The following is a 56,097-nucleotide window of genomic DNA, read 5'->3' on the forward strand; positions in this document are numbered from 1 at the left end:
GCCGCCGTAGATCCGCTGGATCCGCGCGTCGATGTACGCCTTGGCGACGGGATACTCCATCATGTAGCCGTATCCACCGTGGAACTGCACCCCGGCATCGATGACACGGCCCTGCAGTTCCGTTGCCCAGAGTTTGGCCTTCGCCGCATCCACGGCGGTGAGGGTGCCGGCGTTGTGCTCACGCACACACCGGTCGATGTATGCACGGGACACCTCGACGGCCGTCTGCAGTTCGGCGAGGGTGAAGCCGAGGCCCTGAAACTCCCCGACCCGCTTGCCGAAGGCCGTCCGCTCCTTGACGTAGTCGAGGGTCCAGCCGAGGACCGCCTCGGCGGACACCTGCGCGGCGATACCGATGCCGAGTCGTTCGAGGGGGAGGCTCTGCATCAGATACGCGAATCCCGAACCGATCTCACCGAGCAGATTCTCCTTGGGGACGCGGACGTCCTCGAAGAACAATTCGGCGGTGTCCTGGGCGTGCAGACCGAGCTTGTCCAGCTTGCGGCCCCGGGCGAATCCCGGCGTCCCGTCTTCGACGACGAAGAGGCTGAAGCCGCGGGAGCCGGCGGAAGGATCGGTCTTCGCGAACACGATCACCAGGTCGGCGAGGATTCCGCTGGTGATGAACGTCTTGGACCCGTTGATCACCCAGCTGTCGCCGTCGGCGACCGCCGTGGTCTGGATGGCGCGCAGGTCGCTGCCCGCGGCAGGCTCGCTCATCGCGATCGCGCCGATGGTCTCGCCGGTGACGAACCCGGGCAGCCAGCGCCGACGCTGCTCGGCGTCGGCGTGACGGAGCAGGTAGTTCAGGACGATGTCGTCGTTCGTGGAGAATCCGGACTGCAGGGCCGACGCGCCGACCCGGGCGATCTCCTGCTGGATCACGAAGCGGAAGCGGTAGTCCAGTTCGCCGGGACCGCCGTACTCCTCGGGGACGGGCAGTCCGAGCAGACCCTGGCGACCGGCTGCCAGCCAGGTCTCGCGATCGATCAGGCGATCCGCATCCCATTTCTCGAGTTGGGGCACCACGTGCTTGTCGACGAATCCCCGCACGGATTCGCGGAACAACTCGTGGTCCCGGTCGAACAGATCGCTCTGCATGTCTTCCTCCTGATGCGGGACGCCCGTGGGCGCCCCGCACATCATGTGTTGTCAGTTCGTTGCGAGTAGTTTCTGCGTCTCACGCCGGAACACCTGGTTGGCGACCTCGTTCTGGCCCAGCACCATCCGGCCGGCATTGGCGCTGGTCATGCCGTGCTGCGAGTCCCGAAGGAGGGGGAAATCCTCCGCGTGGAGAACGGCGAGGAGGATCTCCCAGTTCTTGGTCCACAGGCGGTTCCACCTCTCCTCGGTCATCTCGGTCTCCGCGACAGGCGGCACGATCAGGCGCATCTCCATGCGGCAGCGCTGCGGATCGGTGGGGTGCGGCCGGAAGGTGAGGAGCTGGAAGTGATCCGGCTGCCGCAACAGGGTGCTGTTGGGGAGCAGGAAATGGGTTTCCGTGATGTCCTTGGCCAGGCTCCGGTCGCCGGGATCCTCTTCGATCCACCGGTCGATCGACTTGCGCGGCGCGATGAATCGGCAGTGCCTGCCGAAGTCCTCGAACGCCAGCACGTTGGTGTGGATGTGCTTTGCCGCGGTATTCGGGTGGGCGTACTGGATGTGATACCCGTCGAGGAAGGCGTCCTGCATGATCTTCCAGTTCACCGGCTCGTCGAATCCCTCGGACTGGAAGGCGATCTTGGAACCGAGGTCGTAGCCGGCGACGATCGTATCCATCTCTTCGCCGAGCCAGCCCGCCACGTCGATCTCGGCGTCCGCGTCGTCGACGACCCAGATGAAACCGTGACGTTCCTCGGTCGGCAATTCCACGAGCCCCATGTTGGTGGTGTCGGTCTCGCCGAACGTGTTGTCGCGGGTGATTGTCCGGAGGCTGCCGTCCGTGTCGTACGACCACCGGTGGTAGGGGCAGGAGAAGAGTCGGCAACGGCCCTTCTCCTCCTTTTCGAGGAGGGCGCCACGGTGCCGGCAGAGGTTGACGAACGTCTTGACGCCGCCGTCGCGCTGTCGGACCACGATGATGTTGTTCCGCGGCATCTGCAGGGTGAAGAAGTCGCCGGCGCGGGGGATCTCGGAACCGTGAGCGACGATCGAGGGGACACGTCCGAAGATGAGGTCACGTTCCCGCTTGGCCACCGCTGGATCGGTGAATTCCTCCGGCTGGAACCAGGTGATGTGGTCGAATTCGTCCGTCGTGTCGTTGCGCAGGTGATCCAGGGCGCGGCGAATGCGTTCCTCGCGGGGGGCTCCGACCTCGGTCATTGCGTTTCCTCCAGTGTCGTGCGGAGTCGAGGGGCCGGCRTTGTCGCCGCTACCCGTCACCGGCTCCGAATGCGGTGTGGATCGACCCATTAAATCTAACTCACATAGATTTATGTGTAAACCCTCGCAGGTCCGGCCGTTGCGGGTGTTATCAATGAGCATTAGGTTTAGGTGACACCGTCCGATGAGGAGTGATACGGATGATTTCCTGTCAATGGTGCGAGGAACTCGCAGACGACGACCGCGACGAGGTTCTCGCCCTGGTGGGCGCGGCCGCGGAATACGACGACGAAGCGGGGTTCTCGCGCATCGAACCGCGTGACGTCACGGCACGTTCGCGGCCGGGGGTGTCGGTATCGCATCTTGCCGTCAAGGCGCGCCGGGGCCTGAGCGCTCTCGACGACGTTCCGCTCGTCGTGGTCGCGTACCTCACTATCGCCGTGGACGACGACGGTCTCGGGACCGTCCAGTTCGTCGTGCACCCCGACTATCGATCGCGGGGGATTGCGACCCTGCTCGTCGAGGAACTGGGCCTCGACGTCGACCGGCCGGACGGCTGGATGGGTACCGGTGCGCGCACGCTGCGCGTCTGGGCCTTCGGCACGCATCCCGCGGCCGAGCGCCTGACTCGACGGTTCGGGATCTCGTCGGTGAGCCGGCTGTGGACCCTGTTCCGCAGCCTGACCGGGCCGTTCGCGGTTCCGCTCGATCCGGTGCACCTCCCGGCCGGGTCCGTGCTGGAGGCACCGCGCGGGCTGGAGGCCCCCGAGTCGGTGAAGGCTCTCGACGACGTGCTGGGCCGTTCGGGAATTCCGGCCGCTCAGCTCGAGAAACTGTCGGAGAGCCGTGCCCACGGAACCGGGTCCGTCGTACTCGCGTCCGGCGACGCCGGCCGCCCCCAGGGGTTCGTCTGGCTGGACCCGTCGCTGCACACGCACCTCGAACTGCGGGCGGCGTGGATCCGTGCGCTGGTGCTCGAGAAGGAGGCACGGGGCGGCGGCCTGGGTGCGGCGCTGCTCGTGCGCGCGCTCGAGGTGCTGCGCGACGCGGGGGCCCAGATCGCCTTGATGAGAATCGATCCCGACGACGACGGTGCGGTCCGGCTCTGCCGGTTGCTGTCGTTCGAGCAGGAGGATGCGCACACGTGCTACCAGGTCGGTGAGTGGCATGAGGCCCCCGGCTACCTCTGAGGCATGAGACGGAGAACGATATTTGTGTCACTGTTGACGAGCGGCGAATCCCGCGATACTGTCCTGTGACACGGCTCACAAGCGGTGTCCGTTTCGAGGGCGTCCGGCCGACGGCCCTCGAACCCAAGACCCACATCCAGTGCTCACATCGCGCGCACGCCGCGCGACATTTCGGGGCACATCACCGACATCTCAGACTCGGTTGAACGAGAGGACACGTCATGGCACGACTCGAGGGGAAGGTCGCGTTCGTCACCGGTGCGGCACGCGGACAGGGACGTTCGCACGCGGTGCGACTGGCGGAGGAGGGCGCCTCCGTCATCGCGATGGACATCTGCGAGCAGATCGACACCGTCTTCTATCCGATGGCGACCACGGATGATCTTGCCGAGACCGAACGCCTGGTCAAGGAGGCCGGCGGTTCCATCGTCACGTCGGTGGGCGACGTCCGGAACCGCGCCGACGTCCAGCGCGCGTACGACGCCGGGATCGAACAGTTCGGTCACGTCGACATCGTCCTGCCCAACGCCGGCATCATGCCCGTCATCGGACCCGGAAATCAGCCGCAGGCGTGGCACGACGCCATCGACGTGATGCTCACCGGCGTGTGGCACGTACTCGAGGTGACGGTGCCCGGGCTGATCGAGCGGGGCGAGGGCGGGTCGATCGTCATCACCAGTTCCGCCGCGGGCCTCACCAGCATCGGGCTCAACACGTTCCCCGGCCAGGCCGGTTACTCCGCGGCCAAACACGGCGTCGTCGGTCTCATGCGCCTGTACTCGAAGCAGCTTGCGAAGCACAGCATTCGGGTCAACACCGTGCATCCCACCGGGGTGAACACCCCGATGGTGGCCAACGCCGAATACGGCGAGTTCGTCAACTCGCACCCCGAGGTCGCGAACGACGAATCGTACAAGAATCCGATGCCGGTCGAGCTGATCGAGGCCGTCGACATCAGCAACGCCATCGTGTTCCTCGCCTCCGACGAGGCGCGGTACGTCACGGGCGTGACCCTGCCGGTCGATGCCGGCTACAACAACCGCTGAGCGAAGGGAATTTTCGACCATGACGACAACAGAGTCGGCGGCCGCAGCGCCTCCGAAGATCGCCGATCGCGAGCAGGTGTTCGTGGGCGGCCGGTGGGTGGAGTCGACGGGAGACGAGTGGATCGACCTCGTCGACCCGTTCACCGAGAATAAGGCGGCGCGAATCCGCAGCGCCACAACCGAAGACGTCGAACGCGCCGTGCAGGCCGCTCGCACGTCATTCGATTCCGGTGGGTGGGCGTCGCGCACGATGGCCGAACGCGCCGACGTCCTCGACGAGATCGCTTCGCGACTCGAGAGCCGCGTGGAGGAGTTGACCCCGCTCGGCGTGATCGAGGTCGGCATCCCCGTCGCGGTCAGCGGCCCGACCCAGCAGATGACCGCCGGGTTGTTCCGCGCCGTGGCGGCCGTGGCCCGCGACTACTCCACCCGCGACGACCGGACCCGCGCCGACGGCGGGGTCTCGCGAATCCTGAAGGAACCGACCGGGGTCGTGGCAGCCATCATCCCCTGGAACGGGCCCATCGGGACGATCGCCTTCAAGGTGGCCCCCGCCCTCGCCGCAGGGTGCTCGGTGATCCTCAAGACGGCGCCGGAAGCCCCACTGTCGCCGTCCGTGTTCGCCGACGTCATCGGGGAACTGACGGCCGAAGGGAAGATTCCGGATGGCGTCGTCAGCGTTCTCTGCGCCGACCGGGAGGTGTCCGAAACTCTCGTCACCAATCCCGACGTCGATCACATCACGTTCACCGGAAGCACTCTCGCCGGGCGGCGCATCATGTCGCTCGCCGGTGAGCGCATCGCCCGGGTGTCGCTCGAACTCGGTGGCAAGTCGGCGGCGATCATCCTCGACGACGCCGATCTGGGGCACGTCATGCAGTCGCTCCCGATGGGTGGCTGCATGCAGAGCGGTCAGGCGTGTATCGCGCTGACGCGGGTGCTCGTGTCACGCAAGCGCCACGACGAGGTGGTCGAGGCGCTCAAGGGCGCACTGGGCTTCCTCACCATGGGAAACCCGTGGGAGCAGACGACATTCCTCGGCCCGCTCGCCATGGAACGGCAGCGTGACCGGGTCGAGAGCTACATTGCCTCGGCGAAGGAGGAGGGCGCGACCGTCGTGCTCGGAGGCGGCCGCCCCGCAGGCGTCGACCACGGCTTCTTCGTCGAACCGACCCTGATCGACGGCGTGCGCAACGACATGCGGGTCGCGCAGGAGGAGATCTTCGGTCCCGTGGTCTCCGTGATCACCTACGAGGACGAGGACGAGGCGATCGCCATCGCCAACGACTCGATCTACGGACTGTCCGGCGCGGTGTACACGGCCGACCTCGAGCACGGTTTCGAGGTGGCCCAGCGTATCCGGACCGGAACGGTCAGCGTGAACGCCACCATCATCGACTTCACCGTGCCCTTCGGCGGCTACAAGCAGTCCGGCGTCGGACGTGAAGGCGGCGTCGAGGGTCTCGAGGAGTTCTTCGAGACCAAGACGGTGCATCTGCCCGCCATCGGGTAGCGGATCGCCGGCACCGAGATGACGAAGGGCCCCTGGAACATCGTGTCCCAGGGGCCCTTCGCCTCGTCGGGTGCCGGCGTGTCAGGCGGAGCGTTCCTGCGGGGCGTTCGCGGCGGCCGCATCGTTTCGCATCACGCCGTACAGGAAGCTGCGGATCATCTCCTCGAACAATCGCTTCGACGAGAGTTCGTTGGCGGCAAGCGCTTCGGCGAGGAGTGGCTGAGACTCCGGATCGACGTTCGGGAAGATCGTTGCCCGGGTGCTCGGCTTGCGCATCGCCTCCGTGAGGACCGCGCCGATCGACAACGTCTCCATCCCGTCCAGAATCTGGACGTGGAGATGCGTCGGCACACCGGAGTCCAGCAGGAACCGGGCCGTGTCCTCGTACGTGCCGATCAGGAGGTCCCGCGGCAGATACTGCAGGAGGATCGGCGCGGCGTTCCGGTGGCGCAGGATGGCCTGGCGGAAATTCATGCTCAACGCCACGAAGAACTCGGGCCAGTCGGGACCGGGTTTGCGGCGGGGACGGACTACGGACGCGCCGGCGATGTGCCGAGCCACCGCGGAGAGGATCTCGCTCTTGTCCGCGAAGTGGTGGTACAACGACGGCGCCTGCACTCCGAGGTGCTTGGCCAGTCGCGGCAGACTGAATGCCTCGAGTCCTTGGGAATCGATGATCTCGATGGACGCCTGCACCGCAGCCGCGCGGCTGATCAGGGGCTTCGATGGTCGGGGCATGTCAGGCTTTCCGGTCAGGGTGTTCGCTCGGATGGTTGTCAGTCATGATGAGGTGAATCGTAGTCGGTCGTGGTCACCTCATGGGTGTAGGCGACGTCGCCGTCGAGGAAATCGAGCAGGCCGCCGCTGAGCAGGTCGTTGTCGTCGCCGCTGACCATGTGCCCGGCCCCTCCGACATCGATGTGACGGGCCGTCGGGATCAGTTCCAGCAGGTCACGGGCACCGTCCGCGCTGACGACGTCGGACTGCGCGCCCCGGATGAGGAGGGTCGGGACGCGCACCGCGCGCGCCGCGGCACGGGCCCGCGCCTCCCGGACCTCGGCGTGGTCGTCGGTGTTCTCCCGATACGTGATCATCCGTGGATCCCAGTGCCAGTACCAGCGCCCGTCGCGGAGGCGAAGGTTTTTGCGAAGTCCCTCGACGCGCGGCGGACGACGACGGTGCGGGTTGTAGGCGACGACGGCGTCGAGCGCGTCGTCGAGGGTGTCGAAACCGGCGAGGCCGCTCTCCATGAACGACGTGATCTTGGCGAGGCCGCCGGGTTCGGCGCGGGGGGTGATGTCCACCAGGACCAGCGCGCGGCCGATGCCGTGGTCGCCCTGCGCGAGCAACGACGCCATTCCGCCCATGGACGCGCCGACCAGCACCGGTGGCTCGTCGAGACCGGCGGCGACGGCCGCGAGGTCGCGCGCGTGGGCGTTGCTGCCGTAGTCGCCGTCCTCGGCCCACTCGCTCTCACCGTGACCGCGAGCGTCGATGGCCAGGGCGCACCAGCCGTTGTCGGCGAGTCGAATTCCGGTGCGCTGCCACGAATGACGGGTCTGCCCACCACCGTGCAGCAGCAGGACGATTCCCTTCTTCGCGGACGCAGGCTCCCACCGGTCCGCGACGAGAGTGAGTCCGTCGCCTCGCAGTTCGGTGCGAATCGTGGTGATCGGCATGGTCGTTGTCGCCTTTCGTCGGTCAGTGACCGGAGGTTCCGCCGTCGACGGCGAGCGTCGAACCGGTGATGTAGCCCGAGGCCCGGCTGGCGAGGAAGACCACCGCCGCGTCGAGTTCGCGCTGGGTGGCGGTTCGTCCGAGTGAACAGTCGTGGAGGAATGCCGCGAGTGTCTCCGCCGACATCTCGCCGATCATGTCGGTGTCGACGAATCCCGGTGCGATCGCATTGACCCGGATGCCCTTGCGCCCCGACCACTGGTTCGACAGATCCCTGGTCAAGCCGATGAGCCCCGCCTTGCTCGACGAGTACGCGGCCTGCGGGAGTACCGACTTCACCAGGCCGAGCATGCTGGTGATGTTGACGATGCTGGAACCGGGGCCCATCACGCGGGCGCAGGCCTGCGCGGCCCAGTAGGCGCCGAAGAGGTTCACGTCGAGCACCGCCCGATAGTCCTCGGGCCGCTCGCGGGTGGCGGGTGCAGCGTGGGTGACCCCGGCATTGTTCACCAGGATGTCGAGTCTGCCGAACCGGTCGATCGCCGCCCGGGCGAGCGCGTCGCACTGCTGTGGATCGGTCACGTCGGTGGGGACGACCAGGCAGTCGCGACCGCGTTCGGTCACCGATCGGGCGACCGCGTCGAGTCGGTCGCGCCGTCGTGCGGCGATCACGACATCCGCGCCCGCCTCGGCGAGCGCGCACGCGAAACCTGCGCCGAGGCCGCTGCCCGCGCCGGTGACGACGGCCACGGAGTCGGTCAGGCGGAACAGGTCGAGCACCGATTCGGTTGCCTGCGGGTTCATGAGCGAGGTCTCCCATCCAAAATTCTAATGCACATAGGTTTATCGCAGGTGCTGCCGCGGGGCAACATCTCCGACGTGCGTCTTGCGTGACATTAATCTAATGACATAAGATTTACGAGCAAGTGGAGTCGAGTGGAACGAGACAGGTACATGACCAGCAATGCGAACCAGGAGCGGCTGCAGATGCAGGTCGCCGGTAAGGAAACGCTTGCCGACGGCGTCGTGCGACTCACGCTGGTCGACGAGTCCGGTGCCGCGGCCCCGGCCTGGACACCGGGTTCACACATCGATCTGGTCCTCGACGACACGATCACCCGCCAGTACTCGCTGTGCGGGGATCCCGGCGACACGACGTCGCTGACCGTGGCCGTGCTCCGTGAGGCCGACGGTCGAGGCGGCTCGATCCGCGTCCACGACAAGCTCGAATCCGGCGACCTCGTCACCGTGGCAGGTCCCCGGAACCACTTCGCCCTCGTCGACGCCGACTCGTACCTGTTCGTGGCCGGCGGGATCGGCATCACGCCCCTGCTCCCCATGGCGCGGGAAGTGGATTCGAAGGGAACGCCCTGGCGCCTGCTCTACGGCGGGCGGACCCGCGCGAGCATGGCATTCGCCGACGAACTCGCGGACGCACACCCGGATCGGGTGCTCCTCCGCCCGCAGGACGAGCACGGACACCTAGATCTCGCCACGGCCCTCGACGAGGCCGAGCCCGGAACCGTCGTCTACTGCTGCGGGCCGGAACCGTTGCTGCAGGCCATCGAATCGGCGTGCCGGGAACGTCCGCACGTCACCCTGCACGTCGAGCGCTTCGCGCCGAAGGCGCTTCCGGAAGGCGACGACGGCGCGTTCGAGGTCGAACTCGGCCGATCCGGGCGCACGGTGCAGGTTGCCGCGGACGAGACGGTTCTCGACGCCGTCCTCCGGGAAGGCCTCGACGTCGACTTCTCCTGCCGGGAGGGCACCTGCGGAACGTGCGAGGTCGCGGTGCTCGGCGGCACCCCTGATCACCGGGACTCCGTTCTCAGCGAGGACGAGCAGGCGGAGAACGACGCGATGATGATCTGCGTGTCCCGGAGTTGCACACCCAAGCTGATCCTGGATCTCTGACGGATGGTGATGACGGGGGCGGAGTCGGCCACGGTCACGGTTCCGGCCCGACGGTCCGGGAAGCGCGATCGGCTGCTGGTCCCGGCGCTGTGCTTCGTCGTCATGACCACGGCCGTCATCCAGACGGCGGTCGTGCCGCTGCTCCCCGCGATGGCGTCGCAACTCGGGGTCGATTCGGCCGCCGTGGGCTGGGTGGTCACCGCGAACCTGCTCGCCGCGGCAGTGTGCACTCCGGTTCTCGGCAGACTCGCCGATCGGCAAGGTCCGCGCCCGGTGCTGCTGGGGACGCTCGTCCTGGTGCTCCTCGGTTCGGTGCTGTGCACCGTCACCGAGCAACTCCCGTTCCTCGTGCTCGGCCGAATCCTTCAGGGGGTGTCGTTCGCGCTGTTCCCGATCGGCGTCGCCGTACTGAGAGGGCGTCTCGACCCGCGCCGGCTCCTGGGGGCCATCGGKCTGATGTCGGGGATCCTGGCCGTGGGCGGGGGACTCGGCATGGTCGCCGCCGGCGTCCTGCACGCCGAGGGCGCGGACTTCCGGCGAGTGTTCGCCCTGCTCGTCGGGCTGAACCTCGCCGCCCTCGTCGTCGCCTGGGTGACCGTACCTCGCGGCGGCGCGGCGCGGACCCGCAGCGGCATGGACCCGGTCGGCGTCGGACTCATGGCCGTGGGCCTGTCCGCGATCCTGATCGCCCTCGCCGAAGGCGGCCGGTGGGGCTGGGCCTCACCGGCGACGATCGGCGTGGCGGCACTGGGGATCGCCGTCACGGCGGGGTGGTACCTGCACGAGCGACGGACCCGGGCGCCTCTCGTCCCGCCGATGCTGCTGACCGGGCGGCGAGTTGCGGGCACGCACCTCGCGGCGTTTCTCGTCGGGATGGCCATGTACATCCAGTTCCTCGGTTCGGCGCAGTTCGTGCAGGCCTCGCGCGCCGCCGTCGGATACGGCTTCGACGCCTCGGTACTGCGCACCAGCCTCCTCGTGCTGCTCCCCGGTTCGGTGGCGGGGGTGGTGGCGGCGTCGGCGAGCGGCCGATTCGTTCACCGCTTCCGCGCCGACCGCGTGCTCGTCGCAGCCTGCGGGATCGGGGTGGCCGGATTCGCGATGCTGGCACTGGCCCACTCCCGGTTGTGGCAGGTGATCGTGGCGCTCGTCGTGATCAACGTCTTCGTGAGCGGGTCCTACGCGGTGCTGCCCGCGTTGCTCGTCGACGCCGTGCCTGCCGAATTCACCGGGGTCGCCAACGGCGTCAACGCGATTGCGCGGACGTTCGGCAGTTCCCTCGCCAGCGCGCTGGTCGCGACACTGCTCGCGTCCGTGACGGTCGCCGGCACGGATCTGGCGTCGGAGCGGGCGTTCGTGATCGCGTTCTGGGTGGGCGGCGCGGCGGCGGGATCGGCCGGGTTGGCAATCGCTCGAGCGGAACACTTTTCGAGAAAACGTGCCGATCGGGGTGTCCGATTCGGTGCAGTATCAGTTAATCTATAGATCATAGGTTTGTAGCGGTGGCGCGAGGCGTCTGCCGTGTCATCGATGTCGCCCGGCGGCGACGGCGGAAGGTTGAGTGGAGATGGCTGCGACAATCGGGTCGGCATTGCACTGGTGGGCGGCGACGAAGGGCGACCAGCGGGCGATCGTCGTAGACGACGACGCGCTCACGTACCGGGAACTGCAGGACTGGTCGAGCCGCGTCGCTCGCCGGGTCGTCGAGGCCGGAATCGAGCCGGGTGACCGAGTCGGCGTGCTCGGCCCGAACTCGCTCGAGTGGCCGGCCGTCGCGCTCGGAGTGCTCAAGGCGGGCGCGGTCCTCGTCCCGCTGAACCCCCGGCTCAAGCCGGCGGAACTCCGCAAGGTGGTCGACGACGCGGGAGCCCGGCTGGTGCTGGCGCCCGCCGAATTCGGCGACGCGGTGGACGCGACCCGCACCCTGGGGGCGACGTTCGATTCGCTGCCCTTCGACGAGTTCGCGGCGTTGCGCGGTGGCGGTGTGGACGACTTCCGGATCGACGTCGGTCCCGAAGACCCCACGGCGCTGCTGTTCACCAGCGGGTCGACGGGGCTCTCCAAGGGCGTGATCTGCACCAATCGCACCCTGCTCAACATCGTCTTCGAGGCGTCGCTGACCGAAGAGGGGCTGCGGCCCGGTGCGACGACACTGCTGGTGCTGCCGCTCGTCTTCACCCCGGGCCTCGTGTGGGGTCTGCTCATGACCACCGTGCTCGGCGGCACCATCATCATCGAACGCGAGCTGAAGCCGGGACGCGCCGCGGCGTTGCTGAGCGAACACAAGGTCCAGGCGCTGTTCGGTGTCCCGTTGATCTTCGAGGCCATCTCCCGTGCCCCGGAATTCGACGACGCGGATCTCGGTTCCCTGCGCACGGCGATCGTCGGCGGCGCCGCCGTCGCACCCGCTCTGCTGCAGCGGTGGGCGGACAAGGGAGTGGCGCTCCGGCAGATCTACGGAATGACCGAGGCCGGGGGAGTCGCGACCGCCACCCTCGTGAGCGAGGCATTCGACCACCCCGGGACGTGCGGAAACGGCTCCATCTTCACCGAGATGAAAGTTGTCCGCCCGGACGGGACCGAGGCCGACCCCGGCGAGGAAGGCGAAATTCTCCTCAGCGGGCCCGGCGTCACGCCCGGCTACTGGAACGACGAGGAGTCCACCGCGGCCGCGCTGCGGGACGGCTGGCTGCACAGCGGTGATCTGGGAACGCGGGACGGCGAAGGGCGTCTGCAGTTCGTCGACCGGCTCAAGGACCTCATCATCACCGGAGGTATCAACATCTCTCCGGTGGAACTCGAACGCGTGATCGGTGAGATCGAGGGAGTGGAGGAAGTGGCGGTGATCGCCGCGAAGGACCCACGATTCGGTGAGACTCCCGCCGCGATCGTGACGGTGACCGGCGACGTCGACGAGGTCGCCATCGTCGAGCACTGCGACCGACTCGTCGCCGACTACAAGGTGCCCCGGTACGTCGTGATCCGGAACGAACCCCTGCCGCGCCTCCCCAGCGGAAAGCTGTCGAAGACCGCGATCAGATCCGAGTACCGCGACGTATCCGAACGGTTCTCGAAGGTGCGCTGACACACCGCGCGACACGGGACCACACGACGAAAAGAGAACAGTTCATGACGAGTATCGCCACCGAGAGCGTCGTCCAACTCGAGCGGGACGGTGAGATCGCGATCGTGCGGCTGAATCGCCCGGATCGACTCAACGCCTTCACTCTCGAGGTGCGGGACCGCATCATCGAGGTCTTCGACGAGTGCGATGCCGACGACACCATCCGTGCGATCGTCCTCACGGGAACCGGCCGGGCCTTCTGCGCCGGGGCCGACCTCGCGAAGGGCGGCGAGACGTTCGTCACGGAGGACGACGCGGAAAGCGGCGAGGCGCCGCCCGATTCGGGCGGTCAGGCGTCGCTGCGGATCTACCGGTCGACGAAGCCGGTGATCGCGGCGATCAACGGTCCTGCAGCGGGAGTCGGTGTGACGATGACACTGCCCGCCGACGTCCGGATCGCCTCCGACACAGCCAAGTTCGGTTTCGTGTTCACCCGTCGCGGGCTCGTGCCCGAAGCCTGTTCCACCTGGTTCCTGCCCCGGATCGTCGGGATCTCGACCGCCGTCGAGTGGGCCGTGGGCGGGAAGATGGTGTCGGCGGCGGAGGCGCTCGAACGCGGCCTCGTCCGCGAGGTCGTCCCCGCCGCAGACGTGCTGCCGCGAGCGATTGCGGTGGCGCGCGAACTGGCGGCGGGCACCTCGCCGGTCTCCGTCGCGCTGACCCGGCAGTTGATGTGGAGAATGCTCGGCGCCGACAGCCCCGAGGTCGCGCACCGGGCCGAGTCGATCGCCATCCACGTCCGCGGAACGTCGGCGGATGTCCGGGAAGGGGTCGCAGCGTTCCTCGACAAGCGGCAACCCGACTTCCCCCAGTCGGTGTCCGACGGCCTGCCCGACGTCTTCCGCTGAATACCGTTGCGCGCGAATTGGTCAGGCTCACACGCAATAGCGTGTGAGCCTGACCAATTCGCCGGCATCTACTGCTTGGCCACCACCTCGAAGCGGCGCAGCGTCAGCGCCGGGTTCTTGGCGCGGACCTCGGCGATGCGCTCGGCGGAGACGGTGCCGATCGCGGTCCCGGTCCGTTCGCCGAGGGACGCGATCACCACGCCCATCGGATCGACGATGACGGACGCGCCCGAACCCACCGGGGCGCACTGATCGGCCGCGGCGACGTAGATGGTGTTCTCGATGGCCCGGGCGCGGACCAGCGTGGTCCAGTGGTCCTCCTTGAGCGGGCCGGGCACCCACTCGGCCGGCAGGACCAGGACGTCGGCGCCCGCGTCGACGATGCGCCGGGTCACCTCCGGGAACCGCAGGTCGTAACACGTCTGCAGGCCGAACGTGATGCCGTCGACCGTGAACGTCTCGGGATCGCCGATGGTCCCCGCCTGCACGAACTCCGACTCCTGGTAGCCGAACGCGTCGTACAGATGCAGCTTTCGGTACGTGGCGGCGATGCCGCCGTCGGGGGCGATCGCGACGAGGGTGTTGAAGATCCTGCGTTCGCCCGGGATCGCCTCGTTGATCCCGGTGACGAGCGTCAGCCCGTGCCGGACGGCGATCTCGCGCAGGCCGGTGACGAATTCACCGTCGAGGGATTCGGCGGAGTCCACGAACCGCTCGTCCATCACCGGGAGCGTGAACATCGCGTATTCGGGAGTCGCCAGCACCCGGGCGCCGCCCGCGGCCGCTTCCTCCGCGAACTTCGCGATCTGCGCGAGGTTGTCGTGCTTGTCCGCACCCGATGCGAACTGTGCGATTGCGACGTCGATCATGTCAGTACCTTTCCGAGGTGATGGGTGCGGGCATGCGTTCGATCTTGCCGAGCACCACGGTGTAGCAGAAGATTCCGCCGACGAGTACGGCTCCGGTCGCGATGAAGGCGCCCGCGAACGAGCCCGTGGAGTCGACCACCATGCCGGTCACGATAGGCGCTGCGATCCCGAGGAGGTTGGCGACGAAGTTGACGATTCCGCCGAGCGATCCGGTGTAGCCCTGCGGTGCGATCAGGGCGACGATGCTCGAACCCGCGGGAACGGACACGGCCAGACCGGCGGCACCGATCGACAGGAAGATCAGCGCGACCGCGATCGATCCCGCATACGCTGCACCCGTCACGGCCAGGGACGCGAGAAGGCTGACCACCAGCACCGTCCGGCGCACCTTGGTGACGTCGCCGGTCCGAGCCAGCCATCGGTCCATCAGGATGCCCGCGATGAGGAACTGCGCGATGACGGCCACCAGCCACGGAATCATCGTGTAGATGCCTCCTTTGAGCAGGTTCACCCCGAACTGCTTCTCCAGGTAGGCGGGCAACCAGGTGAGCAGGACGTAGTACGCGTAGGTGTACGACGCGTAGCCGAGCGCCAGGCCCCACGTCTTGCGCCGGCGCAGAAGGTATCCCAGTCCGTTCAGTGAGCCCGCCGTCTCGGCGTCCTCGTCCTCGGCGCCGCCTTCGCGGATGAAGTCGAATTCCTCCTGGCTGAGGCGCCCCTTGGCGAGCGCCTGCTTCGGGGTGAGATAGAGCAGCCACCACACGGCCAGATAGCCGACGGACAGGATGCCGGTGAAGATGAACGCCGCATGCCAGCTGAACGTCGTGACGAGGAAGGCCATGATCGGGATGCCGATCACGTTGGAGACCTTCGCGCACCCGTCGAAGACGGCCGTCGCGGTTCCGCGCTCCTGGCGGGGGAACCACTGGCCGATCGCCTTCCAGCCCGCGGGTACCGTCGGCGCCTCACCGACGCCGAGGACCAGACGGGCGAGGAGAAGCATGCCGAGACCGCCCGCGGCGGCGGACGCGAACGAGGCGACTGCCCACAGGAACGCCGCCACCCGGTTGACCCACCGGACGCCGATCTTGTCGATGAACGATCCGATCGGCATCTGCAGCATGGCGTAGGTCCAGAGGAACGCCGAGGACACCATGCCCATCTGCGAGGCGCTGATATCGAAGTCCCGCATGATCTCCGGGGCTGCGATCGACAGGTTGACGCGGTCGATGTAGTTGACGAACATGCCGACGCCGAGAACTCCGGCGATCGTCCACCGGGCACGACCCACGCGGGGGCGGACGGCCGCGTCCGTGCCTGTGGGGGAAGCGGATCCCGACGTCCGGGTCGTCATCGTGACTCCCTGATCTGCTTGATCTGCTCGAACGGTCCCGCGAACCCTGCGGCGAGCGCGCCGTGCTGCATGATCAGCGCCATCTGATCGGCCCCGTGCTGCACCGCGAACTCCTTCTCTTCCACGCTCCACGCGGGGAGCACCCACGGCTTGCCCGCTTCGGCGGCTGCCGAGGCCACCGCGGCGAGGTCGGTGAAGTCACCCTCCTTGCGTGAGTATGCTCCCCGCTCGCGGCGGAGGGACAGGTCCGAGGGCCCGACGAACACACCGTCGACGGTGTCGAGCGCCAGGATCTCGGCGATGGCCTCGATCGCTCCGGCGTCCTCGATCATCGGGTAGCAGCGGGTGAACGCGTCCTGCTCCGCGACCCACTCGTCGGTGAAACCGCCGTAGCCGGTGGTCCGCCCGCCCGCGAAGCTCCGGTCGCCGAGCGGCGGAAACTTCGCGAATGCCGTGATTTCCTTTGCATGAGCGGCATTTTCGATGTGCGGGATGACGACCGCGGTCGCGCCGAAGTCCAGCGCCTGCTGAATGGGTCCGCGTTCGGGTCCGAGTACCTTGGCCAGGACCTCCATGCCGAGGCTGCGCAGGAACGGGATGAACCGTTCGAGATCCGCGAGGTCGAACGATCCGTGCTCGATGTCGAGGACCACGGCGCCGTAGCCGATGCCGCGCGCGATTTCCGCTGCGGCGAAGCTCGGGTCGGACAGCCAGATCGCGTAACGCCGATCGGCGGGAGTGCTGTACATGCTGGTGGTCTCCTTTTTCGGGGGTCACTTGCCGGAAACGGGTGGCTCTCGGCCGTCACTGCGCTGTGACCGCTCCCACATCCGCTCTGTATATGTTATGTATACACAAAGAATACTTGGTGTGTCCATAGCTTGTATGATCAATTTGTTACGAGTCCGTCAATCCCGGCGGGTCGTCTGACGAAGGGATCGCGATGTCGGCATCGACGCTCACCGGGCCCACCGGTGAATCCGGACCGGCACGAGATCGGGTGTACGTCTGGCTGCGGGACGAGATCATCCGCGGATCCATCGAAGGCGGCCGATTCCTCGACGAGCTCTGGGTCTCCGGGACGATGGGGGTGTCACGGACTCCGGTGCGAGAAGCGTTCCACCGCCTCGCCGCCGAACGATTCATCACGCTGCTCCCGCGCAAGGGGGCGCAGGTGCGCACGGTCACGGCTCGTGAACTCGAAGAGGTCTACCAGACCCGGCTGCTCATCGAGGGCCACGCGGTGGCCGCCCTGTGCGCGCGGGGAGCCGGCGCACCCGCGCACATGGTCGATCTGATCGAGCCGATGGAAGCCGCCGGGCGCGAGCAGGACTGGTTCGCCGTGTCCGGCCTCGACCGCGAATTCCACCTGACCATGGTCAGTGCCGCACAGAACTCCGTCCTGACCGAACTCTACGATTCGCTGCGGTCACGGCAGCAGCGCGTCGCCGTCCGCGCGCTGCACGTCGGGCCCCAACGGCTCGACACCATCAACGCGCAGCACCGGGCGCTCGTCGCCGCACTCGACGCGGTCGACGCGGACACGGCGCTGGACATCCTCACCGCCCACCTGCGGCCCGTCCCGGAAGTGCTGGCGCTGCTGCCGTCCCAGTAGCCGGGCGGCGAAATCAGCTGAACACCACCGTCTTACGGCCGTGTACGAGGACGCGGTCCTCGAGGTGCCAGCGCAGGCCGCGGGACAGCACGAGCTTCTCGATGTCGCGACCCTGCCGGACCATGTCCGCGACCTCGTCGGCGTGGTCGACGCGGATCACGTCCTGCTCGATGATGGGGCCCGCGTCGAGTTCGGCCGTCACGTAGTGGCAGGTCGCGCCGATCAGCTTCACACCACGGGCGAATGCCTGGTGGTACGGGCGGGCGCCGACGAACGACGGCAGGAAGCTGTGGTGGATGTTGATCGCCCGGCCGGCCCAGTGCTCGCACAGTTCCGACGGCAGCACCTGCATGAACCGTGCCAGCACCACAGCATGGGGGTCGTGGGCGTCGACGAGTTCACGCACCTGCTCGAACGCGGGCCCGCGCTCGGCGGGATCCTTCGGGAACGGCACGTGATGGAAGTCGATGCCGTGCTGTCGCGTGACGGCCTCCAGGTCGCGGTGGTTGCCGATCACCGCGCAGATGTCGGCGGGCAACTCGCCTCCGGCCGCGCGGCCCAGCAGGTCGTGGAGGCAGTGCGCCTCCTTGCTCACCAGCAGCACCACCCGTTTGCGCTCGCCCGTGTCGGACACGGTCCACTCGGTCTCCGGGCCGAGTTCGGCGGCGACGGCCGCGAACCGCTCCCGGAGTTCTCCGATCGACATGTCGACGGACGACGCCCGCACCGCCTGACGGGTGAAGAACCAGCCGGTGTCGGCGTCGGCGTGGTACGCCGCCTCGACGATCCAGCCGCCGACCTCGGCGAGGAACGTCGAGATCCGGGCGACGATGCCGGTGCGGTCGGGGCAGCCGAGAGAAAGGACGTACCGGTGGTCCTCGGTCGAAGCAGCGCTCATGGGCACCAGTCTTTCAGGTCGCACTCCGGCCGTTCACCACGGCGGTGCCGACGAGGGTGCCGGCGTCGACGTCGTGGATCGCGCGTTCGGTGAGCAGCTGCAGGAAATCGAGACGGATCTGCTCGACCGTCCGGTCGTCGAACGGGGACAGCGCGCGGCGCAGGTTCCCGCCCATCACGAGGTCCCATACGAACTCGGGTGTCGCGGGAATGATGTTGGACAGCTCCCGGACCTCGGTCGAGTGCGCGCCCAGCTCGCCGAGCCACTGGTGCAGCCCGTCCGGGGTGTCGATGTGTTCGAGCGCGTCGAACGGCGACCCGCCGGAGTCGGCCTCCGGTTCCCGGTGCCGGGCGACAGCGTCGTGGAGCGCCTCGGCGAAGTCCCGTAACGCGCCCCGCCGCCACACCGTGATCCCGACCTTGCCGCCCGGCCGGACGAGGCGCGCGAGCCGGGTGAACGCGGCGTCCATGTGGGGCAGGAAGAACACGCCGTACGAACAGGCGAGTGCGTCGTAGCCTGCCGCCGGGACGGTGCTCGGCGGCTCCCACGTGGTGGCGTCCGCGCGGACGAACTCGATGTTCTGCAGCCCGCGGTCCGATGCCTTCAGGCGCCCCACCTCCAGGAGTTCGTCGGACAGGTCGACGCCGTGGACGAGACCCGACGGACCCACCGCGGTGGCCGCGGGAAGCGCCGAAGACCCTGCGCCGCAGCACACGTCGAGGACGGCGTCCCCGGGGCGCAATCCGAGTTGGAAGGCGAGGGACTGCCCGGCCGGTCCCCACACGGCCGTCGTCAGCCGGTCGAACTCGAGCCGTGCCTCGTCGAAGACCGATCCCGGATCACTCATACGGCGATGCTAGGCCGTGCGGCGGGCCCGGGAAGGCATTGTGCGAAGCTCACAGGTATGTCCGACGTTGCACTGACCCGCTCCCAGGTGGCCGACCTCGTCGACCACACGCTCCTCAAACCCGAGGCCACCACCGACGACGTGAAGGCGCTGATCGACGAGGCGCGTTCGCTCGGTGTGCTCGCAGTCTGCGTGTCGCCGTCGATGCTTCCGGTCAAGGCACCCGGGCTGGTGACCGCGGCGGTGGTCGGGTTCCCGTCGGGGAAGCACCACTCGCTGGTCAAGGGGGCCGAGGCCAGGCTCGCCGTGGATCAGGGCGCCCAGGAGATTGACATGGTGATCGACATCGGTGCCGCCGTGGCAGGCGACTTCAACGCGGTGCTCGCCGACGTCCTCACCGTGCGCGAGGCAGTCGGCGACAGCACCGTCCTCAAGGTGATCCTCGAGACCGCCGCGCTGAGCGACGAGGCGATCGTGGAAGCGTGCCGGGCCGCCGAGCGGGCAGGCGCGAACTTCGTGAAGACGTCCACCGGGTTCCACCCGGCCGGGGGAGCGACCGTGGAGGCGGTGCGGTTGATGGCGCAGACCGTCGGCGGGCGGATCGGGGTCAAGGCGAGCGGCGGGATCCGCACCGCGGCGGCCGCGCTCGACATGATCGCGGCCGGTGCGACGCGGCTCGGCCTGTCGGGCACCCGCGCCGTCCTGGACGGACTGCCCGACTGACCCGGCCGCCGATCAGACGAGGAGGCCGCAGCTGCTCTGCTGTTCCTGCTGCTGTTGCTGGGTGGGGGCGGCAGGCATCGTGTAGGCGCCGCCTTCGAGGGTGATCTCGATCGCGTCGTCGGTGACCTTCAGCGCCGTCGGCTGCATGCCCAGCGGGTAGGTCTGCAGGCTCGAGGTCAGGATTTGGACCACGCCGTCGACGAGGTCGGTGGGAAGCCCGAAGCCGAGGATCGCAGCGCCCACCGTGTCGACCTTCACGGTCCCGTTCACGACCTCCGGTTTGACGGTCAGATCCGCGAGCCCGGCCGGGCCGACGGAGAACTTCAGGGTTCCCGCGCTCGAATCGGCGGTGACACCGCTGATCAGCGAGCCGAACGCCTGCTGCTGCAGGGTCGCGAGGATGCCGGCGGTCGACCAGGTGACGTCCGCGTCGGAACTGCCGATGGTGCCGCTGCTGTCCGCGGTGTTCTCGATCCGGATGTCGTTGACCTGGGCGTGCACCTGCATTCCCTGTGCGGGGCCGAACTTGGTGTCGTCGCTGTCGATGGTGATGTAGGGGACGTTCTTGTCGATCGACTGCAGCAGGACCGGCTTCCAGCTCAGTCCCACGTCCACCTGCGAGCCGAGTTGGCTCTCGAACTGGTCTGCCATGCAGGTCTTCACTCTGTGGCGGACGAAGAGTTCGCCGCCGACGAGTACCGCCACGAGCGCGGCGATGACGACCAGAGAGATGACGAGCACACGGTTACTTCGGGGTGCGGAGTTCGTTCGGGCTGCCATTACACGGATTCTTCCCGACAACTCTGAACAAATTCTGTGAATGCGTCGGCGGCGGGTCGTCGAGATCCGTAGAAATTGTGATACCTGCCACAATTGCCCAGTAATGTAGGGGAATGTCCGGATGGTTGGCTCCACGTCCCGGTGACCCGGAGCGCGAAGGTGTCGGTGAAGAGCTGACACGCGTCGCGACGGCTCAGGCGGGTTTCTTCACCACTGCGCAGGTGCTGCGCCTCGGGTTCGCTGCCGACGAGATCGGCGAGCGACTCGCCGACGGCTCATGGGTCAAGATAGAGCGAGACCTGTTCCGCTTGAAGGATTGTCCGCACTCCGATCTCGAGGAATTCGCAAAATGGTGCACCTGGTTCGGTGCCGCCGCCGCGGTCTCCCACCAGAGTGCCGCCGAACTTCACGGTCTCGGACACCTGTACCCGCGGTTCATCCACCTCTCGACGGTGCTGTCGCCGCCCTCGCCGACTCAGCAGCTGGCGCTGCACCGGCGGTCACTCCGCCCGGAGGACTGCGAGCAGGTCGGCCCGCTGCGCATCACCACGCCGCTGTGCACGGCCCTCGACCTCGCCGCCAGCGGAATCTCGCAGGAACTGCTCGACGAGGTGGTCGCCGACGGCGTCGCGATCGGGCGACTGAACGCCCGCGCACTGCACGGCGAATGCGGATCCCTGCCGGCGCAGGTGGCGCAGCGCGTCGAACACGCACTGGCCACCTGCACCTGACGGAATACCGCGGCACTCAGAACGGCCACTCGCCGTCCCGGGTGCCCTCCATCAGTGGGATCATCGAGAACCCCGCGTCCGACAGTCCGCCGAACGTGTGACGGTTCGCGGACCCCGCCGGCCCGTGACCGTGCCGGTAGCCCGCCACGTTCCACGTGTAGACGGGGACGTCGGCCGGGACGTGCCGGATCGGATCTCCCCACGCCGCCTGCTCGTCGGTGACGATGACGACGCGATCGTGGCCGCGGTAATGCTTCCGCACCGCCGATGCCGTGTCGGTGCCGCCCAGGTCGCCGAAGCTGTCGACCACCCGCAGGACCGCCTGATGCGCGAACGGAACGATCCGGCTGTCCGTGCCGAACTCGACGAGGTCCGCCTGCTCGGCTCGTGCCGCCAGCACGGTGCCGAACACGGCGGCCGCGTCCGCCCTCGTCAGTTCCGACCGCGCCGAGACGCGGCTGTAGAACATCGACCCGGACCGGTCGACGAGAACCAGGGTGCGGCCGGGCAGCGACGGGACCGCGGACAGTGATGCCCCGAGCGCACGCTCGAGCGCGTGCCCCCACCGCAGGCTCGGCGCGTTCCGGTACGCCGCGAGAAAGCGCATCGGCAGCTGCCGCGACTTCGCGACCTCTTCCGGATCGGCGATCCGGGCCGCCACCTGCTCGGCGACGTGGTCGGGGATCCCGGCCTCGTCGAAGTTCCGCAGGTTGCGGAGAAGCGCCATGAATCCCATGGACGGGATCACCGCCTGCCAGGCCGCGGCATCCATCGGTCCCTGCAGCCAGCCGGCGAGCGACTCCCACGTCATGCCGGCCGCCGACAGACGCTCCGGGGTCCGGAGGACTGAACGCCGGTCCTCCGGCGGGAGTGCCGCCAGCGCCGACCGTTCCGTGAGCATGCGCAGACCGGCAGGCACGGCGTTCTCGCGACCCTGCCGCCGGTCGATCGCGTGCCGGAACAGCTCGCCCTGCCACGCCGCCGACGGCGACGCGTGGGTGAGCTCGAGAACGTCGCCGAAGCGGACGTCCCTGCTCTCGGAATCCCACTTCAGCAGTGAGCGTTCCGAGTACAGCCGGGCGGCGGCGTCCGCGACACCGCGCTTGACCGGCTTCGGGATCGAACGGCCGTGCCGGGACATCCAGTACGCGAGGATCTCGCCCGGCTCGTCGGCCCGCTCCAGTGCGGAGGAGATGACGGCACGGTTGCCGCCGTGCAGACCGGCACCCAGCCGGGCCCGGACGAACTCGGCTGCGGCCACCACCGACGCCGAACGCAGATGCGCATCGCGGCGCAGCCACCCGATCAGGCGGGCGGTCCACTCCGGGTCCGACAGTGCGACTTCGTGGATCAGCGCGACGAACCGCCCGTCGCAGTCCGAAGCCGACTCGTAGAAAGTGTGCTCACCGACCATGTTCGTGACCGCGAGGAGGAACAGCTCACTCTTCGCGTCGCGGGCGTAGCCGCTGCCGCCCTCGAAGGTGCGGCCCGACGGTTGCGTCTCCGACGTGATGGGGCTCCGTACCTTGTTGCGGCGCAGCATCTTCGGGTTGAACTTGCTCATGGTCGTTCCTCCTTCCGGGAGGTGCCGGTGCTCGTGGGTGCGCGCCACCCGAGGTCGAGGCGACGACGGGGTGCGGAGTCGAACCGCGTGCCCCACGCACTTCACCAGAGAAGTATCCGTCGTCTGCGCACCGGGTGGCGCGCACACATGTCGTGCCGAGTTCGAAGTCGGCGGAGGCACGGACGCGCTCTACCACTGAGCTACAGGGACCTGCGTCCCTGACCGGATTCGAACCGGCGACCACGCGATCCACAGTCGAAGTAGCCCTCGCCTGCGCACCGGCACAACATGTTTCGTGAACCGACTCTACGGGGCGCGTCGGGGGATGTCGCGTGAATTAATTCGTGCCGGAACCGGGTGCGACCAGATCCCACGGAACGGTGAGAATGTTGTCGCGGATCCGGCGGCGCTGCGGTTGCACGGGAAGTCCCTGCGCGCGCAGCAGTTCGAGGGCGGCCCGCCACCGCACCCGCGGTCCGAACGAGCCGTGCGGCGCCGCGGTGGCCCACGCGCGATCCGCCGCCGCGAGGAGGGCGTGGACCGGCTCACCCGGGACGTTCCGATGGATCAGCGCCTTGGGCAGTCGTTCGGCGATGTCCGACGGCTTCTCCACCGCGAACGGATCCCACGCCAGTGTCAGCGACAGCGGGCGGATGGCGTCGAGCAGCACCCACGCGCAGCGGCGGCCCAGCTCGTCACACGTGCCGTCGAGGATCAACCCGCCCGGTGCGAGCCCGGACTGCATCCGCGCCCAGGCAGGCCCGACCGCATCCTCGGGGTACTGCCGCAGCACGTTGAACGCACGGACCAGGACGGGACGCAGTCCGGAGAGTTCGAACCCGCCGCGGGCGAAACTCACTCCGTTCCTGCTCTCGACCACTCGCTCGGGGTCGATCTCGAGCCCGACCACCCGGCGGTCGCCGCGCACGGCGGTCAACCGGTCAGCGAGCTCGAACGTGGTGTGCGGCCGGGCGCCGTACCCGAGGTCGACGACGAGCGGGTCAGTGGACGAGTGCAGCGTCCGGCGCACCAGCGCGTCGTGGACGAGCCAGCGGTCGCTGCGGCGCAGCCTGTTGATGCCTGTCGTACCCCGGGTGATGACACCGTGGGGCCGCCTCAGCGTCGCTGAAGTCATGGGAAATCCGTGCGGTGGGTGCTAGTGCTGCGACAACCAGGTTTCGGTGATCTCGGCCTCGGCACGGAACAGGTCGATCAGATTGACGAGCATCAGCTGCTCGAGCTTTCCACCGATGAACGGCAGGTACACCTTCGCCTCGGACGAGGTGCGGAACGTGCACCCCGTCTCGGTGGCGAACAGCTTCATGGTGCCCGTGAGACTGCCCGGGCCCGCCGGAATCGACGCCTCGTACGTGCCCGTGGTCGGCTCACCGAAGGGCGTGTACGACTCCTTGCGCGTGATGACCATGTCCTTCTTCATCACGGTCTGCGCGATCTCGGGGAGTTCCGACCGCGGCAGGATGTGGTGCAGGACGATGTCGATCCCGTCGTCGTTCACGTCGAAGTGCTCGATGTGATTCTCGGAGTACTTCCGCATCTCCTCGATGCGCGCATCCCAGTAGTCACGGTTGGTGAACGCGTTGTACACCTCTTTGGGGGTGTGCTTGTAACGGGCTGAGTAGTCGATGCGGCGAGCCATGATCGCCTAGGTTACCGGCTGGGACCCAACACAATGGACACCCGCCCCAGGTCAGCTCCCGAGCCACTGCTCGGTGAACTCCTGCTCCTTCGTGATCAGGCGGAGGACCTCGTCCGCGATCGCGTTCTCGATCTTGCCGCCGATGAGCGGGATCCTGACCTCGGCCTTGCCTTCGACCTGCACGTTCGACCCTGAACTGTCGGCCGTCAGCGTCTGGGTTCCGGAGATCGTCGCGGGCGCACCCACGACCTCGGCCGTGAACGTGCCCTCGGCGTGATCGCCGTCGAGCGTGCCCCACGTCTCCGTGCGCTTGATCACGAGGTCGCCCGGACGGACCTTCGAGACGATGCTGGGCAGGTGCTCGGCGGGAATCGACTGCGACATGGCCACCGAGATCGTGCCCGGGCCGGTCGTGACCTGGTCCAGGGTGGCCCCCGGTCCTCCGACCTTGTTCAGACGGTCGCGCCAGTACTGCTCGGTGATCAGGCCCGCATGGACCTGGGCGACGGGAAACGCATAGGACGACGAATGCTCGATGCGGCGGCTCACGATCGGCCACGCTACCGTTTGCGGTTGTGTGGGACGTGAGCATTGTCAGTCAACTCGTCGATTCGGGTGCCTTCGTGTCGGAAAACCTCGAACTGTCGGGGATGACCACGCTGCGGGTCGGCGGGCCGGCGCGGATCGTGGCGGAGTGCCCGACCACGCAGGTCCTCGTCGACGTGGTGAGTCTTCTCGACGCCGCGCACATCCCGACGCTGATCCTCGCCGGCGGCTCCAATCTCGTCGTCGGGGACGACGGATTCGACGGTGTGGTGGTGCGTGTGTGCAACACCACTGTCGGCCTGGAGGAGGGATTCGTCACTGCGGAGGCGGGCGCCGAGTGGGATCAGGTGGTCGCGCAGACCGTCGCCGCCCAACTGGGCGGGCTCGAATGCCTGTCGGGGATCCCCGGGTCGACCGGGGCCACCCCGGTGCAGAACGTCGGCGCGTACGGCGTCGAAATCGGGTCGATGCTGCGGCGGGTGCACCTCCTCGATCGGCGCACCGGCGAGGCGCGCTGGGTCGAACCCGACGCGCTCGGCCTCGGGTACCGCACGAGCGTCCTCAAGCACTCCGACGCGGCACTGGTGCTCGCCGTCGAACTGACCGTGCATCCCGACGGACTGTCCGAGCCGCTGCGCTACCGCGAACTCGTCTCGGCGCTCGACGGTTCCGAGGGCGACCGGTTGCCGTCGGCGCAGGTCCGGGGTGCCGTGCTGGATCTCCGCCGGGGCAAGGGCATGGTGCTGGACCCCGACGACCACGACACCTGGAGCGCGGGCTCGTTCTTCACCAACCCCGTCGTCTCCGACGGCGAGCTGGCGGGGGTCCTCGCCGCGATCGAGACCCGCCTCGGCGATGTCACCGTTCCGCAGTACCCGGCCGACCGCGGAACCAAGTTGTCTGCCGGTTGGCTGATCGAGCGGTCCGGCTTCTCGAAGGGGTATCCGGGCGAGAACGCCGTCGCGCGGCTGTCGACGAAGCACACACTCGCGTTGACCAATCGCGGCGCCGCGAAGAGCGAAGACCTGCTGGCACTGGCCCGTGACGTCCGGGACGGCGTCCAGTCGGCATTCGGTGTCCGGCTCGAACCCGAACCCGTGACGGTCGGCTGCGCGATCTGAGACAGGTCCGTAGCACAGGTAACCTGTTAGCTGTGCATGAACTGGGTTCTCGGACAAGTCGGTCGCGCGTCGCGCTGATCGCGACGGCGCTGATCGCGTTTCTCCTTTTGCTGACCGGATGCACGGTCGGCTCCGAGTCGGGAACCGCCACCGCGCCGCCCGAACCGGCGGTCGAGGTCACCCAGAATCCGGCGTCGGGCACCGAGGACGTCAGTCCGGTGGCGCCGATCTCCGCGACCACGTCGCAGGGCACGTTCACCGACATCGCCCTCGTCAACGCCGAGGGGCGTGCCGTGCAGGGTGTGCTGTCACCCGACCGGACCACGTTCACCGTCGGGGAGGCGCTGGGCTACGGCGCCACCTACACGTGGAAGGGCACGGCGCTCGGCACGGACGGCAAGTCCGTCGCCGTCGACGGCAGCTTCACCACGCTCGAACCCGACGAGACGATCGGCGCCACACTCAACATCGGCGACGGTCAGGAAGTCGGGATCGCCGCCCCGATCATCGTGCAGTTCCACGATTCCGTCGAGGACAAGGCGGCGGTCGAGAAGGCGATGACCGTCACGACCAACCCGCCCACCCCCGGCTCCTGGGCGTGGCTGCCCGACGACAACGGGTCGAGGGCGCACTGGCGTCCCCAGAACTACTGGGCGCCCGGCACCACCGTCGCCCTGGACGCCAAGCTGTACGGAGTGGACTTCGGCGGGGGAGCGTACGGCGAGCAGGACCTGTCGCTGAACTTCACCGTCGGGCGCAGTCAGATCGTGATCGCGAACGCCCCCAGCCATCGCATGCAGGTGGTGCGCGGCGGCGAAACCATCATGGACATCCCCGTCAGCTATGGCGAGGGCAATGAGGCGCGCAACGTCACCCGCAGCGGCATCCACATGGTGACCGAGAAGCACGAGGACTTCCTCATGTCCAACCCGCCGTTCTACGAGAACGTCCGCGAACGGTGGGCGGTCCGCATCTCCAACAACGGCGAGTTCATCCACGCCAACCCCGAGACCATYGGCGTCCAGGGTTCGTCGAACGTAACCAACGGCTGCATCAACCTGTCCCTCGGGGACGCCCAGGAGTACTTCGGCACCGCGTTGTACGGCGACCCCGTCGAGGTGACCGGGACGTCCATCGACCTGTCGGCCGCCGACGGCGACATCTACGACTGGGCGATCAGCTGGCCCGACTGGCAGTCCCTGTCGGCCCTCGCATAGGTGAGCGGCAAAGCGTGCTCGGGCACACTTTGCCGCTCACCTACCGGGTTGCCCGCCCTTTCTGAAACTTTCTTCGCACTCGGTGGAACCGAAAGCGGATCCGTTGCGTCTATCTGAATGAGGACGCGTCAACGGCGCCGCGTTCTCGGGTGACACAACTGTGGGGAGTCGTCCGCTGTCGAGGGGTCGACGGACGACCCCGACAGTCCGTTTCGGTCGAAAGTCGTTGATCGGCAGGGGGCTGTGGGATGGGATGGATGTTGCTGGGTTTGGTGACGATCGTGGCGGGACTGTGGGCGGTGGTCCTTTTCCTCGAACACCAGGACAGGCGGATCGCCGCGAAGTCGCCTACGTCGTACGGTGAAAACGTCCGGACGAAGCCTGATCTCGTGGCTTGACGACGATCTGGTCGATGTTCACGTGGGACGGCCGGGAGGCGACGAACCCGATGACGTCCGCGACGTCTGCGGCCACCAGCGGCGTGATGCCCTCGTAGACCTTGTCGGCCCGATCCTGGTCTCCTTCGAAGCGCACCAGCGAGAATTCGGTTTCCACTGCGCCCGGGGCGATCTCGGTGAGGCGGACCGGCTTGCCGARCAGTTCCCCGCGCAGCGTGCGGTGCAGGACGGCCTCCGCGTGCTTGGCCGTCGTGTACCCGGCGCCGTTGTCGTACGCCTCGAGCGCCGCCACGGACGTGATGGTGACCACCAAACCGTCACCCGACTCGATCAGCTTCGGCAGCAGCGCCTTGGTGATCCGAAGGGTGCCCAGGACATTGGTCTCCCACATCCACCGCCAGTCGTCGAGGTCGGCCTCGGCGACGGTGGCCAGTCCCTTGGCGCCGCCCGCGTTGTTCACGAGCACGTCGACCCTCGGCAGTACCGCGGCGAATGCGTCCACGGAATCCTGGTCCGTGACGTCGAGTTCGAGCGCGGTACCGCCGATGTCTTCGGCGATCTTCTCCAGACGATCCAGTCGCCGAGCCCCGATCACCACATGAAATCCCTGCTCGGCCAGGGTGCGGGCGGTGGCTTCGCCGATTCCGGAGCTCGCTCCGGTGACGACGGCGATGCGGGTGTCAGGTGAAAAGGTCATGCCGACATGTTAGGGCTCGTCGATGACGGAGTAGTCACTCGCGTCGCCCGCGACGCTGCGGCTGCGCTCGCCCCGGACGTTGACGGGGACGTCGCCGGCCAGGGTGATGCGGTTGAGTCGCCGGTACTGGTCGTCGTAGTCGGCGACGGCGTAATGCTGAGTGGCACGGTTGTCCCAGATCGCGACATCGCCCGACTGCCAGTTCCACCGGGTGGTGAACTCGAGGGAGATGGCGTGATCCTGCAGGACCTTGAAGAGCGCCTGCGACTGCGTGCTGCTCAGCCCGACCAGCTTCTTGACGAAGTGACCGAGCAGCAGTGTGCGCTCGCCGGTCTCGGGGTGGACCCGCACCACCGGGTGCTCCGTCTCGAAGTAGGTGGACTGGAACTCGGCGCGGTACTCCTGCGACTTCTCGTCCTGTGCGCGTTCGGCGCTGGTCGCCGCGTAGTCGTAGACGTTGGTGTGCGTCGCCCACAGGTTGTCGGCGAGGACCTTCAGCGGCTCGGGCAGCGCGTTGTAGGCGGCGACACCCGACGCCCAGGTGGTGGTGCCGCCGTACGTGGGGAGTTCCACCGCGCGTAGGATCGACGCCTTCGGGATGCGGTCGACGAACGTGACGTCGGTGTGCCAGCTGTTGGCCTTGCCGTAGTCGGAGTCGATGGGCAGCACCTTGGTGCCGCGCGAGGTGACGGTCGGGTGCGCCGTGGTGGGGGAGCCGAGTAGTTCCGCGAACTCGTACTGCGAGTCGTCGGTGAGATGTTCCTGGCCGCGGAAGAAGATCACCTTGTGCTCGAGCAGGGCCTGGCGGATGAGCGAGACGGTGGCGGGGTCGAGGTGGCCGCCGAGCCGGACGCCGTCGATCCGGGCGCCGATGTGGGCGCCCAGCTTGACGACGCTCGCCGCGTTCTGGGAACCCTCGGCGTCGGTCACGTGCTCGGGCGCGAAATCGATGGACATGGTGGGCCTTTCGGATACCGGAGACGGTGTGGAGTCCTGTAACCGAACCATCGGGGAGTGTGCCGCCGGAAGGATTTGCGTCACCCTGATCGCAACGGGTGGGCGCACGACGACGTCTCCGCCGCACCGGCGGGCGGTGCGGCGGAGACGGGTGATCCATGCTGTCGGCGCTACGCGGCGGCGCGGACCTTCCGGGTGATCGCGATGACGCAGAGCAGGCTGAGCAGCGTGACCGCGGTGAGGTACACGGAGATCGGTGCCGATGAACCCCAGCTCGCGTACAGCGCGGCGGCCACCGTCGGGGCGAGCCCGCCGCCGAGAACCGAACCGATCTGATAGCCGAGTGACGCACCGCTGTACCGGACCTCGGCACTGAACAGTTCGGTGAACAGTGCGGCGATCGGCCCGTACACGATGCCCATGAACACGGCCGTTCCGAGAAGCGCGATCATCATCACCGCGGGGTTGCCGAGATCGATCAGCGGGAACAGCGCCGCCGCCCAGACCGTCAGCCCGACCGAGCCGGTGACGAGCAGTCGCCGGCGGCCGTACCGGTCGGACAGCATCGACGCGACGGGGATGACGATCAGCCACACGAACGAGGCGACCAGCGTGAAGACGAGCACCAGCGTCTTGCTCATGCCCAGGACCTTCGTCGAATAGGACAGCAGGTACGCCATGAAGATGTATCCGACGGTGTTGATGCCGATGAACGCGCCTGCGGACAGCAGCACTTCGCGCAGGTTCTCCCGCAGGACGGTGACGATCGGCAGTCGCTGATCGCGGTGCGTGTCCTTGACCTTCTCGAAGTCGGGGCTCTCGGTGATGGTGAATCGGATGACGAGACCCATCAGCACCATCACCGCGCTGGCGAGGAACGGGATCCGCCAGCCCCACGCCAGGAACGCTTCCTCGCTGAGGCTCGTCGACACTCCGAGGAACACGAGATTCGCCAGGATCAGACCGCCGGGCACGCCCATCTGCGGGAAGCTCCCGTAGAAGCCCTTCCGGTTGGCGGGTGCGTGCTCCACCGCCATCAGCACGGCGCCGCCCCACTCCCCGCCGACCCCAATTCCTTGGACGAAACGCAGGGTGACCAGCAGAATCGGCGCCCAGACGCCGATGGTGGCATAGGTAGGCAGCAGTCCGATGCCGACGGTCGCGCCGCCCATCAGCATCAGCGACAGCACGAGCATGGACTTGCGTCCGATGCGGTCACCGAAGTGGCCCATCACGATGCCGCCGATCGGCCGCGCGACGAAGCCGACCGAGAACGTCGCGAACGCGGCCAGGGTGCCCGCGATCGAGGAGAAGGACGGGAAGAACAGCGGGCCGAACACGATCGCGGCGGCCATGCCGTAGATGAAGTAGTCGTACCACTCGATGGCGGTTCCGATGAGACTGGCGCCGGCCACCTTCAGCGGCCGGAAGGGCGCCTGTGGTGTCACGGAGATCTGCGTGGAGGTCATGTCGATGTCCTTCGAGGGCGCCGGGGCGGCGGACGCGCCGCCCCGGCAGGGGGATGAGGAATGCCTACCGAACTGCCGAATCCGTTAGTTCAACGTCACCTCGCCGGACTTGTTCGCATCAACCGACTGTTCGGTCAGGTGGTCGGTCTTGCACTGGAAGTTCCGGTACATGTCCATCTGGTCGCTGTAATGCGGTGACCGCGTGCCGTCCGGTGCGATGAAACCGCTCTGGCCGGGCGGCCCGACGGTGCAGAGGTCGGCGATGCCGTCGCCGAGCACGATGCGGTCGTTCTGGGTTCCGCGATTCATGTACGGCGACAGCGACAGCACCTCGTCGCTACCGGCCTGGGGGACGCCCAGGTAGTTCTTGAAGTCGAACCGGTTCGCGCCGACCGGCAACTTCCAGCCGGCGGGGTCGGGGCCCTGCTCGGCGCGCAGCCGGTCCATCGCCTGGCCGAACGTCGAACGGAGGACGGACATGCGGTCCGCTCCGTTGAAGAAGTCGGTGGTCTGCGGAACGCCGGACTCGTCGCCGCGCAAGGCGTTGTAGACGAGTTTCGTCGCCTCGGCGGGACGTGCGGTGCCCGCGGCGGGGTACACCTTGGCCGCATACGACGCGTACACGTCGTCCGGAAGGTCGTCGCGGATCACCGCATCGAACAGGATCGGCAGCCACGTGCGCATGATCACCGGTTCCGGTCCGTCGTACACGCCGTCCGCATTGTCGTCGGTGGCCTGTCCGTCCCAGTTGCGGAGCAGGTTCACGCCCGAGGCGACAGGGTCGCCGTCCGGTAGTTGCCCGGTGGCCTGCTCCAGGTACGGCAGCAGATAGTCGACGTTGAGGTCGGCGAACGACGCCTGCCGGTTGATGTCCCAGATCTCGCCGGGAGTGAACTTGTCCTTGGCCTCGAGGCGGGTGGTGATGGCCCGCACGCGGTCGACGGGGGACCAGTTGTAGCCGTCGGCGAGTGCGCCTGCCGCGGACTGGTTGTTCCAATTGGCCAGGTAGCCCTGCTCGGGGTTGTACGACTGCGGATTGTCCTCGAAGGACCGGATGCCCTCCCACTCCATGCTGCCGTCACCGACCGCGGGAAGCCGCAGGTCCTGGCCGGCCGGGCGGACGGGCAGTCGACCGGGAGAGACGTAACCGATGTTTCCCTGGTTGTCGGCGTAGTACCAGTTGATGGTGATGGCGACCTTCTTCGCCTGCTCGAGGAACTCGTCCCAGTTGGTGGCCTTCATGATGTCGATCCAGGCGACCAGCGACTGGATCTCGTACCCCGCCCAGCTCTCCTTCAGGGAGTAGGCGCTTCCGTTCGGGGTGTCGAAGCTGGTGACCCGGCCGTGCACCGTCGAGTAGACCGGGTACGCGACGTCTGCCGCGCCGCGCACCTCGATCGTCTCGTTCCGGATCTCCATCGGGCGGTACCCGCCGTCGAATCGGTATGCGTGCTCGTTCGACGGGTCGAGGACTTCCTGGTAGACGTCGTTGACGTCGAGCGGCCCTGCGGTCGCTCCCCAGGAGATCGTCTTGTTGGTGCCGAACAGAACGGTCGGGACGGCATAGGGCGTGTTGCCCGCGACGTCGAGACCGGCGCCGTGCAAACCCACGCCGTACACATAGGACGGGTTGAACCAGCCGAACTGCGGCCCGTTCATCAGAACGGACGTGCCGTCGGTGGTCTTGTCGGCGCCGACCATCCAGAGGTTGCTGGCCTCGGGTTTCATGTGCGGCCAGTCGCCACCGCCCGCGTTCTTCATGCGAGTCAGATTTGCGTCGGGGAGCGCCTGCGTCACGTCGGAGAGCCCGGCTTCCACGGACATCGCGTGCGGTTCGTCGCCGAGCGACGTCGACTGGTCGCGGGGGACCGTGGTTGGGGCGGCGGGATCCTCCTCGGCCCAGATCAGTTGGTCGAAGAGTTGCCGGCCCTTCTCCTCGCCGTTCTTCGCCTGCAGGCTCTTCAGGACCTGGAGGTTCGCGAGTTCGCTGCTCGACTGGGAGAATCTGTTTGCCATGGTCTGCACCCAGACCATCGCCACGTCGTACCCGGTCCAGTGCTCCGGCCGGAAATCGCCGTCCAGGAACTGCTTCGGCATCAGGTGATCCGGGTCTGCGGYGACCTCGTCGATCCGCTTGTTGAACCCCTCGGCGTAGCCGTCGAAGATGTCGCGTTCCGCCTGCGGCAGTCGGGAGAGCTGATCCTTGATCGACGGCGGATCGATGCTGCCCCGCGCCGTCTTGTCGATCTCGACGTAGTCGGGTCCGAGCACCTCGGCCGCCGTGCCGACCGAGGACCGCTTGGCCATCTCCATCTGGAACAGGCGATCCTCGGCGACGGAGTAGCCGTATCCGGAGTAGAGCGCGCGCGTGGTGTCGGCGTACACGTGCGGGATTCCGTAGCCGTCCCGCTTGACGGTGATTCCGGCTGCGGTGGACTCCTGCGTTCCGGTGGCCGTGCAGGCCGTCAACAGCACGGTGAGTCCCACTCCGAGGGCGAGCACCGCTCTCGTCGTCTTCATCGACAACTCCGGGCCCGGTGTGCCGACCAGTGACGATCACATCGATACATCTCACTCCTATAACCGTACGTTCGGTTGGTATCTCGGCGTATTGTGTCGTGAAACACGGTTGCCCGTCAAGAGTGGCGTCAGTCTCCCGCTGCTGCGGGTGCCGCCGCCCCGCAGCAGCGGGAACTGGGGAAGAGGGGTGGCGCGCCGGTACACGCCGACGCGCCTTCGGATTGGTGAAACCGACCGAAGCTGCTACTTTCGTGACATGTCCTCAGGCCAGTCGACCGCTCCGCGGGTCACCTACGTGACCTCCGCGCTGGGTTCGCGGCTGCCCTTGGCGCGGGAACTGTGTTGTCGCTGTCTCAGCATCTGCAGCTAATTCGCGCCGCCTTCTCCTGATCGATCGTCCTCGATCGTCCCCATCTCCACCCGGGACCGATGCAGCGTTCGGACGAAGGTGCGCACCGCCTCCGCATGCAAGGACTGCCACGTGTCTACCCCCACCCTTTCCAGCCCCACCCGGACCGGATCCGCATCTCGATTCCAGCGGCCCGTGTCCCGACCCCGTCTCCACATCGTTCCTCCCGAACTGCGGATCAGCGACGGCCCCGCCGCCGGCGTTCTGCGGGTGGCCCGGTCCCGCGGGCCGCTGTCCCGGGACGTCGCCGCGAAGGCGACCGGACTGAGCATCGCCACCGTCAACCGTCAGGTGTCGGCGCTCCTCGACCTCGGGTTGCTGCGCGAACGCGGCGACCTCACGCCGTCCGGCGCGATCGGTCGTCCGCGTGTTCCGTTCGAGGTCAACCACGAGCCGTACCTGACCGTGGGCATCCACATCGGTGCGGTCGTGACCAGCATCATCGCCAGCGACCTCCGCGGGAAGGTCCTCGGCGCGGTCGAGGTGCCCACCCCGCAGGGCGCGTCCGCCGACGCGCTGACCGGCATCGCCCGCAGCGCACGGGCCTTCGCGTCCCGCTGGCACCGGCGTCGCCCGCTGTGGGCGGGTGTCGCGCTCGGCGGGCGCGTCGATGCGCAGACCGGTGTCGTCGACCACCCCCGGCTGGGGTGGAAGTCGGCTCAGGTCGGCGCCATCATCGCGACCGGACTCGGGTTGCCCGTCTCCGTCGCGGCGCACGTCGAGGCGATGGCCGCATCAGAGTTGCTGCTGAGCCCGGACAGCGAAGACGGTGTCGCGCAAGGCGAAACGGGTCTGTACTTCTACGCCCGTGAGACGGCCGGAATCGCGATCACGATCGACGGCCGCGTCCACACGCCGTCGAGCGGCCCCGGTTCCATCGCGCACCTGCCGACCGGTTCGTCGGCGCAGTGCTCGTGCGGTTCACGCGGATGCCTCGAGGCGACGATCAGCGATCGCGCGGTCATCTCCGCCGCGCTCGACGCCGGCATCCTCCCCGAGTCGAACCAGCGTCCGACGATGAGCGCGCTCTACAAGGCGGCGTCCTCGGGTTCCGTTCCTGCGCACGAGATTTTGGTGGAACGCGCGCAGGTGCTCGGGAAGACGGTCGCGATGCTGCGGGACCTGTTCAACCCGGACCGCGTGATCCTCGGCGGTCAGGCGTTCACCGAGTACCCGGCCGGAATCCCGCATGTCGCGGAGGCCTTCGCGCAGGCATCGTCGCTGGAGCGCAGGGACATTCGAATCTCCGGATTCGGCAACCGGGTGCAGGAGTACGCGTCGACGGTGGTGTCGCTGAGCACCATCTACTCCGACCCGGTCGGAGCGATGCGCCGCACGTCGCCGTAGCGTCACAGCAATTCGTCAGCCGCACAGGCWATWGCCTGTGCGGCTGACGAATTCGTGGGCATCTGTCCCGGCGAGCGGGGCTTCAGAGTTTGCGCAGCCCGTCGAGGACGCGTTCCATCAGCTTCCGATCCGGGCCGGTGGATCCGGCCGTCTCGTTCACGGTGACCGCGCCGGCCGCCGCGAGGTCGCCGACGAGCACGCGCGCGACCCCGAGCGGGATCGACGCGAGCGACGCGATCTCGGCCACCGACCGCGGTTCCGAGCACAGCGCGAAGACGCGGCGCAGTTCGTCCGGCGCCGGCATCGCGTCCACGACGGCGTCCCCGTCCGCGCGGGCGACGATGACCGCCTCCAACGGCAGATCGACGCCGGACTCCGTTCGCCCGCCCGTGAGAATGAACGGCCGGACGATGGAGACGGTCTCCTCGGGTTCCGCCCACTCGGTGGCCTCGGAAGTCCGGGGCGCTCGATCGGCGGCTCCGGACACGGCCTCTGCCTGCTCGGGAACGGCCTCGGCCCGGCCGGGCTCCACCCACTCGACCGACTGCGACGGGCTCGGCTCTGCCGTCGGCGACTGCTCTTTCCTGCCGCTTCGGCGCCGGCCGGCCGAACCGAAGCGCGCCCCTGTCGCGCCGATCATCGGCCAGTTCTCATCGCTCACAGTCATCGGTCGGGACCCTTCTCGCACTACCCCACCCGTTCCATGGTCCCAAACCCGCGTTCCATGCCCATGGTCCGGTCCCTGTGATTCCGGCTACAGAGTCCGCGTGAGCGTTAGATTTGCTGCGTGACGCATTGGCGGCAGAACTCGGACCCGTTCCTCGAGCTGGGAGTGCCGGGACTCGACCCCGAATCGCTCCTCGCCGGTGACGTCCAGGCCGTCTCGCCCACCGAACACGTCCTGTTCAAGCCGCGGTGGAGTGCGTTCTACCGCACCGGGCTCGACGAGCACCTGCGCCGGTGGCGGGTCGACACCGTGGTGATCGCGGGCTGCAACTACCCCAACTGTCCGCGCGCCACGATCGTCGACGCCAGCGAACGGGACTACACGGTGCTCGTCGCCGCCGATGCGATCTCGGGCGTCGACGCGCGTCACCTGGAGGAGGCCGGACGGATCGGGGTTCTGCACGCGGAGACCGACGAGATCGTCGAGGCGTTGCAGCCACCCGAACTCGAGGTGATCAGCAGAGGGGCGGAGCCGACGTCGCGTCCGGCGGCGCACCCCGTCTGCGCAGTTCCGCACGCGCCCGCTCGATCCCGCCGTGCTCCAACGCGGCGAGCGGCGATTCGTCCGCCCAGACGAGTTCACCACGGCGGCGGACCGTGACACTCATCGAACCCGCCAGATGCTCGAGGGCGCCGGGAATGTTGCGACGCTCGGCGGGGAGCGGAACCGGAAGCACGTGGGCCGAGCCCAGCGGGGAGGCGCCCTCGATCTCGACGCTCCACGTGCGGCCGCGGCCGCGCAGCGACCACCGCTCGTCCGTCACGTGCGCCCGGACGGGGGAGGTGACCGGGTTGCCGAGGCGGAACACCGTGCCGTCGGGCAGCGCGACGACGACGGCCGTGACCTCGGTGCGCAGCCCACCCGCGGTGATCTCGCCGCCGGCGAACGCGACGCATGCCTGCCGGTCGGCGAATCCCTGGGCCTGGCCCCACCACCAGGAGTCGGGGAATCCGCCCCTGCCCCAGTTCTTCTCGCCGTAGACCTGGGCGCCGTCGAGGTCGATCTCGGTGCCGCCCAGAACCGCGGTTCCCTCGGCCCGTCCGCCGAGCAACCACGGATGCCAGTACTGGTTCAGCGCGGGCACGGTCTGGAACACGCTCGACCCGCCGAGCCTGCGCCGCGGCCACGGGACCTGGGCGCCGATCCGGACGTCGAGGCGGGCGTCCGGTCCGAGATCCACCCGCACGCGGTCGACGGACCCGCGGAACGCGTCGCCGGCGAACGCGCCGAGTCCGGCCGGGTTGGCGTAGCCCTCCGGATGCGCGGCGGTCCGCAGGAACCTCGTGGGGTGACCGGCCAGACCGAGCGTCGCCCAGTGGCCGTCCGCGGCCCTGTTGATTCCGGCCAGCGCGATGACGACCTGTCCGGTCGCGGGCTGGGTGAACCGCCAGAAATAGCCTTCCATCGCGACGTCGTGTGCGGCGAGGACGTTGCCGAACGGCAGATCCGCGCCCGTGGACCGGTACGCCCGCAGCAGTCTCGACACGGGGTCAGCTTCCCGGCTGGGGGTGCAGCACCGCCTGCGACTGCGTCACCTGCGCCACCAGCCGGTCCTCGTCGTCCCGCAGTTCGGTGACGACGGCGACCGTGGTGCGTCCGGCGTGCAGCGGACGCGCGGTCGCGGTGACGGTGCCCTTGCGGACGCCGCGGGTGGACACGGTGCTCGAACTCGTGGTCGACGTGGACGCCCCCGCCGGAAGATTCAGAAACGCGCAGACGGCGCCGACACTGTCGGCGAGGGTCATCAGGGCCCCGCCGTGCATGCCGTTTCCCGCCGTGGTGCGGTGCCGGTCCCACTCGAGGTGCCCGACGACCTCCTCGGGTGCGGCCTTGGTGAGGCGAACCCCGGTGTGCACGGCGAACGGCATGGTCGCGACGAGATCAGCGGGATCCATACCCGTGGATGCTAGGCGCGGACCCGAACCCGCGTAGGCAGTTCCGGTCAGAGCGGCAGCGACGACTCCGCGAGCCCCGCGGGCGCCCCGCGCCGGCGGAACCATTCCTGACCGAACGCCGCCTGCAACTGCTCCTCGGGCATCTGCAGGAACGGGCCGAAGTCCCCGATCTGGGTGGCGTGCGCGTGCATCGCGGCGCGTTTGGCGCCCATCGCCGAGGTGACGTCCACGACCGTGGTGATCTCGGAGTCCGGAAGACCGAACGTGTCGAGGTCCGGTGGCTGGGCGTTCTCGGACCATTCCGGATTCGCGGCCATGAGTCGCCGGATGTGGTCGCGACTGACGGCGGCCTCGTACACGTGCGGCACACCGGCCAGTTCGGCGGCCCGGAGGCCCACGTGATGAACCTGGACGTGATCGGGGTGCCCGTAACCACCGTTGGGGTCGTAGATGGTGACCACGTCGGCGGATTCCTCGACGAGGATCGCGGCCAGCCGGGCAGCGGCCTCCTCGACGTCGACGTTGCAGAACGCCGCCGGATTCTCGTTCTCCGGCGATCCCGCCATCCCGGAATCCGCGTAGTGCAGCAACACCACACGCTGGGCGCCGAGCAGCGACGTCGACTCCTCGAGTTCGCGGCGCCGACGCTCGGCGAGCGACTCGCCGTCGATCAGGATCCCCTCGGGCGCCTCGCCGAGAGCCCCGTCCGTCGCGGTGACCACGACGACGCGGTGACCGGCGTCGGCGGCCTGACGCATCACGCCGCCGGTGGTGAACACTTCGTCGTCGGGATGGGCGTGGAAACACACCAGGACACTCATGAGCGCAATACTTGCACGTGCTGGAAGTCGCGGCCACGATCTGTGAGGCTCGACGCGTGCTCGGTACCTATCGTCAGATCTTCGCCGCCCCCGGCTCCGCAGCGTTCTCGGCAGCGGGATTCGTCGCGCGCGTACCGATCGCCATGGTCGGCATCGGCATCGTCACGATGCTGTCCGAACTGCGCGGGGACTACGCGCTCGCCGGCGCCCTGGCCGCGGTGTTCGCGCTGACCTACGCGTTCATCACGCCGGTCGTGTCCCGGGCGGTCGACCGCTACGGGCAGTCCCGCGTGCTGCCCGTCGCGTCGGGGATCAGCGCGACATCCCTCGCCGCGATGCTGCTGTGCGTGCGGTTCGGGACCCCCGACTGGGTGCTGTTCGTGTGGGCCGTCCCGGCCGGCTGCATGCCCACGATCGGTGCGATGGTGCGCGCCCGCTGGACCGAGCTGTACCGCGGGACGCCACTGCTGCGGACGGCGTTCGCATTCGAGGCGGTCGTGGACGAGCTGTGCTTCATCGCGGGACCGGTGGTCTCCGTCGGGCTCTCCGTCACGGTGTTCCCCGAGGCGGGACCGCTCGCGGGACTCGTGCTGCTGGTGGTCGGCACCCTCGCGCTCGTCGCTCAGCGTGGCACCGAGCCGCCCGTGCACTCGTCGCCGGACGGCGGCCGCCCGTCCGTCGTCCGGACCCCCGCGCTGTGGATCCTGGTGGCCGTCATGGTGTCGATGGGCACGATCTTCGGCGTCATCGACGTCGGTGCCATCGCCTTCACCCGGAGCCACGACGCACCCGCCTCCGCCACGGTGGTGCTGGCCCTGTTCGCGGCCGGGTCCGCGGTGGCGGGCCTCGTGTTCGGCGCGGTCCGGGTGTCGGCGTCGCTCCGGAAACAGCTGATGGTCGCGGTCCTCGCGGTCGCGGTGCTGATGGTGCCGCTGCTGTTGGCAGGCAGCATCCCGGCGCTCGCCGTCGCCTACGCGGTGGCGGGGATGACGGTGGCGCCGATCATGATCGTCACCACTGGTCTGGTCGAGCAGATCGTGCCTGCGGCCGCGCTCACCGAGGGCATCACCTGGATCGTCACCGGACTCGGTGTCGGCGTCGCCGTGGGATCGGCACTCGCCGGCCGGATGATCGACGAATTCGGCACGACCGCCGGGTACGCGGTGGCGGCGGTCGCTGCGCTGCTGGCCTCTATGGTGACCCCATGGCTATTCGTGAAGCAGTCGGCGTCGACGGAACGCCCCTCGTCTACTCGGTGACCGGTGACCCCGACGCGCGGGCCCTGGTTCTCCTGCACGGCTGGGCGCAGTCGTCGAAGTGCTGGGGCGCCGGCGTGCTCGACGAACTCGCCGCCCGCTACCGCGTCATCGCCGTCGACCTTCGCGGACACGGCTACTCGGGTGCCCCGGCCGCCGACTACGACGACTCCGCGATCTGGGCCGGGGACGTCGACGCGGTGCTCACGGCGGAAGGCGTCACGTCCGGTGCGGTGCTCCTCGGCTGGTCCTATGGCGGCCTCGTGATCTGCGACTACCTGGCGTCCCACGGCACGTCCGCCGTCGACGGCGTCGTCCTCGTCGGGGCCATCACCAGCATCGGTCGCGGGGAGGCCGGCGGCAAGGTCGGTGCGGCGATGCGCGCCGCGATCCCCGGCGCGATGTCCGAGGAGCCGCGCGAGGCGATCCGCGCGCTGGGCGCGTTCGGCACCGCGCTCACCGGACCTACCGAAGGCAAGGGCGCGCAGTCGCAGGCGTTGTTCGGCGCCGGCCTCGCCACCCCGCCACACGTGCGGGCCGCCCTGTTCAACCGCTCCGCGAGCCACGACGACCTGCTCCGGTCGCTCGACGTCCCGGTACTCGTCCTGCACGGGACCGAGGACTCCGTCGTCGACGTCTCGGCTGGTAGGCACGCTGCAGACCTGATCCCGCAGGCGCGGGCCTCGTTCTGGGAAGGTTGCGACCACGGACCGTTCGTCGAGGATCCCGGCCGCTTCGTGAAGGAGGTCGGCGCGTTCGTCGACAACCTCGGTTAAAGGGGCCGATCGGTGGGGGARCACTATGGAGTGGTGACGCCCTTGCACAACTCGCGCCCCCGCAGGGTGGCCGTCCTCTCGGTCCACACCTCACCCCTGGCGCAGCCCGGTACCGGAGACGCGGGCGGCATGAACGTCTACGTGCTGCAGTCCGCCATCCAGATGGCCCGCCGTGGCGTGGAGGTGGAGATCTTCACCCGGGCCACGTCGTCCGCCGACGCCCCGGTCCAGGAAGCGGCGCCGGGGGTCCTCGTCCGCAACGTCGTCGCCGGCCCGTTCGAGGGGCTCGACAAGCAGGATCTGCCCACGCAGCTCTGCGCGTTCGTGGCCGGGGTGCTCCGCGAGGAGGCCCGCCACGAACCGGGTTACTACAACCTGGTGCACTCGCACTACTGGCTGTCGGGGCAGGTCGGCTGGCTCGCCCGCGACCGGTGGGGTGTGCCGCTCGTGCACACCGCGCACACGCTCGCCGCGGTCAAGAATCTGTCGCTGGCCGAGGGGGACACCCCCGAACCGGCCGCCCGTCAGATCGGCGAACAGCAGGTGGTCGCCGAATCCGACCGGCTCGTAGCGAACACCACCGACGAATCCGATCAGCTGGTCCGCCACTACGGCGCCGACCCGAACCGGATCGACGTGGTGGCGCCCGGCGCCGACCTGACGCGGTACCGCCCCGGCGACCGGGACGCCGCCCGCGCGAAGCTGGGGCTCGACCCCCGTGAGACCGTCGTGACGTTCGTCGGACGCATCCAGCCGCTCAAGGCTCCCGACGTCCTGCTCCGCGCCGCCGCCGAACTGATCGCCCGGGATCCCGAGTCGTCGCTGCGGGTGCTCGTGGTCGGGGGTCCGTCCGGATCCGGACTGGCCCGGCCGGACGCGCTGATCGAACTCGCGTCCTCGCTCGGCATCGCCGCGCGGGTCACGTTCCTCCCGCCGCAGGCGCCCGATCGGCTCGCCGATGTGTACCGGGCTTCGGATCTCGTTGCGGTGCCGAGCTATTCGGAGTCGTTCGGTCTGGTCGCCATCGAGGCGCAGGCCTGCGGCACGCCGGTGATCGCGGCGAACGTGGGCGGACTCGGCGTCGCGGTCCGTCACGGCGAGACGGGGCTCCTCGTGGACGGGCACCGCACCGAGGACTGGGCGACGGCGTTGCAGTCGCTGGTGTCTGCGCCCGGCAGGCTGGCCGCGCTGGCCGCCGAGGCTCCGCGGCACGCGGAGAACTTCTCCTGGGAACACACCGCCGACGGCCTTCTCGAGAGCTATCGGATGGCGACCGTCAACTACAACTACGGACACGGCCCCAGCGAATTCTCCCCGCGTCGCGGACGCGGATTGTGGAAGCTGCGCAGGGTCGGGGGAGTACGCGCATGACCGACTTGGCCGAGGTGATCGAGTCCGCCCTGACCGACCGGGAGTTGGACTTCACGAGGAAGGACTCGACACACTTCGTCGTCGAGTTGCCCGGCGAGCGCAAGCTCAAGACCACCACACTGCTGACCGTCGGAAAGCACGGCCTGCGCGTCGAGGCGTTCGTCTGCCGCAAGCCCGACGAGAACTTCGAAGGCGTCTACAAGTACCTGCTGCGGCGCAACCGCCGGCTGTATTCGGTGGCATACACGATCGACAAGATCGGCGACATCTACCTGGTCGGTCAGATCGCCGAGCACGCGGTGACCGCGGACGAATTGGACCGCATTCTCGGGCAGGTGCTCGAGGCGGCCGACGGCGACTTCAACACCCTTCTCGAACTCGGATTCGCCGGTTCCATCAAGCGGGAGTGGGAATGGCGTGTCTCGCGCGGCGAGTCGCTGGCGAACCTGAAGCCGTTCGAACATCTCATCGAGGACTCGCAGTCCTGAGTGTGGGTTGACCTCCCGCGGACGGGAATTGCGCGCGGGTAGAGTTGCGGCGAACCTGTGACTGGTGTCACAACTGCTGCTGCAACACTTCGAGGGAGTGACCCACGTGAGCTTCAAGAGCCCGTTTCCGGACGTCGAGATCCCGAACCTCAGTGTCTACGATTTCCTGTTCGGTCGGGTCGACCCGGCGGATGCGGAACGGCCCGCCCTGATCGACGGCACCTCCGGTGCGGTCACCACCTACCGAACCCTGGTCGGGCAGATCGACGGGGTGGCGGGGGCGCTGGCCGCCCGCGGCCTCGCGGTCGGTGAGGTGGTGGCCCTGCACTCACCGAACGTGCCCGCGTTCGCCGCGGTGTTCCACGGCATCCTGCGCGCCGGCGGCGTCGCCACCACCATCAACGCCCTCTACACCGCCGAGGACATCGCCAAACAGCTCACCGACTCGCACGCGAAGTTCCTGTTCACCGTCTCCCCRCTGCTRCCGCARGCCMAGGATGCGGCGGCGAGGGTCGGAATCCCCACCGAGAATGTGATCGTCCTCGACGGCGCCGMCGGGCACCCGTCCCTGGCGGATCTGCTCACCGAGGGCCACCCGGCCCCGGAGGTGTCGTTCGACCCGGCCACCCAGCTGGCGGTGCTGCCGTATTCGTCGGGGACCACCGGCCGCCCGAAGGGGGTGATGCTCACCCACCGCAACCTGGTCGCGAACGTGTGTCAGATCAACCCGCGGATGGGCATCGGCGCCGACGACAGGCTTTTGGCGGTGCTGCCGTTCTTCCACATCTACGGGATGACGGTGCTGCTCAACGCCGCCCTCTACAACCGGGCCGCCCTGGTGACGATGCCGAAGTTCGACCTCGTCGAGTTCCTGAGCATCGTCTCCGGGCAGCGGTGCACGTATGTGTTCATCGCGCCGCCGGTCGCGGTGGCGTTGGCCAAGCACCCGTTGGTCGACGACTACGACCTGTCCTCGGTGCATTCGRTSTTCTCCGGTGCCGCCCCGCTGGATCAGGAACTGGGCAGGGCCGTCGCSACCCGGCTCGGSTGCCGGGTCCGGCAGGGCTACGGGATGTCGGAGATGAGCCCGGTCTCGCACGCGATCCCGTTCGACCGSGACGACATCGCCCTCGACTCGGTCGGCCCGACGATCGCGAACATGGARTGCAARCTSGTCGACCCSGCCACCGGGCTGGAGGTCGCCTACCCGGCCGAGGGGGTCAGCGCGCCGGGGGAGTTGTGGTGYRMGGGYCCGAACATCATGGCCGGGTACCTSGGCAACGASGCGGCSACCGCGGARACCCTGGATGCGGACGGGTTTCTGCACACCGGGGACATCGCGACCGTCGACGCCGAGGGGGTGGTGACGATCGTGGACCGGATGAAGGAGCTGATCAAGTACAAGGGGTATCAGGTGCCGCCCGCCGAACTCGAGGCGCTGCTGCTCACGCACCCGCAGATCGCCGACGCCGCCGTCATCGGTGTCCTCGACGACGAGGGTGAGGAGGTGCCGAAGGCGTTCGTCGTCGCCCAGCCCGGTGCCAAGGATCTGGATGAGGCCGCGGTGATCGCGTTCGTCGCCGCCCGGGTCTCCCCGCACAAGAAGGTCCGCAGGGTCGAGTTCATCGACCTCGTCCCCAAGTCCGCCGCAGGCAAGATCCTCCGCAAGGATCTCCGGGCCGGCGAGGCCCGCCGGAGCTGACGGCAGGGGTTCACGGCGCGAGGGTTCCGGCAGGCATGCCAGGATGAACGGCATGAGTACCGGAACCCTTGTGCTGCTCCGCCACGGCGAGAGCGAATGGAATGCGCTCAACTTGTTCACCRGCTGGGTGGACGTCCACCTGACCGATAAGGGCATCGCCGAGGGCAAGCGCGCCGGCGAATTGCTGCTCGAGCACAACCTGCTCCCCGACGTGCTGTACACGTCGCTGCTGCGCCGCGCCATCAGCACCGCCAACATCGCGCTCGACACGGCAGACCGGCACTGGATTCCCGTCATCCGCGACTGGCGTCTCAACGAGCGCCACTACGGCGCCCTGCAGGGACGCAACAAGGCGCAGGTCAAGGACAAGTACGGCGACGAGCAGTTCATGCTGTGGCGCCGCAGCTACGACACCCCGCCGCCGACGATCGAGGCCGGCAGCGAATACAGCCAGGACACCGATCCCCGCTACGCGAACCTCGACGAGGTCCCGCTCACGGAGTGCCTGAAGGACGTCGTCGTCCGCCTGATCCCGTACTGGGAAGACACCATCTCGGCCGATCTGAAGGCCGGCAAGACCGTCCTGATCACCGCGCACGGCAACTCGCTGCGTGCCCTCGTCAAGCACCTCGACGGAATCTCCGACGAGGACATCGCCGGGCTGAACATCCCCACGGGCATCCCGCTGCGCTACGACCTGGACGAGAACCTGAAGCCGCTCAACCCCGGCGGCACCTACCTCGACCCCGAGGCGGCCGCCGCAGGCGCCGCCGCGGTCGCGAACCAGGGCGGGAAGTAACCCGTGCAACCGGCCGGACGTCCCGTTCGCGGGACGTCCGGCCAACAGCAGGTTAACTGCGGACGAAGACTCCGGTTGCCGCGTGTGACGTGCGCGGAAATGCCTGGACCCTGCGTAACCGGCCCGCCGCGCGAACGTACGATTYAGGCGTGAGTGTTGTTCAAGCCGTCTTGCTTGCCATCGTGGGCGGCTTCGTCGGTTACCTCGTCGGTGGCGTGCTGATCCCCATGCTGTCTACCCGGCAGGCGCAGCGAATGGAAGAAACGTCGGGGCTCACGATGTCGCAGGTCCTCGACCTGATCGTGCTGGCATCCGAGAGCGGCATCGCCGTGGTCGACCAGTTCCACGACGTCGTCCTGTTCAACCCCCGCGCCGAAGAGCTGGGCCTGGTGCGGAACCGGCTCGTCGACGACCGTGCGTGGGTGGCGGCGCTCCGCGTCCTCGAAACCGGCGAACCCGTCGAGGTCGACCTCAGCACCAAGAACCCGCAGCGGGGGCGCGACCGGATCGCGGTGCGCGGCACCGCACGACTGCTCAGCAAGGAAGACCACAACTTCGTGGTCCTGTTCGCCGACGACGACTCCGAGCAGGTGCGGATGGAAGCGACCCGCCGCGACTTCGTCGCCAACGTCAGCCACGAACTCAAGACCCCGGTCGGCGCGATGGGACTGCTCGCGGAGGCACTTCTCGAATCGGCGGACGACCCCGATTCGGTCCGGCACTTCGGCGAACGCGTGCTCGGTGAATCCGTCAGGCTCGGCAAGATGGTCACCGAACTGATCGCGCTGTCCCGGCTGCAGGGCGCCGAGAAGCTGCCCGACCTCGAGGCCGTCGCCGTCGACGAGGTGGTGGACGAGGCCCTGCAGCGTTGCAAGATCTCCGCGGAAGCCGCAGGCATCGCCGTCACCACGGACCACAACAGCGGCTACGAAGTGCTCGGCGACCGCGCGCTGCTCGTCACCGCGCTGTCCAACCTGGTGCAGAACGCCATCGCCTATTCGCCGAAGGGATCCCCGGTCTCGGTGAGCCGGTCCATCCGCGGCGACAACGTGGCGATCTCGGTGACCGACCGCGGCGAAGGCATCGCCAAGGCCGACCAGGAACGCGTCTTCGAACGTTTCTTCCGCGTCGACAAGGCGCGGGCCCGGGCGACCGGCGGAACGGGACTCGGCCTCGCGATCGTCAAGCACGTGGCCGCCAACCACAACGGATCGATCGACCTGTGGAGCAAGCCAGGAACGGGTTCGACGTTTACCCTGCAGATTCCTGCACACATCGAGACAGTAGAGACGAACGGCGGGGACGCCGACGGCGGAACTGTCGGGAGGAGAGAAACCGGTATGGAGGCCAAGCGATGACAAGTGTGCTGATCGTGGAAGACGAGGAGTCACTGGCCGACCCATTGGCCTTCCTGCTTCGCAAGGAAGGATTCGAGACGACGATCGTCGGCGACGGACCGTCCGCGCTCGCCGAGTTCGACCGGGCCGGTGCCGACATCGTCCTCCTCGACCTCATGCTGCCCGGCATGAGCGGCACGGACGTCTGCAAGCAACTCCGCAGCCGATCCGGTGTCCCCGTCATCATGGTGACGGCACGGGACAGCGAGATCGACAAGGTGGTGGGTCTCGAACTCGGCGCCGACGACTACGTGACCAAGCCGTATTCGGCGCGGGAACTGATCGCCCGCATCCGCGCGGTGCTGCGCCGCGGCGTCGACAGCGAACTCGACGTCGCGCAGGACTCGGCAGTCCTCGAGGCCGGACCGGTCCGGATGGACGTCGAACGGCACGTGGTGCAGGTGAACGGTGACGCCGTCACGCTGCCGCTCAAGGAGTTCGACCTCCTCGAGTACCTGCTGCGGAACTCGGGCCGGGTACTCACCCGCGGACAGTTGATCGACCGGGTGTGGGGCGCGGACTACGTCGGCGACACCAAGACCCTCGACGTGCACGTCAAGCGTCTGCGCTCGAAGATCGAGACCGACCCGGCGAAGCCGGAACACCTCGTCACCGTCCGCGGGCTGGGCTACAAACTGGAGGCGTGAGCGGACGCCGATCCGCCACAGTTGCGCACGAATTCGTCAGCCGCACAGGCAATTGCCGGTGCGGCTGACGAATTCGTGGGCGTTTGCCGGAACGGGCGACTGTCAGAACGGGTTGTACACCCAGACGCCGCGGAACGGCGCCGAGATGATCTGCGTGATCGCGTGCTCGCGGCCCTGGTCGTCGAACTGCCTGCAGTAGACCGCGACGTAGTGTCCGTCGCCCTTGCACTCGATGACCCTGCCGGTTCCGTACGGGCTCAGGACGAGGGCCCGGTCAGCCTTGTCGCCGAAGGCGCCCGGATCGAACGGTGCGACGAAGTTCGCCGTCTTGTCGTAGAAGGTGTTCCAGTCCGGGGTCGGGTCGGCGGACGCGGTCGGCGCGAGAGCGAGCGTTGCGGCGGCGGTCAGCAGGGCACCGGTCAGAATGCGAGCGAACATGATCTCTCCCGTCGTGGCTGTGCCCGGAATGGGGCCGTGACGGCTAAATCGACCGGCAGGTCCGATCCGTTACCCGGCGGCCCTCTTCTGTGCGGCCACGGTCGCGGGATGCACGGCGACGAGTCCGAGGCCGGCCCTGCGCTTGCACAGCGTCGCCAATTCCGCGTACGCGGCCTTGCCGAGCAGCTCCGTCAGCTCCGGCGCGTACGACTGCCAGACCGCCTTGGCGCCCACGTGGGCGTCGGGTGAGCCCGAGCAGTACCAGTCCAGGTCCGAGCCGCCCTCACCCCAGCCACGCCGGTCGTACTCGGTGATGGTGGTCTTGAGGATCTGCTCGCCGTCGGGGCGTTCCACCCACTCCTGGGTGCGGCGGATCGGAAGCTGCCAGCACACGTCGGGCTTGACCTCGAGCGGCTCGATCCCGCGCTCGAGCGCCATCGAGTGCAGCGCGCAACCGACGCCGCCCTCGAAGCCGGGGCGGTTCAGGAAGATGCAGGCCCCCTGATACCGGCGGGTGCGCAGCGCGGGCTCGTCCTCGAGGTCGTCCTCCTCGATGTACCCCTTCTTGCCGAGCCCCTTCTCCATGAACTGCCAGTTCTCGGGTGTGAGCAGCTTCACTGACTTGTTCAGCTTCTCCAAATCCTCCTCGTCGGAGAGGAACGCGCCGTGCGAACAGCAGCCGTCGTCCGGCCGGTCGCCGATGATGCCCTGGCAGGCCGGAGTGCCGAACACGCAGGTCCAGTGGGATAGCAGCCACGTCATGTCCGCGGCGATGAGGTGCTCGGCGTTGTCGGGATCGGGAAATTCGACCCATTCGCGAGCGAAGTCGAGGGGTACTTCGGGGCTGGGTGTCATCTTGTGTGAACGCCCTGCTTTACGTGCTGTCACAAAGCCCGACGGTAGACCCAGTACCGTGTCAATGTGCGACTAGGGGTACTCGACGTCGGAAGCAACACCGTCCATCTTCTCGTAGTGGACGCCCACAGGGGCGGCCACCCCACACCGATGAGTTCGACCAAGTCGACTCTGAGGCTGGCGGAGAACACCGACGACAAGGGCGACATCACCACTCAAGGTGCAGATCGCCTGGTCACGACGGTGGCAGACTTCTCCAGCATCGCGAGGACATCCGGGTGCGGTGAACTCATGGCCTTCGCGACGTCCGCCGTCCGCGACGCCAACAACTCGGACGACGTGCTCGCGCGCGTGCACGACGAGACCGGCGTGACGCTGGAGGTCCTGTCGGGTGTCGACGAGGCGCGGCTGACGTTCCTCGCCGTGCGCCGCTGGTTCGGGTGGAGCGCCGGCCGCATCCTGAACCTCGACATCGGCGGCGGATCCCTCGAGCTGACGACGGGCGGCGACGAGGACCCGGACGTCGCGCTGTCGCTGCAACTCGGCGCGGGACGGCTCACCCGGGACTGGCTCGAGGCCGACCCGCCGGGCAAGCGTCGCGTGGCGGTGCTGAGGGACTGGCTGGACGCCGAACTGACCGTCCCGGCGAAGGAACTGCGCACGGCGGGGCAGTGGGACCGGGCCGTCGGCACGTCGAAGACGTTCCGCTCGCTGGCCCGGCTGACGGGCGCCGCACCGTCCGGCGCGGGCCCGCGGGTCAAGCGCACGCTCACCGCCAGCGGTCTCAGGCAACTCATAGCTTTCATTTCGCGGATGACGGCCTCGGACCGTGCAGAATTAGAAGGGGTGAGCTCCGACAGGTCGCAGCAGATCGTGGCCGGAGCGCTCGTTGCGGAGGCCAGCATGAGAGCACTGGGCGTGGAGGAACTCGAAATCTGCCCCTGGGCTCTGCGCGAGGGATTGATCCTCCGCAAGCTCGATACGGAAATGGGCGGTGAATTGATGGTGGGTGCTCGATGACCGAGGACAGTCAGCAGATCTCTGTGTCAGAACTGCTCAAACGCAACGGGCAGCAGGTGGAGTCCCGGGGCGGGCGGCGTCGGCGCGGCGTCGCGGGAGGAATCTCCGTCGCCGAGTTGACCGGTGAAATTCCGGTGGTCCGGGATCCGTCCGAATCGCGGGCACTCGAATCCGAACCGGAACCGGCCGCGCCCGAGCCGTCGCGCACGCCCACGCCGACTGCACCGTCGGCGCCGGCAGCACCGTCGGCGAGGGCCGACGAGCGCACGGCCGCTTTCAAGGCTCCAGTCGACGACAGCGACGATGACGACGACGAACCCATCGCCAGTCGCCCCGCCGGCCGTGGCCGCGCCGTGGTGCCGGGCGGGACGTCGCGCGATCACCAGGGAACCTGGGTCAGCCGGTCCGTCCGGAAGGAACCGCCGGCGCCGCAGGCCGCCGCCCCGACGCCGGCTCCGACGGTGGCCGCCCCGGTCGTGAAGAAGCCGGAGCCGGCCCCGACCGTCGCCGCTCCGCGGGTGACACCGGCGCCGAAGGCCGAACCCCCGGCCAAGCCCGGCACAACGGCCAAGTCCGGCACAACGGCCAAGCCCGACACAACGGCCAAGGCCGAACCGGCCGCGAAGTCCGACGCACCCGTGAAGCCCGAGGCCCCGGCGAAACCCGGAACCCCGGCGAAGGCGGGCGCCGCAGCGAAGTCGGGTACGGCAGCGAAGTCGGGTACGGCAGCGGCGTCGAACGGCGCGTCGAAGTTCGTGAAGACGCCGAAGCCGGAGGCTCCCGCCAAGGCGAAGCCGGAGCCCGCGCTGCTGTCCGGATCGACGCTGGCCGGCGACCTGATGCGTCAGTCCCGGGACTCGGATGCGGCGAACGCGGCCGAGGAGACGGACCTCATCGAGGCCGCCACCGACGAGGCGGACACCGGCCAGCGCGACGACACGCAGAAGTCCGACACCCCGCGCCGTTCCCGCAAGGAGGCGAAGGCGGAGAAGGCCGCGAAAGCGGAGAAGACAGGCAAGGACGAGGCCGGCGAGAACTCCACCCGTGAGTGGGCCGTTCTCATCGGCCAGGGTGTGGTGGCCGTGATCGCCGGGGCCCTGCTCTTCAAGGGTTTCGAGAAGCTGTGGGACGTCTTCCCGTGGGTCGCGCTGATTCTGGCGCTGCTCGTCATCGTGGGCCTGGTCGCCATGGTCCGCATCCTGCGCCGCACCGACGACATCACCAGCTTCGTGATCGCCGTCGTCGTCGGGATGATCGTCACTCTGGGGCCGTTAGCCTTCATGCTTGCGTCGGGCTGAGTTGCTCATGGTCGGGGACAGTGGGCACGAGCAGATTCGACGGTCACCGCGTGGGCGGAAGGTACTGGTGGGCCTGTCGACGGCCTCGGTGTACCCGGAGAACACCGAGGCGGCCTTCCGGTACGCGGCCGATCTGGGATACGACGGCGTCGAACTGATGGTGTGGGCCGAATCGGTCAGCCAGGACGCCGCCGCCGTGGCCGGGCTGGTGCGCAGGTACGCGATCCCGGTTCAGGCGATCCACGCGCCGTGCCTGCTCATCTCGCAGCGGGTGTGGGGCGCCGACCCCGTCGCGAAGCTGGAGCGTTCCGTCCGCACCGCCGAATCGCTCGGGGCGACGAGCGTTGTGGTGCACCCCCCGTTCCGCTGGCAGCGCCGGTACGCCGACGGCTTCGCCGATCAGGTGGCCGACCTGGAACGGCGCAGCGACGTGATCGTCGCGGTGGAGAACATGTTCCCGATGCGGGCGGACGGCTTCTTCGGCAGCAAGGAGAGATCCGCCGAGCGGTTGCGGCGGCGGGGCGGACCCGGGGCCGCGCTGTCGGCGTTCAGCCCGTCCTACGACCCCACCGATTCGGGGCACGCCCACTACACGCTCGACCTGTCGCACACGGCCACGGCCGGAATGGATGCGATGAAACTGGCGGAGCGGATGGGGGAGGGCCTCGCGCATCTCCACCTCGCCGACGGCCGGGGTGCGTCGATGGACGAGCACCTCATTCCCGGTCACGGCGCCCAGCCCTGCGCGCAGCTGTGCCGGCACCTCGTCGACACCGGGTTCGACGGGCAGGCCGTGGTCGAGATCAACACGCAGAACGCCCGAACCCGCCGGGAACGGTCGTCGATGCTCGCGCAGGCGCTGGCCTTCGCCCGTGAACATCTCGAACCGGGACGCGCCGCGTCGGGGTCGCCACGCAGCCACTCCGGTGGCGATCACGACGACACCTGAGGCGTCTGCCGAGTTTCTCCTGCGGTAAGCTCGGGGCCACATTGGATAGTTTCAGTATCCAGTCTGGTTGTCGAAGGAGGGGCCGTGCGCGTTTCCGAGTTGGTCGCCCGTACCGGCGTTCCGCTCGCGACGGTGAAGTACTACCTGCGCGAAGGTCTGCTGATGCCCGGCGAGGCGACGAGCGCCACCCAGGCCCGGTACGGCGAGGAGCACGTGCAGCGCCTCGGCCTCGTCAAGGCGCTGGCCGGAGCCGGACTGCCGATTCCCCGCATCCGGGAGATACTCCGCCTCGTCGACCATCCCGACGGCTCACTGTTCGACGTGCTCGGCCAGGCCATCGCGCAACTCCCGCCCTACCTCGACACCCCCGCCGACGACGCCGACGAGTTCCCCCGGGCCCGCGCCGTCCTCGACAGGCTCGGGCAGGTCTACGACCCCCGGTACGTCGCGGTCGGTCAGCTCGAACGTGCCCTCGTGGCACTCGAGGAAGCCGGCATCCCGATGACCGAGGAGCGACTCGACGCCTACGGGCGCCACGTGCGCGGGATCGCCGAGATCGACATCGGGCTCATGCCCACCGCATCGGCCGAGGATGCGATCCGGTACGCGGTGCTGGGCACGGCCGTCTACGAACCGGTGATCGCCGCGATGCGCCGGCTCGCACACCAGGACGTCGCACAGAAGCGTCTCCGGAACCCCGAAGAACAGGACCAGCAGTGAGCTCAACTCCCTTCCACGATCTCAACGTCCTCACCGCTGCCGGTGACGGGACGTACCGGGCGTCGATCGACCCGATCTGGACCATCGGCCCCAAGGTGCACGGCGGTTCGATGATGTCGCTCTGCGCCGCCGCCGCCCGCAGGCGACTGCTCGACGAGACCGGCGATGCCGGGCCGGCCCGGGTGCAGCCCCTCGCAGTCGGGGCCAACTACCTGTCCGCCCCCGACCCGGGCGAGGTGACTCTGTCGACGACGGTGCGCAAGCAGGGCAAGCAGGTGTCGTTCGTCGACGTGGAGCTGACGCAGGGCGACCGCGTTGCCGTCCACGCGTCGGTCACGCTCGGCGTCCCCGACGTGGGGGAGCCGCAGTACAGCGGAGACCACGCCCTGGCGCAGCTCCCGGTGGAACCGCCCGCCGACGCCGTCGTGCTCACGGCCGACCACCCGATGGGGCAGATCGTCCACGTGGCCCAGGGCTGCGACATGCGGGTGGACGGGACGTCGGCGCACTTCCTGACCGGCAACCAGGGCGAACCCGAGGTCCGCATGTGGGTGCGACCGCGCGCGGGCGACGAGAGCGACCCGGACACGGCGGCGCTGTTCGCGATCATGACCGGCGACATCAGCGCCCCCGTGACGATGAACCGCGGCATGTTCGGCTGGGCGCCGACGGTCCAGCTGACCACCTACCTGCGCAGGCAGCCCGCGCCGGGCTGGCTGCGCGTGATGGCCAGCAGCACGGTGCTCGGCGGCGCATGGTTCGAGGAGGACCACACCGTCCTCGACTCCACCGGGGCGATCGTCGTGCAGAGCCGGCAACTGGCGATGATCCCCCGCTAGGAAGGCGCCGCAGAGCGTCGTGGCAGGCTGTTCGCCATGACGAGAATCGCGGTAATCGGAGGCGGCAAGATCGGCGAGGCCCTCATCTCGGGGCTTCTGCAGGCAGGTCACGCCGTCAAGGATCTGGTGGTGGCCGAGCAGCACCCGGCGCGCGCCGACGAGCTGGCAGCGGCGTACTCGGTGCGGGTCACCACCCCGTCCGACGCCGCCGAAGGCGCCGACGTCATCGTGATGGCCGTCAAGCCGGGAGACGTCGAGTCCGCGCTCACCGAGGTGTCCAAGGTGGAACTCGACGGCGAGCGCGAGCAGCTGCTCGTCTCGCTCGCTGCCGGTATCCCCACCGCCTTCTACGAGACGAGACTGCCCGCCGGGTTCCCCGTGGTCCGGGTCATGCCCAACACGCCCATGCTGGTCGGTGAGGGCGTCAGCGTGCTCGCGCCCGGCAGGCACGTGAAGAAGGAACACCTCGAACTGGTCCGCGGCGTCCTGTCGTCGGTCGGCAAGGTCGTCGTCGTCCCCGAATCGCAGATCGACGCCGTCACCGCCGTCTCCGGCTCCGGTCCGGCCTATTTCTTCCTGGTCGCCGAGGCCATGATCGACGCGGGCGTGGGGCTCGGACTGACCCGGGCGACCGCGACCGAACTGGTCGTGCAGACCATGGTCGGCTCCGCGGCCATGCTCGACAGGTCGGGGGAGAGCGCGACCGAACTTCGTGCCGCCGTGACTTCACCCGGCGGAACCACCGCGGCGGCAATCCGCCGGCTGGAGGGAAACGGTCTCCGAACAGCATTTTTCGACGCCCTCGAAGCCGCGAAAATTCGTTCTGCCGAACTCGGCACGACGACCGAATGAATATTCGATTGCCCACACCCGTCGCAGTAACCCCATCCGTCCCGCTAAGCTCGAAGTAGCACGTGCGTGTCTGTTCCGCCGGAGGGGAAGCCGGCGGCGCGAGACGTGCCGGAGGTAAGTGGTTGATGACGTCTGCAAAAAAGCCGTCCAAGGGCTCGGCCCCGGACGGACAACCGGCACTGGCCGGAACGCAATTTCTCACCGTCGCCGAGGTAGCGACGCTGATGAGAGTGTCCAAGATGACTGTGTATCGGTTGGTGCACAGCGGCGAACTGCCCGCCGTCCGCGTGGGCCGCTCGTTCAGAGTGCATGCGAAAGCAGTGCACGACTACCTCGAAACCTCGTACTTCGACGCCGGTTGACCGATCGGCACGAAGAGGGTCACTTCGACCTCGTTTTCGGGGAGAGGACCCGCACCGGTACGATTAGCGACTGTCGTACCAGCCAGCTGGTGTCGTAAGGCGCTGAGCTAGTTAAAACGAGGCCCAGGCGCCAGAGTGGCGCGAGCGTACGTGATCGGCGTGCGCAGGAACGCTAGAGAAGAACGTGAGGGACACCCGCTATGGGTTCAGTGATCAAGAAGCGACGCAAGCGCATGTCGAAGAAGAAGCACCGTAAGCTGCTTCGCCGCACCCGAGTGCAGCGCAGGAAACTCGGTAAGTAAAGAGTTGCGTCTGGATGCCCGTCACCTCCGGTGGCGGGCATCCGTCGTTTCACGGCGGGCCTGTCGCGTATCGGGCGACCGGCCAATTGCCGTTGTGCGGAGCGCCATCCCCTTCCTGCACGTATCGTTGACGTCACTCGCTACGTGATCGGGGGTCTTAGTGGTTGTGAGTGACGAAGACAGTACTACGCGGACGGCGGTGCCGCGCGTCGTGCTGGTCACTGGGGCCAGCAGGTTTCTGGGTGGATATCTGGTCACCCGGCTCGCTCAGAATCCGGCCATCGAGCGGGTCATCGCGGTGGACGCGGTGTCGCCGAGCAAGGACATGTTGCGCCGCATGGGCCGCGCCGAGTTCGTGCGCGCCGACATCCGGAATCCCTTGATCGGCAAGGTTATTCGTAACGCCGAGGTCGACACCGTCGTGCACGCGTCGACGCTGGCGCGCCCGCCGAAGTCGGGTAGTCGCGCGGCCATGAAGGACATGAACGTCATCGGCGCGATGCAGTTGTTCGCCGTCTGCCAGAAGGCTCCGAGCGTCCGTAAGGTCGTGTTGCGTTCGGCCTCCGTGGTCTACGGCTGCAGCGCCAAGGACCCGGCCAAGTTCACCGAGGAGATGAGCGCCCGGCGCCGCCCGGCGGGCGCGTACGCGCGGGACTGCATCGAGATCGAGGGGTATCTGCGCGGAATGGGGCGCAGGCGCCCCGACATCGGCGTGTCGATCGTCCGCCTCGCACCGCTGGTCGGGCCGCGACTCAACGCGACGGTCGCGCAGTACCTCACCTCACCGGTCGTGCCGACCATTCTCGGGCGGGACGCACGCCTGCAGGTCCTGCACGAAGAGGACGCGCTGGCCGCGCTGGAACGGGCCACGGTGTCGGGTCCGGCGGGCACGTTCAACGTCGCGGGCGACGGCGTCGTCATGATGTCGCAGGCCATCCGCCGCGCCGGGCGGATCGAGGTCCCGATGCCGTTCGGGTTGTTCCGCAACCTCGGACGTGCGCTGATGGGGCCGGTGATGCGGTCGTACACCACCGAGCAACTCGAGTACTTCCATTTCGGTTGCGGACTGGACACCACGCGCATGCGAACCGAACTATCCTTCGAGCCACGGTGGACCTCGATGCAGGCGCTCGACGACTTCGCTCGTGCTGCCGGCGTCAAGGCGATCATCAAGAACGAATGGGTCGACGCAGCAGAGAACGCACTACTCGCTCTTACCGGCACGGCGAA

55 protein-coding genes and 1 pseudogene (1 of these 56 only partly in view) are annotated in these 56,097 nt (G+C 68.2%); 31 read left to right on the forward strand and 25 right to left on the reverse strand.

Annotation, left to right across the window (positions count from 1 at the left end; all coding sequences use genetic code 11):
• Together AC1DWT_RS06780 and AC1DWT_RS06785 are read right to left on the reverse strand one after the other, a co-directional pair.
• On the reverse strand, positions 1–1,101 hold a 1,101-nt coding region (locus AC1DWT_RS06780; protein ID WP_477920055.1), incomplete at its 3' end, for an acyl-CoA dehydrogenase family protein.
• Positions 1,102–1,152: 51 nt separating this feature from the next.
• Positions 1,153–2,322, reverse strand: coding sequence for an aromatic ring-hydroxylating oxygenase subunit alpha (locus AC1DWT_RS06785; protein WP_072939742.1), 1,170 nt, complete (start codon positions 2,320–2,322; stop codon positions 1,153–1,155).
• 200 nt (positions 2,323–2,522) lie between these two features.
• Here AC1DWT_RS06785 and AC1DWT_RS06790 point away from each other — a divergent pair, with 200 nt between their 5' ends.
• The 3 genes from AC1DWT_RS06790 to AC1DWT_RS06800 all read left to right on the forward strand — a co-directional run bounded on the left by AC1DWT_RS06790 (position 2,523) and on the right by AC1DWT_RS06800 (position 6,071).
• Entirely contained in the window at positions 2,523–3,512 is a 990-nt protein-coding gene (locus AC1DWT_RS06790) for a GNAT family N-acetyltransferase (protein ID WP_095862531.1), read from the forward strand.
• A 221-nt stretch (positions 3,513–3,733) separates the two neighbouring features.
• The gene (locus AC1DWT_RS06795) at positions 3,734–4,558 is read left to right on the forward strand and encodes a mycofactocin-coupled SDR family oxidoreductase (RefSeq protein ID WP_072939746.1); all 825 of its coding nucleotides are present in this window, start codon (positions 3,734–3,736) and stop codon (positions 4,556–4,558) included.
• 19 nt (positions 4,559–4,577) lie between these two features.
• Positions 4,578–6,071, forward strand: a complete 1,494-nt coding sequence (locus AC1DWT_RS06800) for an aldehyde dehydrogenase (protein WP_072939747.1) — start codon at positions 4,578–4,580, stop codon at positions 6,069–6,071.
• An 81-nt stretch (positions 6,072–6,152) separates the two neighbouring features.
• Here AC1DWT_RS06800 and AC1DWT_RS06805 read toward each other — a convergent pair whose 3' ends face one another.
• The 3 genes from AC1DWT_RS06805 to AC1DWT_RS06815 are packed head-to-tail and all read right to left on the reverse strand — an operon-like array spanning position 6,153 to position 8,552.
• Positions 6,153–6,809, reverse strand: coding sequence for a TetR family transcriptional regulator (locus tag AC1DWT_RS06805; protein WP_072939750.1), 657 nt, complete (start codon positions 6,807–6,809; stop codon positions 6,153–6,155).
• A 38-nt stretch (positions 6,810–6,847) separates the two neighbouring features.
• Positions 6,848–7,750, reverse strand: a complete 903-nt coding sequence (locus AC1DWT_RS06810; protein WP_072939753.1) for an alpha/beta fold hydrolase — start codon at positions 7,748–7,750, stop codon at positions 6,848–6,850.
• Between the two features lie 22 nt (positions 7,751–7,772).
• Positions 7,773–8,552 (reverse strand): SDR family NAD(P)-dependent oxidoreductase, encoded by a 780-nt coding sequence (locus tag AC1DWT_RS06815; RefSeq protein WP_072939756.1) that lies wholly within the window; start codon positions 8,550–8,552, stop codon positions 7,773–7,775.
• Between the two features lie 150 nt (positions 8,553–8,702).
• Here AC1DWT_RS06815 and AC1DWT_RS06820 point away from each other — a divergent pair, with 150 nt between their 5' ends.
• The 4 genes from AC1DWT_RS06820 (at position 8,703) to AC1DWT_RS06835 (ending at position 13,634) form a co-directional block, all read left to right on the forward strand.
• Positions 8,703–9,662: a PDR/VanB family oxidoreductase gene (locus AC1DWT_RS06820; RefSeq protein WP_072939758.1), complete on the forward strand. Its 960-nt coding sequence runs from the start codon at positions 8,703–8,705 to the stop codon at positions 9,660–9,662.
• Positions 9,663–9,671: 9 nt separating this feature from the next.
• Positions 9,672–11,147 (forward strand): MFS transporter, encoded by a 1,476-nt coding sequence (locus AC1DWT_RS06825; RefSeq protein WP_206013081.1) that lies wholly within the window; start codon positions 9,672–9,674, stop codon positions 11,145–11,147.
• An 82-nt stretch (positions 11,148–11,229) separates the two neighbouring features.
• Positions 11,230–12,747: a class I adenylate-forming enzyme family protein gene (locus AC1DWT_RS06830; RefSeq protein WP_072940410.1), complete on the forward strand. Its 1,518-nt coding sequence runs from the start codon at positions 11,230–11,232 to the stop codon at positions 12,745–12,747.
• Between the two features lie 44 nt (positions 12,748–12,791).
• The gene (locus AC1DWT_RS06835; RefSeq protein WP_072939764.1) at positions 12,792–13,634 is read left to right on the forward strand and encodes an enoyl-CoA hydratase-related protein; all 843 of its coding nucleotides are present in this window, start codon (positions 12,792–12,794) and stop codon (positions 13,632–13,634) included.
• A 68-nt stretch (positions 13,635–13,702) separates the two neighbouring features.
• Here AC1DWT_RS06835 and AC1DWT_RS06840 read toward each other — a convergent pair whose 3' ends face one another.
• From AC1DWT_RS06840 to AC1DWT_RS06850, 3 genes are read right to left on the reverse strand one after another with little or no spacing between them, the layout of a single operon-like run.
• A complete protein-coding gene (locus AC1DWT_RS06840; RefSeq protein WP_072939768.1) occupies positions 13,703–14,503 on the reverse strand; it encodes a carbon-nitrogen hydrolase family protein in 801 nt (266 codons plus the stop codon).
• A 1-nt stretch (position 14,504) separates the two neighbouring features.
• The gene (locus AC1DWT_RS06845; protein ID WP_072939770.1) at positions 14,505–15,857 is read right to left on the reverse strand and encodes an MFS transporter; all 1,353 of its coding nucleotides are present in this window, start codon (positions 15,855–15,857) and stop codon (positions 14,505–14,507) included.
• Entirely contained in the window at positions 15,854–16,606 is a 753-nt protein-coding gene (locus AC1DWT_RS06850) for an HpcH/HpaI aldolase family protein (RefSeq protein WP_072939773.1), read from the reverse strand. The genes AC1DWT_RS06845 and AC1DWT_RS06850 overlap by 4 nt, the downstream gene beginning before the upstream one ends.
• A gap of 194 nt (positions 16,607–16,800) precedes the next feature.
• On the opposite strand from AC1DWT_RS06850, the gene AC1DWT_RS06855 reads away from it, so the two are divergent.
• A complete protein-coding gene (locus tag AC1DWT_RS06855; RefSeq protein WP_072939776.1) occupies positions 16,801–17,472 on the forward strand; it encodes a GntR family transcriptional regulator in 672 nt (223 codons plus the stop codon).
• A gap of 13 nt (positions 17,473–17,485) precedes the next feature.
• Here AC1DWT_RS06855 and purU read toward each other — a convergent pair whose 3' ends face one another.
• Both purU and AC1DWT_RS06865 read right to left on the reverse strand, forming a co-directional pair.
• Positions 17,486–18,370, reverse strand: coding sequence for a formyltetrahydrofolate deformylase (purU, locus tag AC1DWT_RS06860; RefSeq protein ID WP_072939778.1), 885 nt, complete (start codon positions 18,368–18,370; stop codon positions 17,486–17,488).
• 13 nt (positions 18,371–18,383) lie between these two features.
• The gene (locus AC1DWT_RS06865; RefSeq protein ID WP_072939780.1) at positions 18,384–19,217 is read right to left on the reverse strand and encodes a class I SAM-dependent methyltransferase; all 834 of its coding nucleotides are present in this window, start codon (positions 19,215–19,217) and stop codon (positions 18,384–18,386) included.
• A gap of 57 nt (positions 19,218–19,274) precedes the next feature.
• Here AC1DWT_RS06865 and deoC point away from each other — a divergent pair, with 57 nt between their 5' ends.
• Positions 19,275–19,940, forward strand: a complete 666-nt coding sequence (gene deoC, locus AC1DWT_RS06870) for a deoxyribose-phosphate aldolase (RefSeq protein WP_072939783.1) — start codon at positions 19,275–19,277, stop codon at positions 19,938–19,940.
• Positions 19,941–19,952: 12 nt separating this feature from the next.
• Here deoC and AC1DWT_RS06875 read toward each other — a convergent pair whose 3' ends face one another.
• A complete protein-coding gene (locus AC1DWT_RS06875; RefSeq protein WP_072939786.1) occupies positions 19,953–20,720 on the reverse strand; it encodes an LmeA family phospholipid-binding protein in 768 nt (255 codons plus the stop codon).
• A 113-nt stretch (positions 20,721–20,833) separates the two neighbouring features.
• Between AC1DWT_RS06875 and AC1DWT_RS06880 the strand changes: the two genes are divergently transcribed.
• Positions 20,834–21,451 carry a type IV toxin-antitoxin system AbiEi family antitoxin domain-containing protein gene (locus tag AC1DWT_RS06880; RefSeq protein ID WP_072939789.1) on the forward strand — a complete coding sequence of 206 codons (618 nt, stop codon included), beginning with the start codon at positions 20,834–20,836 and terminating at the stop codon, positions 21,449–21,451.
• A 16-nt stretch (positions 21,452–21,467) separates the two neighbouring features.
• Here AC1DWT_RS06880 and AC1DWT_RS06885 read toward each other — a convergent pair whose 3' ends face one another.
• From AC1DWT_RS06885 to AC1DWT_RS06900, 4 genes are all read right to left on the reverse strand, one after another.
• Positions 21,468–23,015, reverse strand: a complete 1,548-nt coding sequence (locus AC1DWT_RS06885; RefSeq protein ID WP_206013080.1) for a TROVE domain-containing protein — start codon at positions 23,013–23,015, stop codon at positions 21,468–21,470.
• A gap of 337 nt (positions 23,016–23,352) precedes the next feature.
• Complete coding sequence (locus AC1DWT_RS06890; RefSeq protein ID WP_477920058.1) at positions 23,353–24,150, reverse strand: class I SAM-dependent methyltransferase; 798 nt, start codon at positions 24,148–24,150, stop codon at positions 23,353–23,355.
• 21 nt (positions 24,151–24,171) lie between these two features.
• On the reverse strand, positions 24,172–24,672 hold the full coding sequence (locus AC1DWT_RS06895) for a DUF2505 domain-containing protein (protein ID WP_005560412.1): 501 nt from the start codon (positions 24,670–24,672) through the stop codon (positions 24,172–24,174).
• Between the two features lie 51 nt (positions 24,673–24,723).
• Complete coding sequence (locus AC1DWT_RS06900; RefSeq protein ID WP_095862535.1) at positions 24,724–25,221, reverse strand: DUF2505 domain-containing protein; 498 nt, start codon at positions 25,219–25,221, stop codon at positions 24,724–24,726.
• Positions 25,222–25,247: 26 nt separating this feature from the next.
• Here AC1DWT_RS06900 and AC1DWT_RS06905 point away from each other — a divergent pair, with 26 nt between their 5' ends.
• Both AC1DWT_RS06905 and AC1DWT_RS06910 read left to right on the forward strand, forming a co-directional pair.
• Positions 25,248–26,339, forward strand: a complete 1,092-nt coding sequence (locus tag AC1DWT_RS06905) for a UDP-N-acetylmuramate dehydrogenase (protein ID WP_072939798.1) — start codon at positions 25,248–25,250, stop codon at positions 26,337–26,339.
• 32 nt (positions 26,340–26,371) lie between these two features.
• Positions 26,372–27,556, forward strand: coding sequence for a L,D-transpeptidase (locus AC1DWT_RS06910; RefSeq protein ID WP_072939801.1), 1,185 nt, complete (start codon positions 26,372–26,374; stop codon positions 27,554–27,556).
• A gap of 348 nt (positions 27,557–27,904) precedes the next feature.
• On the opposite strand, the gene AC1DWT_RS06915 is transcribed toward AC1DWT_RS06910, so the two are convergent.
• The 4 genes from AC1DWT_RS06915 to AC1DWT_RS06930 form a co-directional block, all read right to left on the reverse strand.
• Entirely contained in the window at positions 27,905–28,651 is a 747-nt protein-coding gene (locus AC1DWT_RS06915; protein WP_477920060.1) for an SDR family NAD(P)-dependent oxidoreductase, read from the reverse strand.
• 9 nt (positions 28,652–28,660) lie between these two features.
• Positions 28,661–29,608 (reverse strand): TauD/TfdA dioxygenase family protein, encoded by a 948-nt coding sequence (locus AC1DWT_RS06920; protein ID WP_072939807.1) that lies wholly within the window; start codon positions 29,606–29,608, stop codon positions 28,661–28,663.
• A 170-nt stretch (positions 29,609–29,778) separates the two neighbouring features.
• The gene (locus tag AC1DWT_RS06925; protein WP_206013077.1) at positions 29,779–31,077 is read right to left on the reverse strand and encodes an MFS transporter; all 1,299 of its coding nucleotides are present in this window, start codon (positions 31,075–31,077) and stop codon (positions 29,779–29,781) included.
• 84 nt (positions 31,078–31,161) lie between these two features.
• Positions 31,162–33,597: a penicillin acylase family protein gene (locus AC1DWT_RS06930; protein WP_477920061.1), complete on the reverse strand. Its 2,436-nt coding sequence runs from the start codon at positions 33,595–33,597 to the stop codon at positions 31,162–31,164.
• Positions 33,598–34,078: 481 nt separating this feature from the next.
• Here AC1DWT_RS06930 and AC1DWT_RS06935 point away from each other — a divergent pair, with 481 nt between their 5' ends.
• The gene (locus tag AC1DWT_RS06935) at positions 34,079–35,353 is read left to right on the forward strand and encodes an ROK family transcriptional regulator (RefSeq protein WP_072940413.1); all 1,275 of its coding nucleotides are present in this window, start codon (positions 34,079–34,081) and stop codon (positions 35,351–35,353) included.
• An 82-nt stretch (positions 35,354–35,435) separates the two neighbouring features.
• Here AC1DWT_RS06935 and AC1DWT_RS06940 read toward each other — a convergent pair whose 3' ends face one another.
• Entirely contained in the window at positions 35,436–36,020 is a 585-nt protein-coding gene (locus tag AC1DWT_RS06940; RefSeq protein WP_206013075.1) for a DUF742 domain-containing protein, read from the reverse strand.
• Between the two features lie 174 nt (positions 36,021–36,194).
• On the opposite strand from AC1DWT_RS06940, the pseudogene AC1DWT_RS06945 reads away from it, so the two are divergent.
• A pseudogene (locus AC1DWT_RS06945) lies at positions 36,195–36,476 on the forward strand (cysteine hydrolase family protein); the annotation flags it as partial.
• Between the two features lie 58 nt (positions 36,477–36,534).
• Here the strand turns inward: AC1DWT_RS06945 and AC1DWT_RS06950 are convergent.
• The 3 genes from AC1DWT_RS06950 to AC1DWT_RS06960 are packed head-to-tail and all read right to left on the reverse strand — an operon-like array spanning position 36,535 to position 38,796.
• Positions 36,535–37,566 (reverse strand): tocopherol cyclase family protein, encoded by a 1,032-nt coding sequence (locus AC1DWT_RS06950; RefSeq protein WP_206013073.1) that lies wholly within the window; start codon positions 37,564–37,566, stop codon positions 36,535–36,537.
• A 4-nt stretch (positions 37,567–37,570) separates the two neighbouring features.
• Positions 37,571–37,975 (reverse strand): PaaI family thioesterase, encoded by a 405-nt coding sequence (locus AC1DWT_RS06955; RefSeq protein ID WP_072939824.1) that lies wholly within the window; start codon positions 37,973–37,975, stop codon positions 37,571–37,573.
• 47 nt (positions 37,976–38,022) lie between these two features.
• Positions 38,023–38,796, reverse strand: coding sequence for a PIG-L family deacetylase (locus tag AC1DWT_RS06960; protein ID WP_095862543.1), 774 nt, complete (start codon positions 38,794–38,796; stop codon positions 38,023–38,025).
• Between the two features lie 56 nt (positions 38,797–38,852).
• Between AC1DWT_RS06960 and AC1DWT_RS06965 the strand changes: the two genes are divergently transcribed.
• The 8 genes from AC1DWT_RS06965 to AC1DWT_RS07000 all read left to right on the forward strand — a co-directional run bounded on the left by AC1DWT_RS06965 (position 38,853) and on the right by AC1DWT_RS07000 (position 47,232).
• On the forward strand, positions 38,853–40,055 hold the full coding sequence (locus AC1DWT_RS06965) for an MFS transporter (RefSeq protein WP_072939827.1): 1,203 nt from the start codon (positions 38,853–38,855) through the stop codon (positions 40,053–40,055).
• The gene (locus AC1DWT_RS06970) at positions 40,001–40,828 is read left to right on the forward strand and encodes an alpha/beta fold hydrolase (RefSeq protein ID WP_206013071.1); all 828 of its coding nucleotides are present in this window, start codon (positions 40,001–40,003) and stop codon (positions 40,826–40,828) included. Before AC1DWT_RS06965 ends, AC1DWT_RS06970 begins: the two co-directional genes overlap by 55 nt.
• A gap of 12 nt (positions 40,829–40,840) precedes the next feature.
• Positions 40,841–42,199: a D-inositol-3-phosphate glycosyltransferase gene (gene mshA, locus AC1DWT_RS06975; RefSeq protein ID WP_206013069.1), complete on the forward strand. Its 1,359-nt coding sequence runs from the start codon at positions 40,841–40,843 to the stop codon at positions 42,197–42,199.
• The gene (locus AC1DWT_RS06980; RefSeq protein WP_095862545.1) at positions 42,196–42,687 is read left to right on the forward strand and encodes a type III secretion system chaperone family protein; all 492 of its coding nucleotides are present in this window, start codon (positions 42,196–42,198) and stop codon (positions 42,685–42,687) included. The genes mshA and AC1DWT_RS06980 overlap by 4 nt, the downstream gene beginning before the upstream one ends.
• Positions 42,688–42,793: 106 nt before the next feature.
• Positions 42,794–44,389 carry an AMP-binding protein gene (locus tag AC1DWT_RS06985; RefSeq protein ID WP_477920063.1) on the forward strand — a complete coding sequence of 532 codons (1,596 nt, stop codon included), beginning with the start codon at positions 42,794–42,796 and terminating at the stop codon, positions 44,387–44,389.
• Positions 44,390–44,432: 43 nt separating this feature from the next.
• On the forward strand, positions 44,433–45,188 hold the full coding sequence (locus tag AC1DWT_RS06990) for a phosphoglyceromutase (protein WP_477920065.1): 756 nt from the start codon (positions 44,433–44,435) through the stop codon (positions 45,186–45,188).
• 149 nt (positions 45,189–45,337) lie between these two features.
• Positions 45,338–46,546 (forward strand): sensor histidine kinase, encoded by a 1,209-nt coding sequence (locus AC1DWT_RS06995; RefSeq protein WP_095862546.1) that lies wholly within the window; start codon positions 45,338–45,340, stop codon positions 46,544–46,546.
• Positions 46,543–47,232 carry a response regulator transcription factor gene (locus AC1DWT_RS07000; protein WP_072939844.1) on the forward strand — a complete coding sequence of 230 codons (690 nt, stop codon included), beginning with the start codon at positions 46,543–46,545 and terminating at the stop codon, positions 47,230–47,232. The genes AC1DWT_RS06995 and AC1DWT_RS07000 overlap by 4 nt, the downstream gene beginning before the upstream one ends.
• Before the next feature lie 102 nt (positions 47,233–47,334).
• Here AC1DWT_RS07000 and AC1DWT_RS07005 read toward each other — a convergent pair whose 3' ends face one another.
• Together AC1DWT_RS07005 and AC1DWT_RS07010 are read right to left on the reverse strand one after the other, a co-directional pair.
• Positions 47,335–47,670, reverse strand: a complete 336-nt coding sequence (locus AC1DWT_RS07005; RefSeq protein ID WP_072939847.1) for a hypothetical protein — start codon at positions 47,668–47,670, stop codon at positions 47,335–47,337.
• Between the two features lie 69 nt (positions 47,671–47,739).
• Positions 47,740–48,525 carry a DUF3109 family protein gene (locus AC1DWT_RS07010; RefSeq protein WP_095862547.1) on the reverse strand — a complete coding sequence of 262 codons (786 nt, stop codon included), beginning with the start codon at positions 48,523–48,525 and terminating at the stop codon, positions 47,740–47,742.
• Positions 48,526–48,591: 66 nt separating this feature from the next.
• Between AC1DWT_RS07010 and AC1DWT_RS07015 the strand changes: the two genes are divergently transcribed.
• From AC1DWT_RS07015 to AC1DWT_RS07055, 9 genes are all read left to right on the forward strand, one after another.
• A complete protein-coding gene (locus AC1DWT_RS07015; RefSeq protein WP_206013066.1) occupies positions 48,592–49,545 on the forward strand; it encodes a Ppx/GppA family phosphatase in 954 nt (317 codons plus the stop codon).
• Positions 49,542–50,843, forward strand: a complete 1,302-nt coding sequence (locus AC1DWT_RS07020) for a hypothetical protein (protein ID WP_206013064.1) — start codon at positions 49,542–49,544, stop codon at positions 50,841–50,843. Before AC1DWT_RS07015 ends, AC1DWT_RS07020 begins: the two co-directional genes overlap by 4 nt.
• Before the next feature lie 7 nt (positions 50,844–50,850).
• Positions 50,851–51,792 (forward strand): sugar phosphate isomerase/epimerase family protein, encoded by a 942-nt coding sequence (locus AC1DWT_RS07025; RefSeq protein WP_095862550.1) that lies wholly within the window; start codon positions 50,851–50,853, stop codon positions 51,790–51,792.
• An 84-nt stretch (positions 51,793–51,876) separates the two neighbouring features.
• Positions 51,877–52,512 carry a MerR family transcriptional regulator gene (locus AC1DWT_RS07030; RefSeq protein ID WP_072939861.1) on the forward strand — a complete coding sequence of 212 codons (636 nt, stop codon included), beginning with the start codon at positions 51,877–51,879 and terminating at the stop codon, positions 52,510–52,512.
• On the forward strand, positions 52,509–53,351 hold the full coding sequence (locus AC1DWT_RS07035) for a thioesterase family protein (protein ID WP_095862551.1): 843 nt from the start codon (positions 52,509–52,511) through the stop codon (positions 53,349–53,351). Before AC1DWT_RS07030 ends, AC1DWT_RS07035 begins: the two co-directional genes overlap by 4 nt.
• 36 nt (positions 53,352–53,387) lie before the next feature.
• Positions 53,388–54,203, forward strand: coding sequence for a pyrroline-5-carboxylate reductase (gene proC, locus AC1DWT_RS07040; protein WP_072939866.1), 816 nt, complete (start codon positions 53,388–53,390; stop codon positions 54,201–54,203).
• A 125-nt stretch (positions 54,204–54,328) separates the two neighbouring features.
• Entirely contained in the window at positions 54,329–54,565 is a 237-nt protein-coding gene (locus AC1DWT_RS07045; RefSeq protein ID WP_005258384.1) for a helix-turn-helix domain-containing protein, read from the forward strand.
• A 200-nt stretch (positions 54,566–54,765) separates the two neighbouring features.
• Complete coding sequence (locus tag AC1DWT_RS07050) at positions 54,766–54,867, forward strand: 30S ribosomal protein bS22 (protein WP_003402602.1); 102 nt, start codon at positions 54,766–54,768, stop codon at positions 54,865–54,867.
• A 199-nt stretch (positions 54,868–55,066) separates the two neighbouring features.
• A protein-coding gene (locus tag AC1DWT_RS07055) for an NAD-dependent epimerase/dehydratase family protein (RefSeq protein ID WP_083395791.1) crosses the window boundary here: on the forward strand, positions 55,067–56,097 show its 5' portion. The gene runs 13 nt beyond the window's last position; 1,031 of the gene's 1,044 nt are visible here — the first part of the coding sequence; the start codon lies at positions 55,067–55,069; its stop codon lies beyond the right edge, outside the window.

This window comes from Rhodococcus sp. P4_B6 (assembly GCF_056402215.1).

What these genes read in the sequence shown, in the direction of transcription:
- AC1DWT_RS06890 (WP_477920058.1), bottom strand. Translation starts at nt 24,150, where the DNA reads ATGACTTCAGCGACGCTGAGGCGGCCCCACGGTGTCATCACCCGGGGT.
- AC1DWT_RS07000 (WP_072939844.1), top strand. Translation starts at nt 46,543, where the DNA reads ATGACAAGTGTGCTGATCGTGGAAGACGAGGAGTCACTGGCCGACCCA.
- AC1DWT_RS06885 (WP_206013080.1), bottom strand. Translation starts at nt 23,015, where the DNA reads ATGAGCAAGTTCAACCCGAAGATGCTGCGCCGCAACAAGGTACGGAGC.
- AC1DWT_RS06785 (WP_072939742.1), bottom strand. Translation starts at nt 2,322, where the DNA reads ATGACCGAGGTCGGAGCCCCCCGCGAGGAACGCATTCGCCGCGCCCTG.
- AC1DWT_RS06820 (WP_072939758.1), top strand. Translation starts at nt 8,703, where the DNA reads ATGACCAGCAATGCGAACCAGGAGCGGCTGCAGATGCAGGTCGCCGGT.
- AC1DWT_RS06955 (WP_072939824.1), bottom strand. Translation starts at nt 37,975, where the DNA reads ATGGATCCCGCTGATCTCGTCGCGACCATGCCGTTCGCCGTGCACACC.
- AC1DWT_RS07050 (WP_003402602.1), top strand. Translation starts at nt 54,766, where the DNA reads ATGGGTTCAGTGATCAAGAAGCGACGCAAGCGCATGTCGAAGAAGAAG.
- AC1DWT_RS06920 (WP_072939807.1), bottom strand. Translation starts at nt 29,608, where the DNA reads ATGTCCATCGATTTCGCGCCCGAGCACGTGACCGACGCCGAGGGTTCC.
- deoC (WP_072939783.1), top strand. Translation starts at nt 19,275, where the DNA reads ATGTCCGACGTTGCACTGACCCGCTCCCAGGTGGCCGACCTCGTCGAC.
- AC1DWT_RS06840 (WP_072939768.1), bottom strand. Translation starts at nt 14,503, where the DNA reads ATGATCGACGTCGCAATCGCACAGTTCGCATCGGGTGCGGACAAGCAC.
- AC1DWT_RS07020 (WP_206013064.1), top strand. Translation starts at nt 49,542, where the DNA reads ATGACCGAGGACAGTCAGCAGATCTCTGTGTCAGAACTGCTCAAACGC.
- AC1DWT_RS06980 (WP_095862545.1), top strand. Translation starts at nt 42,196, where the DNA reads ATGACCGACTTGGCCGAGGTGATCGAGTCCGCCCTGACCGACCGGGAG.
- AC1DWT_RS06855 (WP_072939776.1), top strand. Translation starts at nt 16,801, where the DNA reads ATGTCGGCATCGACGCTCACCGGGCCCACCGGTGAATCCGGACCGGCA.
- AC1DWT_RS06850 (WP_072939773.1), bottom strand. Translation starts at nt 16,606, where the DNA reads ATGTACAGCACTCCCGCCGATCGGCGTTACGCGATCTGGCTGTCCGAC.
- AC1DWT_RS06795 (WP_072939746.1), top strand. Translation starts at nt 3,734, where the DNA reads ATGGCACGACTCGAGGGGAAGGTCGCGTTCGTCACCGGTGCGGCACGC.
- AC1DWT_RS06865 (WP_072939780.1), bottom strand. Translation starts at nt 19,217, where the DNA reads ATGAGTGATCCGGGATCGGTCTTCGACGAGGCACGGCTCGAGTTCGAC.
- AC1DWT_RS07005 (WP_072939847.1), bottom strand. Translation starts at nt 47,670, where the DNA reads ATGTTCGCTCGCATTCTGACCGGTGCCCTGCTGACCGCCGCCGCAACG.
- AC1DWT_RS06835 (WP_072939764.1), top strand. Translation starts at nt 12,792, where the DNA reads ATGACGAGTATCGCCACCGAGAGCGTCGTCCAACTCGAGCGGGACGGT.
- AC1DWT_RS06830 (WP_072940410.1), top strand. Translation starts at nt 11,230, where the DNA reads ATGGCTGCGACAATCGGGTCGGCATTGCACTGGTGGGCGGCGACGAAG.
- AC1DWT_RS06800 (WP_072939747.1), top strand. Translation starts at nt 4,578, where the DNA reads ATGACGACAACAGAGTCGGCGGCCGCAGCGCCTCCGAAGATCGCCGAT.
- AC1DWT_RS06790 (WP_095862531.1), top strand. Translation starts at nt 2,523, where the DNA reads ATGATTTCCTGTCAATGGTGCGAGGAACTCGCAGACGACGACCGCGAC.
- AC1DWT_RS06940 (WP_206013075.1), bottom strand. Translation starts at nt 36,020, where the DNA reads ATGACTGTGAGCGATGAGAACTGGCCGATGATCGGCGCGACAGGGGCG.
- AC1DWT_RS06970 (WP_206013071.1), top strand. Translation starts at nt 40,001, where the DNA reads ATGGCTATTCGTGAAGCAGTCGGCGTCGACGGAACGCCCCTCGTCTAC.
- AC1DWT_RS06880 (WP_072939789.1), top strand. Translation starts at nt 20,834, where the DNA reads ATGTCCGGATGGTTGGCTCCACGTCCCGGTGACCCGGAGCGCGAAGGT.
- AC1DWT_RS06815 (WP_072939756.1), bottom strand. Translation starts at nt 8,552, where the DNA reads ATGAACCCGCAGGCAACCGAATCGGTGCTCGACCTGTTCCGCCTGACC.
- AC1DWT_RS06925 (WP_206013077.1), bottom strand. Translation starts at nt 31,077, where the DNA reads ATGACCTCCACGCAGATCTCCGTGACACCACAGGCGCCCTTCCGGCCG.
- AC1DWT_RS06960 (WP_095862543.1), bottom strand. Translation starts at nt 38,796, where the DNA reads ATGAGTGTCCTGGTGTGTTTCCACGCCCATCCCGACGACGAAGTGTTC.
- AC1DWT_RS07025 (WP_095862550.1), top strand. Translation starts at nt 50,851, where the DNA reads ATGGTCGGGGACAGTGGGCACGAGCAGATTCGACGGTCACCGCGTGGG.
- purU (WP_072939778.1), bottom strand. Translation starts at nt 18,370, where the DNA reads ATGAGCGCTGCTTCGACCGAGGACCACCGGTACGTCCTTTCTCTCGGC.
- AC1DWT_RS06810 (WP_072939753.1), bottom strand. Translation starts at nt 7,750, where the DNA reads ATGCCGATCACCACGATTCGCACCGAACTGCGAGGCGACGGACTCACT.
- AC1DWT_RS06845 (WP_072939770.1), bottom strand. Translation starts at nt 15,857, where the DNA reads ATGACGACCCGGACGTCGGGATCCGCTTCCCCCACAGGCACGGACGCG.
- AC1DWT_RS06895 (WP_005560412.1), bottom strand. Translation starts at nt 24,672, where the DNA reads ATGGCTCGCCGCATCGACTACTCAGCCCGTTACAAGCACACCCCCAAA.
- AC1DWT_RS07010 (WP_095862547.1), bottom strand. Translation starts at nt 48,525, where the DNA reads ATGACACCCAGCCCCGAAGTACCCCTCGACTTCGCTCGCGAATGGGTC.
- AC1DWT_RS06805 (WP_072939750.1), bottom strand. Translation starts at nt 6,809, where the DNA reads ATGCCCCGACCATCGAAGCCCCTGATCAGCCGCGCGGCTGCGGTGCAG.
- AC1DWT_RS06875 (WP_072939786.1), bottom strand. Translation starts at nt 20,720, where the DNA reads ATGGCAGCCCGAACGAACTCCGCACCCCGAAGTAACCGTGTGCTCGTC.
- AC1DWT_RS07045 (WP_005258384.1), top strand. Translation starts at nt 54,329, where the DNA reads ATGACGTCTGCAAAAAAGCCGTCCAAGGGCTCGGCCCCGGACGGACAA.
- proC (WP_072939866.1), top strand. Translation starts at nt 53,388, where the DNA reads ATGACGAGAATCGCGGTAATCGGAGGCGGCAAGATCGGCGAGGCCCTC.